Genomic DNA, 57,671 nt, shown 5'->3' on the forward strand with positions numbered 1-57,671 from the left:
TCTTGCATCAAGACGAAAAACCTCTTTCATTGTTTGTGGAGAACTCCAATGATACCTGATTTTTTCGTCTTGGTGTTTTTATTTTGGAATTTTATTGAAAGTGGCTAACTTGATTATAAAATTCGCCGGTTTATTACTTTAGTCAAATTTGTGAATAAAGTTGTTATAATTTATACGTTAAGGAAATTAACGGCGGGAAGGAATATATATTATGGTATCGAAGAAGAAATTTATGACTAGTGTTGCTACTTCATTAGCAATCGCTAGTATCGGTTTAACGACTGTTGGACAAGTGGCTCCAGCAATTGGACCGCACGTTCAGGTGGCTCAAGCTGCTACTTCAGCAATCAACAACTATATAACTAACAACAATATCAAACCAGTTTCAATTACTAACCAAGAAGGAACTTTCAACATTTGGCAAGGTTATGAAAATGGTGTCGGTAAGCCAGAAGGGGTCGTCATTCACGAAACAGCTACGCCAGGGGCCACAGCTCAAAATGAAGCAACTTACTTCAACCGTGAATGGTCAAACATGTACTCATACGTTCACGCTTTTGTTGACGCTAATGAAATTTTGAATATCAAGAACACTGACTATGCAGTTTGGGGTGCTGGTCCTACAGCCAATGCTAAATTTGTTCAAGTCGAATTGTGCGAAGTTTCAACAACTGACGCATTCGCTAGATCAGTTGCTAACCAAGCTTATTACACAGCTTCAAAATTAGTTCAATATAACTTGCCATTTACACCAGGTGTAACAGTTATGTCCCACAATGATGTCTCAAGAAAATGGGGCGAAACGACTCACACTGATCCCGTTGGCTACTTCGCTAAATGGGGTTACAGCATGGATCAATTCTATGACCTTGTAAGCAAGTATTATAACCAACTAAAGGGAACTACAAATAGTGGTAGTGAAAACAACAACAACACTGCTAACGAAGGCAGTTCAGATATTGCAAATACAAATGTTATCAAAGTAAGCAATTCTAAAGGTAGTTATGTTCCTTTAGTAGCTTTCCAAAATGATGGCAGCACAAAGAACATTACAAACCGTGCTTTAGCTAACAACTCACCTTGGTATACTGACCAATTCAAGGTTTCAAACGATGGCGTTACATACCGTCGTGTTGCTACTAACGAATGGGTCGATAACAACTACGTAGTTGGATAAATAATTTTTATAAAGTATTATTAAAGACTCGCTGAAAAGCGGGCCTTTTTTTGCTATCATTATTCAATAATAGGAAGGTTTTGAGTTGTATAATTGACGTTGAAAAGGGGCAATGTTAGCTGATATGGTAAAAAAATTCTATGTAATTTTAAGCATGTTATGTCTTTTCGCCGTGGTATTAGTTGGTTGCAAGCAAAAAGAAACTTCCAAAATCGTCAGTTCTAATAAAACCTGGTATTTATATCAGGATCAGGGTGAAAACGATACAGTTTCAATCAGTTCGTAAAAGATCAACGAGCCAAAGTTAAAGATATCACGACCATTGACGGCAAAGTGGGAATCAGCCGCTTCAATAGCCACTTTAACGACCCTAAATATGTTTTGAATCGCGACGGCAAGACTATCACCATTCAAACAGCTAAACAGGATTTAGTCCTGAAAATCATTAAGAAATACCATGAGAATGTTTATGGCAAACATATGAAGGGGTATTATGTTGAATTTGGCAACGACACATATAAATTTGCGTATCTGACTAAGCGAGATAAGAAGAGCAATCTCTCCAAGTCGCAAAAGAAGAAATCGCAGTCGATTGCTTATAGCCAAATGCCCGACCATATAATCGATACACAAAATTCAGCTAAGCCGATAACTGATGATTCATTGATTGGCAACTTTGATTTTTCAACGATTATTGATTATCGCAGGACTGATGGGAATTTAGCTATCAATCAAGATGGGACTTATCAGATGACCTTGACGCAACATTCAGCCCAAAAGCTGTCTGATAAAACTGATAGTAAGGTCGTCATGACTACCTTAGTTGAATCGGGCCAAGTTCAAAGTTTATACGGCAAGATGTATCTGACTCCGCAAAATCTCTTGACCATCGACTACTATTACCATGGGCAAAACCAAGACCGACTTTTGCCAAAGAGCGTCAACTTGAAGGTCAATTCTAAAGCGACTGGCAATCAAATCAGTCAAGCTAAATTAAGGATTGAAGAGGATTCTAACCAATTATATTTGTATTCGAGCGACTACACTGTTCGGGTTCAAGATGGGCAAAAGAATACTAAGGCTAACTTGTTGACCAAGTCTAATAATACGCAAACGGACTTAAAAGATGCGATTAAGCAGACGAAAGCTTATTATGATAGTTACAAGGGCAATCCGATATCTTCAAATGCTGATTTGATGCAATTAGTGGGGGCTATTTCAGATAATCATCATCAGAAGGTCGCAAATATTGGCGTCAATTTTGGGGAATTGTACGGGACCAATATTCAACCATCCGATTACCAAGGATTTAGCGTTAGTGGCAGTAAGCAGCCATTGATGCAATATCTCTTCTTAGTTTCTCCTTCGGCTTATTCGGAAAATGGCCCTACGGTTAAAACAACTAAAGGAAAATTTTTAATATACGGTTCACTAGACAATAAATTGTTCTTATTAAAGCAGCCGGATAAAGATTCGACAACTGTGACTTGGACACTGGTGAAAAACTTTTCACTGACGGTGCCTAAATTGAAATTCAGCTTGAATTAAGCTTTGGAGGGGAATATGAATTTTTTATTGATGATCGTAGTTACGGTAGTTGAAGCGATAATTATCTATAAAATCAGATTTGTATATAGTCGCAAACCGATTTTAGCAATCATTTTATCGAGTTCGACTATTTTTATCTTCTACTTCATGGCTAAAATGACAATCAATAAGTACGTTCGAGCTTATACGTTTGCTTTTGCGACGATTAACTTGATATTTTTGATTATCATGTTGGTTTATATGTGGCAGATGAATCGTGACTTTAAGAGGTTAAAAGCAGTTAAAGAAACTGACTTTTTATTAGTTTTAGGCAACCGCTGTTTAGGCAGAAGGATTCAGCCAATCTTGATGGGGAGGCTTGATAAAGCCATCGAACTCTATAGTGATTTCCAAAAAAAGCCCTTGATAATTGTCAGCGGCGGCAAGAGTTCGACTAGCGATTACACTGAAGCGCAATTGATGCAAGAGTATCTGATTGAAAATGGGATTCCTGAGGATAAAATTGTTTTGGAAGACCAATCTGTCAACACGATTCAAAATTTGGAATATTCTTCAATAAGAATTCGTCAAAATTTGTCAAAAGATACGCGACCAAGGGTTATTATAGTAACAAGCGATTATCATATTCCACGTACTAAATTGCATATCAAAAAACTTGGCATCAAGGTTCAATTTGCGGCCAAAAAAACAGTCAGCATGTTGAAGTGGCCTGCTATGTTTCGCGAGTTCACGGCAATTATTTGGTACAATCGCTACACTTTAGCGACGGTTTTTGGAATGGATATATTATTTTCGTTAAGTATGTGTATGTAAGGAGATTTTATGAGTTTGTATGATAGATTCGTCAACAACAAACGTCTAAGAAGATTCATCCTACTAGTTATCGTCATCGCTTTGTTTTATATCTTTAGAAGCATGATGAGCATGTTCTTATTGACGTTTACTTTTACCTTTTTATCAGTTCAGTTAGTGCGAGCTGTGCAAAAGAAGTTTCCCAAAATTAAGTCTGTTTGGGTGATAGCACCAGTTTATTTGATAATCATCGCCTTATTGGTCTTTGTGATTGCTAATTATGTGCCACAACTGATCAATCAAACAGCCAAGATGTTTAGCTCCTTGCAAAAGTTTTATGAGAGTAAGGAAGTTCGTTCCAATCCGTATTTTGATATCATTTATGATTATTTGCAACAGATCAATTTAGATAATCAAATCAAGGTTGCTATCACGCAAGTGGTTAACTACATTAGTAGCGTTGGTGCAATTGGTTTTAATATCGTTATCTCATTTCTATTGAGTTTCTTCTATACCAGTCAAATCGATCAGATGAATGCCTTTGGTCGTCAATTTTTAGACAGCAAGTACAGTTGGGTCTTTTCTGATTTGTATTATTGCGGCAAGAAGTTCGTTAATACTTTCGGAGTCGTTTTAGAAGCTCAACTGATGATTGCGGTCGTTAATACGGCTTTAACAACGATTACTTTAGTCTTTATGAAAATGCCAGGCGTGATTGCTTTAGCTGCCATGGTCTTCATTTTGTCTTTGATACCGGTAGCAGGGGTAATTATTTCGCTAGTTCCTTTGAGTTTTATCGCTTATTCAGTCGGTGGCATCCGTTATGTTATCTATATCGTCATCATGATTATTGTGATTCATTTGATTGAGACTTATTTCTTGAATCCACAATTCATGTCCAGCATGACGCATTTGCCAATCTTCTTTACCTTCGTTGTGTTGATTGTGTCAGAGGAACTCCTGGGTACTTGGGGTCTAGTTATTGGGATTCCTATCTTTGTTTTCTTCCTCGAAATTTTAGGCGTTCACTCAATTGGCAAGCCGAAAAAGCACAGATTAAAGTTAAAGAAAACGTTATAATTGAGTCTGAATACCTTTTGTCATATATAATGAAGTTAAATGCAGTCAACTGACGTAGATGGGAGATTAAAATATGTCATTTTTCGATAGAAAAAAGAAAGATAACGATGATAATTATTCTGATCTAAGCAATTCTTCATATCAAAATCCGCAACCGGTTCAAAATAATTTTGATCAAGCTCAAAATCAATATAACGATGCGTCTTCGGGGATGGGAACTCAATTTGCTCCTAATGATGACTTTAATAACGACGCTAATAATGATAATAACGACGGGTATTACTTTGGCCAAAATCAACCACAACAAACGCCAATGAATGAAAGCGGACAGTGGCAATACACTGAACAAGATTTGCAAAACGCTCTGGATCAAAGCGCCGATTTGAAATCACGCTTACGGAGCCAATTGTTAGCTGACCGCTCTTATTGCAACCACGTTTTGCGTAACGTAAGCAGCGACCAAGTTGATGAACGAAAGCAAGCAACAGACCGCATCAAAGAAGTCAACGCTTCTTTGAAAGATTGGTTTGGAACTGACGAAATGGCTAATGAGATTTATATGGATAACAGCCGCGTTTATTATATTTTCGCCGATGACCTGCCAAGTGAACCCGATCACGAAAAGAGCGCTATGTGGCAACAATTGAGCATGACTCTGGCTGAAAAAGGCTTAGTCGGTAACGCCATATCGGTCACTTATAACGACCAAATCGACCAAACTTGGATGGATTACCAAAATGCTGGTTTAGTTGATGGCAATGCCTTCTTGTTGAACATGTACAATGAATTGCAAGGACGTAACTTGAATACGCCTGTCACGCCAGCTGAAATACCTTTTGATGCTGATTATCGAGTTCAACATGTCAGCGATAAAGTAGATAAAATTTTAGATGCCAATGACAAATTAGTCATGGAAGTTTCGAGAAGCTCCAACCATCAATTGCAGATTATTCGTCACTATAAAGATACGAAATTATTGAGTCGCGATATTTTCGATTTCAATGGAGTTATTTCAGCAACTCAGTTTTATGACCATCGAAATGCCAATAAAGTGGTTCGAGAGAACTTCTATCGCCAAGATGGTACACTTGTCTTGATTAAGAGTTACACCTCTGACGAGCCTTATATTCAGCTCTTTAGCGAAGGCAATGTCTTGATGAGCACATTTGATAGCGATGAAGATTTAATCGTTTGGTGGTTAAAGAATCAAGCTCTCAAACAAGGCGATTCAACTGTCTTCGTTTCAATCAATTCTGAATACTACAAGAAATTGTTGAGTTTGCGCGACAGTGGCGTCGAAGTTATTCCAATCGTCATGAAACAAAGCGAAAATGCGCAAGAGGTTTCTGATTTGATTGAAGGCAAAGATAAAATCAGCGCAGTAATGGCAGGGTCTGACCAGGTCAATACTTATTTGAACAAGAATTCAAAAAATACGCTGGATATCACAACCTTAAAAGAAATGGATACACCAATTTATAAAGAATAATGATGGGAGTTTAGGATAAAATAGTTTAGCCTGAACTCTTTTTTTGATAAAAATGAAAAGTATTTTGATTTTCGGAGTTTTCCTGTAAATTAGGGTTTGCTCTCTTTTTTTTATTGACGATATCGTGTAAAATATACACTGTTAAAGAAATGAAAAGAGGATCATATAAATGGCAAAATTAGTTTTCATTCGTCACGGACAAAGTGAATGGAATTTATCAAACCAATTTACTGGTTGGGTTGATGTTGACCTTAGTGAAGAAGGTGTAAAGCAAGCTCAAAATGCTGGTAAACTTCTTAAAGAATCTGGCATCCAATTTGACCAAGCTTACACTTCAGTATTGACACGTGCTATCAAGACATTGCACTATGCTCTTGAAGGCTGTGACCAATTATGGATTCCTGAAATGAAGACATGGAGACTTAACGAACGTCACTATGGCGCACTTCAAGGTCTTAACAAAGCTGAAACAGCTGAAAAATACGGTGATGAACAAGTTCACATCTGGAGACGTTCATACGATACATTACCTCCACTATTGAAAGCTACTGATGAAGGTTCAGCAGCCAAGGATCGTCGTTACGCAAACCTTGACCCAAGAATCATTCCTGGTGGTGAAAACCTTAAAGTTACTTTGGAACGTGTAATTCCTTTCTGGGAAGATGAAATTGCTCCTAAGTTGCTTGATGGCAAGAACGTAATCATCGCTGCCCACGGTAACTCATTACGTGCTTTGACTAAGTACATCGAAAACATTTCAGATGACGATATCATGAATCTTGAAATGGCTACTGGTGAACCAGTTGTTTATGACATGGACGACAAGTTGAACGTTGTAAGCAAGAAGAAGCTTAACTAATTTTTGATTAGTTGATTTTAAAAATACGACTAGACACATTTTTGATGTGGATGGTCGTATTTTTTTTACGTAATTTTTTATGAAGTTAGATTAAATAAAAGTTTATTTAATTTGATAAATGTGCATTGATGTGTATAATCGAATTTGAAAAGAGAATAAGTTCATGCCGATGAAACCTAGGGAATTAATTAGAGTTTTAATGCAAAATGGATTTATAGAAAAATCGCAACGTGGTTCACATTTAAAAATGTATAATCCATTTACGAATGTTACTGTTCTAATTCCGATTCATGCTAGAGAAATGAAAAAGGGAACAGAAAATGCAATTTTAAAGCAAGCTGGTCTCAAATAATTGTCTAAGAGGTATATTATGAAAAATAATAAGAATACTTTAGTTTATCCGGTAATTTTACATCCAGAAGATTCAGGATATAGTGTTGAAATACCTGATATTGATCATGGTACTTGGACTCAAGGTGAAAATATGAAGGATGCTTTGATGATGGCTCAAGATGCTGTTGGTCTTATGTTAGAAGATGAGACTGATTATCCTAAAGCTACTCCTTTAGAAGATATCGTCATTAAAAAAGATGAAATTAAGACGATTGTTTATTTGAACTTGGAAGAATATCGACGTAACAATCCTAAAACAGTTCGTAAAAATGTTACGGTTCCTGAATATTTAGTAGTCTTGGGTAAAAAGAAAAATATTAACTTTTCAGCTGTTTTAACGGAGGCTTTAAAGAACAAATTAGATGAATAAATTCGACTTCACTTTTGGTAGTGAGGTCATTTTTTTGTATAATTATAGGAGTTTACAAAATTGAGGTGTAAGAATGTTACGAGCTTTAAAGAAGACAACTCGCTTTTTCGTCTATGAAGTTATTGTTTTAGGTGTCATTTATGATGCGATGATTGTTTTTCAAGTTATGACGAAAAATATTAGTGGAATGGCTGTCTTGATAGGATTATTGGCACTTTATTTAATTCAATTTTTCTATTTTTATCATCAAAAATAAATCATTTAATCAATTATTCTTGAAGTGTGATGGGGATTGAGCTTATTATTATAAGTATGATTTATTAATGAAAGGTAGTCTTGTATTTTATGAAAGGTAAACACAATATACTGACGTTGTTTGCCACTAGTTTTATGTCTTTCATGCAATTGCTTGATGCGAGTATCGTTAATGTGGCGATTCCCAGTTTGACCAAGGATTTACATGTTCCCATGAACCGTGCTGAATGGATCGTGTCAGTCTATCTAATCATGATTTGTATGTTGCTGCTCTTTTGGGGAAGAATGGCAGACCAGATTGGATACATCAAAATTTTTCAAACAGGAACAATTTTCTTTACTTTGGGTTCATTTATTTGTGCTTTGAGTCCATCGTTATATTTGCTGTTGTTTGGTCGTATCATTCAAGGTATTGGTGCCAGCATGAGTATGGCTACTAATATCGGTATCATCGCAATGATTTTTCCCATGAGTCAACGAGGACGAGCTTATGGAATCAACAGTATCATTGCTCAATTAGGAAATATTTCTGGACCTGGATTGGGGGGCTTGATTTTAGGAGTCTTGTCTTGGCACTGGATTTTTATTATTAATATTCCAATTGGAATTATTGTTTATATTTATGGACGTTTCATGTTTCCTAAGGATAAGAAACGGACTTTGGAAATTGCCTATGATTGGCCTGGCTTAGTAACTTATGCCATAGCGATTGCGACCTTCTTTGTCAGCATCTATATGGGACAAGATATTGGCTTCAGTAACCGCAACGTCATCGTTACATTTGTCGTCAGTCTGATTGTTTGGCTGGTGTTCTTCTACATTGAAGAACATACTGAGAGTCCGTTGATCAATTTGCATATCTTCAAAATTCCAAGATTGACCTTGAGCCTAGTCAGTGCTCTGTTAGTCTTTTCAATCGGATATTACGCCAACGTTATCATGCCGTTTTATCTAACTGATTTCAGGTCATTGAGTACGTCGTTTACTGGTCTAATTATGATGGCAATACCGTTTGCTAACGTGATAGCAGCACCAATTGCGGGATACTTCACTGATAAATATAACGCCGCTACGGTTTCAATCGTTAACTTGTTTGTCTATGCTGTGCCATTGATTTTCCTAGTTTGGTTCTCTGGACATGTCAGCTTAGTTATTTTCACTATTATGTTGTTGTTGCTGGGAATCGGTAATGGAGGATTCCAAAATAATCCAATGATTATGGGATATGCTCCACAAGAATACCAAGGAATTGCCGGCAGTTTGGCAGCCTTATTTAGAAATTTAGGAATGGGTATTGGGGTCAGTTTGGCCACAACTAGTTTGTACTATGGAATGAGTGTCCAATCACACCACCAAGTAAACTATTACCCTCAAAATCACCCAAGTTGGTTTTTAAGTGGTATGCACTTCGCTTACTTTACAGCACTGGTCTTGTTGATAGTTTCAGTGATTTTAGTTTATATGATTATTAGAATTAATCGAAAAGAAACACGACAAAAAGCTGAACAAAAACGTGCATAAATTGTTGTTAGTCATTTGTACACATGCTATACTTTAGTTGCAAAAAAATGAACATCATCAAAACACCAAAACCCGAAGCAAGTGGGCCTTGCTTCGGGTTTTATAGTGGGCTAGAATTGCCTTTTTATTTTATTTGCGGTGTCTGCGTCGTAGCCAATCTGCGAACCAAGCGGTTATCAAGCCGACCGCAAGTGAACAAAAAAACGAACTCATCTTAACACCCCCAATCAAAGAAATAAATTGGTAAGGCAACGTCAGGAGTATATCATTTTTTGCATGAATCAAGATATCAAAAATAAACGAAATATCCCCATAAATTAACTTAGATAACAGTTAATCTATAGGGATATTTTCTTACTCTTCAATTGCTGGTTCTAACTCAAATAATGAGGCAGTATTTTGAAAGATATGCTTGGCAGTATCAGATTTGTTCATTGTATAAAGATGAATTCCGGGAACGTCATTGGTGACTAGATCAACGATTTGGTCAACAGCATAGGCAATTCCAGCTTCTTTTAGCGAGACTGGTTTGTCTTGATACTTGTCGAGAATATCGGTGAACTTTTTGGGCAAATGAGCGGAACAATTTTTGATTACGTGTAAAGCTTGCTTTCGATTAACGATGGGCATGATACCGGCGAGGATAGGCACGTTGATATTAGCAATTTCACATTCTTCTTGGAACCGATAAAATTGCTCATTGTCATAAAACAATTGTGTGATTAGTTGGTTGCAGCCGGCGTCTACTTTGTCTTTCAAATGCTTGATATCGTCAACTCGATTTTTTGACTCAGGGTGAACTTCAGGATAGCAAGCTCCAGTGACAGTGAAATCAGGCTTTTTACTCTTGATGAATTTGGTCAAGTCACTGGCATATTTAAAGTCAGTTTCAGGACGAAAGCCATCGACGATATCGCCACGTAAGGCTAGAACTTGATGAATGTTCATCTTCTCGAGCCGATTTAAAATTGAACTGACATCTTCTTTAGTCACATAGGCAGCGGGCATGTGGACCATCGTGTGGCAGTGCAATTTATCTTTGACATATTTGGCGAGATCAATGGTCGTTTCTTCGTAATTTAACTTATGGTTGCTGGCGGTGACACTGATAAAACTGGGATTCAAACCTTTTAATTGATCCAAAGTATCAGTCAGATTTTCTACACCAACTTGTGAATTAGGTGGGAAAACTTCAAACGAAAGCGTTGGAGCATGATTATTTTCTACCATGAATCGACAACTCCTCTCGTACTTCTTGAGCGGCTGTAGTGAGATTCTCCAAACTGGCTCTAGTTTCTTTAATGCCACGAGTTTTGAGACCACAATCGGGATTAATCCAAACTTTTTGTTCGGGAACCTTTTCTAAAATTTTATGAATTGTGGTTTTGATTTCATCGACGGAAGGGATTCGTGGCGAGTGGATGTCGTAAACGCCGGGTCCAACTTGGAGTTTGAAGTGTTCTTTTTGCAAAGCATCGAGAATTTCCAAATTGGAACGGGAAGCCTCAAACGAAATCACGTCGGCGTCCATATTTTGAATTGCGGGAATAATATCGGTGAATTCGGAATAGCACATGTGGGTGTGAATTTGCGTCGTTGGTTTAACCTTGCTGTGAACAAGGCGAAAGGCAGGGATAGCCCAATCTAGATATTGTGAATACCAGTCAGTTTTGCGAAGTGGTAGTTTTTCACGTAACGCCGCTTCATCGATTTGGATAATTTTAATACCATTCTTTTCAAGATCGAGTACCTCATCTTGAATGGCAAGGGCAATCTGAATCGTGGATTCCTTCATGGAAATATCCTCACGTGGAAACGACCAGTTCAAAATCGTGACTGGACCTGTCAGCATACCCTTAACGATTTTTTCAGTTTGGCTTTGAGCATAAGTCGACCACTTAACAGTAATAGGGTGATTTCTCGCAACATCTCCCCAGATAATAGGAGGTTTAACGCCACGAGTCCCGTAAGATTGAACCCAGCCGTTCTTGCTGAAAAGATAACCATCGAGATTTTGTCCGAAATATTCGACCATGTCGTTGCGTTCAAATTCACCGTGAACCAGGACATCTAAGCCAATATCTTCTTGCCATTTCAACCATTCATCGATGTGATTGGCGATAAATGTATCATATTAAGTTTGAGAGATTTCATGGTGTCTAAATTGAGCTCGCGTCTTTTTGACTTCCTTAGTTTGAGGAAATGATCCAATCGTCGTAGTTGGTAAAAGTGGCAAATCGAATTCTTGTTTTTGAATAACAGCACGTTCTTCAAGGCTAGGGTGTCTGACAAATGAGTCAGCGGTCAACTTGTCGATTCGTTCATGAACAGCAGGATTAGCTTTAACTCGAGTTTTTTCAAAGAGTTGTTTGTTTTTAATTTCAGCTTCTTGACCATTGCCATTTAAAATAACTTCTAAGTCGTCGAGTTCAGTCAATTTTTCTTTAGCAAAAGCAAAGTGTTGCTTGATTTCTGGGGCAAAGTCTTCATTTTCAACTGAATAAGGGACGTGTAATAGGGAACATGAAGTTGAGATGACTAAATTTTTGACCGGTAGTCGTTTTAATAAGTCGGTCGTTTCTTCATAGTGATTGCGCCAAATATTTTTCCCATTAACGACGCCGGCGAAGAGAACTTTATCATCAGGAAAGCCTGATTCAACCAGTTCTTCAGTTTTACGCCCCTCGTGAAAGTCCAACCCGATTCCGTCAATTGGAAGGGTGGTCAAGTCAGAATAGACATCACGCACATCGCCAAAGTAAGTTTGAATCAAGACTTTTAAACCGGCTTTGTTGGTTAAGAGTTTTTGATAGATATTTTCGAAGAGCTCTTTATTGGCACCGGTTACATCTTTAACAAGCTCAGGTTCGTCAAGTTGAATCCAAGTAGCTCCTTTCTTAGATAGTTTTTCAAAGACTTCTTGATAAGCAGATACCAAATCATCAACGAAATCTTTTGGTTCTACGTCGTGAAATTCACTCAAAGAAAGCAAGGTAAAGGGTCCAATAATAACTGGACGAGTGTTAATGTCGTTGTCTTTAGCTTCTTGATATTCGTCAAAAATTTTAGTGTCGGTTAGTTTTATTTGGGTTTCTTTAGTAAATTGTGGAACTAAATAGTGGTAGTTGGTGTTGAACCATTTTTTCATGGGCAGGGCTTTAATGTCGCCTTCTTCTCCTTGATAGCCTCTTGCTAAGGCGAAGTATCGGTCGAGTGGTGACAGATTAATTTGCTTAACATTTTCGGGGATAATGTCGAAGAGGTAAGCTGCATCTAATGTCGTATCAAAAAAAGAAAAGTCGTTGCTAGGAATGCCATCGATACCAGCATCTTTAATCAATTGCCAGTGTTTTAAACGTAAATCTTTAGCAAAGTCTTTTAATTCTTTTTCAGTGATTTCGTCTCGCCAATATTTTTCAGTCTGATATTTAAGTTCACGATTTTCGCCGATTCTGGGAAAACCAATAATTGAAGTGGTCATATATAAGTCCCCTTTGTGGTAGTATTTGTAATTGTCTATAAATTACCATGATATTGAAATATTTAATAACTGATAATAACAGGGACATGTTATAGTTTTTAACTATAAGGGGTATAATTGAGAAAAATTTAGGGGATAAGGCTTATGCGAATTCAACAATTGCAGTATCTGGAAATGATTGTCAAAACGGGTTCTATCAACGAAGCAGCAAAACGACTTTACCTAACGCAACCAAGTTTATCGAACGCTATTAAAGAGTTAGAAAATGAAATGGGTATCAAAATCCTTATGCGAAGCAAACTTGGCGTGACACTAACCGATGAAGGACGTGAATTCATGATTTATTCGCGGCAGGTCCTTGATCAGGTGCAATTGTTAAAGGGGCGTTATGAAAAAAATACCGTGCAAAAGCAGGCTTTTTCAGTTTCGGCGCAGCATTATGCCTTCGTTGTGCATGCGTTTGTCGAGTTGATTAAGACGGTTCAGGCTGACGAGTATCAGTTCACTTTGCGAGAGACAGAAACGGAAAATATTTTGACTGATTTATCGAGTTTCAAGAGTGAAATTGGGATTTTGTATCTCAACACCTTCAATCGCCGGGTACTGGAAAAATTATTCAAGGAATACGACCTCGAATTTACTCCGTTGTTCAAGGCTTCACCACACGTTTTTGTGGGCAGGCAGAATCCTTTAACGAAGAAGTCTCGTGTCACGCTAGCTGATTTAGTGGATTATCCTTATTTATCATATGAACAAGGCGATAATCATTCGTTTTATTTTTCAGAAGAGATTTTGAGTACATTAGATAGAAAGAAAAATATCAAGGTCAGTGATCGAGCTACGATTTTTAATTTGATGGTAGGTCTGAATGGTTACACGATTAGTTCTGGTATCATCAGTAATAAATTAAATGATGATAAAATTGTCGCTATTCCTTTAGATGTCGATGATTCAATGACTTTAGGCTGGTTGAAGCACCGTCAACTGGAATTAAGCCCGATTGGAAAAGATTATTTGAAGATGTTAAAAGAACATATTCGAGGCTACGGATTCGATATTATTGGCGAGGATGTCTAGTAGACGATTATTATTTTTCCTAAATGCAAGCCGGGCGTGTACAATAGATAATGAGAGGGGGTAATACCATGGCAATGAAACCCCAAAAAATCGTAAAAATATTGAAGAAACATGGGTTTGTAGAAAAATCTCAAAATGGTTCGCATTTGAAAATGTATAACCCCGAAACTAATGTCACGTTACCAGTCCCAATTCATCACGATAAGGAACTGGAACATGGAAGTGAAAGTAAAATTTTGAGACAAGCCGGTATTCGTTAAAAAATAAATAAGGTTATATAATAAACAACTTCGTAATTGAAAACGGGTTGTTCATTATATAGCCTTATTTTGATTAATTCAAAATTTCATCTTATTCTAATAGTATGGTTAAGATAATAAAGAGAGAGAAAGGATTGATTTAAATGGCAACGATTTATGATTTTTCAGAGACAGAAATGAATGGCTTTCAAATTGACTTCAAAGATTATCAAGGCAAGGTTTTGGTAGTCGTAAATACTGCTAGTAAATGTGGATTAGCTCCACAATTGAAGGGTTTGGAAGAACTTTATCAAAAGTACCACGACCAAGGATTGGAAGTTCTCGGTTTACCATCCAATCAATTCCACCAAGAATTAGATAGCGATGAAGCAACTAGCGATTATTGTCAAATGCACTATGGAGTTACTTTTCCGATGACTAAAAAAATTGCCGTTAATGGTGAGGATGAAGATCCATTGTTTACTTATTTGAAGGATATCGGCGGTCATGGTCGTATCAAGTGGAATTTTACTAAATTCTTGATTGGTCGCGATGGTCAGTTGATTGAACGGTTTGCTCCGGTTACTAAGCCTGAAAAGATGGAGAAACAGATTGTTGAGGCTTTGGGGAAATAAATATAAATATATATGGATATTAAAAAAGTTCTGGCACATATTAAAAAATAAGTGTCAGAGCTTTTTTTATTGTGGATATTATCTCTTTTTGTGTTTCATCCGGTTGCGCTTCTCTGCAATATAGTGGAAACGAGTTACACAAGCCAGCTACTTCCGGTTAAGCCTATTTCCCAAACCGCTTGCAAAGTACGCAAGCAATTCGTGAAATTGTCTTAATCCTCGGTAGCTCCCGGGCTTGTTTCACTCTCTAGTTAAAACGAGTTACACAGGGGCAACTACCTGCACCTAAGGCTATTTCCCAAATCACTCGCAAGACCAGCGAGCAATTCGTGAAATTGTCTTAGGCTCCGGTAGCTGACCGCCCCTGTTTCACTCTCTTATATTTCACTCTCTTACATCGATGCAATACGCTCTAGTAGGTGATTCTCCTACTTCTAATCTTACTAATTCAGCGTTCAATTCTTCTAATGCTGGATTGAGTAGGTTGAATAGCCATACGGCTACGTTTTCTACTGCGGGATTGATGGTTTTGAAGTAGGGTAGTTCGTTGAGAAATTTTCCGGAGAAGGTGTCGAAGATGCTTTGTAGTTTGTTATCGATGTCGTTGAAAACTATCATGTGGTCGTTTTTGCTGTGGATTTCGCAAACAATTTCCCAGGTGTGATTATGTTGTTTGCCTTCTCCATTTTCCCATCTCATAGCGTGGCTGGCATTTACGTAATATTTTAATTTGTAGGTATGATATTGTTTGCTCATTGATTATTTCTCTTTTCTTTTATTACGTTTCAAGTCTTCTTTGACAACGTTGATGGTTCGATCAAATTCTACTTTGAAGGGTTCAGAATTCCATTCGGAAGTGGTGGTCATGCTGTTTAAGACGCCGACTAAACGAATCAAGGCACAGATGAAATTGTAGATTGGTAGCGTGATGGCGACCCACCATTGTTTGCGATAAAACTTTTTCTCCTTGGGAAATTCTTTTAATAACTCTAAAACGCAGAGATAATTGAGAAATTCGACCAAAATGTATAGCAAATAAATGATGAAATAAGACATTCCCATCATGATTGGTGAATAACGAAAGAAGAGAAGCACGATACTGGCGCATAGCCAAATCATCCGTGGAAATAGGAAGGTGTGATCGATTAAGAGCCGACGCACCATAAAGTTTTTAAAAAAGTTTTTTATACTCAAATCATTAGCATATTGATGAATGACTTCGACTTCGCCACGTTGCCAGCGTTGACGTTGGGTGTACAATTTTGAAAAATCCTTGATAGGCTCAATATAAAAAATGGCATTGGCACAAAGACCGACCTTGCGCTGCATCCGTTGCCGCAGTTGAAAAGTCATATCCGTGTCCTCGCCAATCGTGTCAATATCGTATAGGAAAGTATTCAAAACGGCTTCTTTGCGAAAGGCAGAAAATGCACCTGACATGGTGAAGAGGTGGTTATTATGCGATTCCATTGTGCGTCCTGACAAGAATGCTTGAGCATATTCGAAGTACTCGTTGTGTTGTAAAAATCCACCAAATTTTTTTAGCGAACGGCGTTGGGTCAAAATCGTTCCTGTTAATGCGGAAATGTCATAGTCATTTTCAAATCTTAATACCATGTTCATCAAAGCATGTTTTTCCAAAATGCCATCGCTATCGATATTGATGATATAAGTTCCGATTGCTCCATAAAGGGCTGCGTTTAAAGCCTCAGCTTTGCCTTTTTCAGTATGGATCAAACGAAGATTCATATCAGAAAAAACATTTTGCGCATGACCAAAGACTTGGAAACTATCATCGGTACTTTGATTGTCAGCTAAAATTACTTGAATCAGTTCAGTTGGATAAGTGGAATCGTGAATTGATTTGATGCAGGCAAAGAGGGTGTCTTCAGAATTATAAACGGGAATCAAGACTGAAATCATAGGCATTTTATCAGGCATAATCATTTTCTGGGGATGTTTGTTGTGAATCATAATTCTAATACTAGATATCATTGAAGGGATGATTTCAATGACGATGGGGATTAAGGCCCAGGTAATCCAAAAGCCCATTTTAAATAAGGTAAGATTTAACCAATAGCTCATGATTTCTCACCTCTCTTAAATTTATTTTGGATTCTTTTGACGCGTGATTGGAAAGCTGCATACAAACTCCGTGAAATTTGTGAATAGGTAAAGACGTTGTAGTAGAGCGCAATCACTAAGATGTAAAAGATTAGGCGTCCAATAATTGAGTGTGCCAAAAAGAAAGAATCGCCACCGAAGAAATGGACGATGGTAATAACGATTGCGAGTCTGATTACATTCGCTAAGTATATCCAGATGATTCCTAAAAAACCGAAAAAGGTTCTTTCGTGACGGTTAAAAATAGGATAGAAGATGGTCAAGCTGATAAAGGCCATTGTTTCAATGATTCCAGAACATTCATAATCAATAGTCATCGTTAGGGGATTGGTTGGATTATTGATACTGATCAATCCATAGTGATTCATCACGGTACTCATGTGCGTTAAATCGCCAAACCAACCGACGCCATTGATGACAGCATGAGTAAAAAACCAGACCCAATAGGGTGTACTGAAGCCAATTAAAATAAAAAAGAGTCCGGCCGTTCCCACAATAAAATAAAAAGCGGGAACGTGAGCTCTTTTTAAAACGGATAATAAATATAACCAGACAACTATTCCAACTAATAAGTATACGTTCGCAAGCTATCCTCTCTTCTTGAAGCCAAAGCCAGTTATTTTTAGAACACTAATAATAGCAATGGTAAAACCAACGCTGGCTAAAACGATTGGTCCCGTACTGCCACCAGATGCTTCTAGTGAACCAGTCCAAAGATTATTATTGGCTAATTTGATTGTTTGACCACTGGTATCTGAAACGCCTTTGAGTTTGTCTAGGGGAATAGAGGCTTCAAAAACATAGCCTGTTCCTTTGTAATCAGAGCCATCGCCATTTTTTTGGTTGATAGTTTGTCTTGAGACATAAGCGTTGTTATTTAAATTTACATTTAAGTCATCACTGGCTAAATATTCATCGAAACAGCTTTTTTTTGATTAAGATTTAAGGTAACAGTTTGATGATTATTAAAACTAATGTAAAATACTTTGTCACCGACTGTTAAGGTGTAGCCATCTGGTTGAAAATTAGTATAGCCACCGCTTAGTTTAGGATTCATCAAAACATATAAATAAATATTTTTGCCATCAGTTAAAAACGAAACGTATTTAATATTGTCGTCATCGCCTTTAATGGTCATGGCATGTTTAGTTTTATCTTTCCAGTCATCAAAATTGCCGTCAATCTTAATTCCTAAATCGCTTTTTTCATTGTTATCGACAGGCAATTGCGACGAATCAACGGTTGCAGCTTGAGTTATCGAACCTGTAAAAATTATTCCCAAAAAGAGGCAGATAATTGTACTTATAAAGACAAAGAAGCCTTTGAATTTCATTCTTATCCCCCCATATTTAAATAATTATATTCTCTATTCAAATTTAGTATATTACCTATTGGTTTAGAAAGTAAAGCTAATCTTTACTAGTCTTTGTCCAACTAAATAAATCGTGTAATTTTTGCTTTGTGGCATGAAAATTTAACGTTGCTAAAATGAGAAAAGCTGGCAAGAACTGAATCAAGTAGCGACTTCTGCCACCTTCAAAAATCAATAAGAAAATAAAGCCGCCGATAATAGTTAAGCGCATGATTTGCGTAATTTTACGAGTATCGTCCCAAGCAAAGAAAATTATTCCCAAGCAGATACACCAAAAAATCTGCGCAATGAAACGGAAATCGCCTAAATTAGTTCCGTATAAGTAGATGAAATTATCAATTACGCCGGCAACTCCATGCTGTTTAGGAATAGAGCTGCCATGGATAAAGTTTCCTTCTTTGATCCAAGCAAAAGTACCGTCAGCACTATTGTTGCCTTGTTTCTGCAATAAAAATTTTACATAACCAAAAGGTCCCATTTTTTTCAGACGCTTCTTGATTGAGTGAACGGAATAATCGATTCGGGCTTGTTTGCTGATGGTCGTCGCCATTTTGAAGGAATCTTTTTCGTTATAGCCGCCATCGCCCGACAATCCCATATTGATGAAGTGGACGATTGGTTTGGCGCGGAAAGTATTAACTCGGATATAAGTTTGTTTTTGAATGGACTGATTAAAAACGTGATATCCGCCATATGCACTGCCGGCCACCAAGATGACAAGAAGAAGCGTTGCCCACATTTTCCTAGTCGAGACGAGTAAACGAAGCAACTCAACAATCAAAATAGCAATCGCCGGAATTATGCCTGATGGTTTGACGAAATAAGCACAACTGATAGCGACGCCGAAAATTATTGCGACAGGTAGTTTATAAATAAAATTAACTTTAGTATAGGAAATAAAACAATAACATAATAAATATAAAGATACTAATGGTAAGACCCAGGTGTCGGTGTAGGGGACAAGAATCATAGGGAATAAAATGAGCCATAGAGCATGAAGATACATAGCGAGAGGCACTTTTGTTTTATCGATTAGACCGATGCTAAAAAGATTAAATATGGCAGAAAGATCAACTAAAATCAAAGTCAGATAATCAAAAAACAGCCAAGAGGTCATCTTAAATTGAGTTGCAAACCAGTGTTGAATCAAAAGCAAATTAACGTTGTTGGGATTGACGCTAAAATAACCAATTGTATTGATATTACGAGGATTTGTCAGTCCATAGTGAATAGCCCCAACGTCAAATCCGATGGCGGGATGCGTTAATTGAACAAAAATTATTTGAAGGACGATAACGATTAGCAAGAATATAGTAGCAGTGATTTTATTATTTTTTATAAAGATTTTATAAAAGAACTTATGTGCAGTTTTACTGACATATAGCAACAAAAAAATTGCTCCAGCCAGCAAAAGAAAGATTGTCGAAACTGCAGTAGTGCCAATTTTAGTTACTGCATTATCTCCCAAAATAAGATTGGGAGAGGTTAATGCAAAAAAAAATGTCAATGTAAATAAAATATAAAAAATTACTTTTAAGCTGTGATTACTAAAATTAAATAGTTTTTGTCGCATTCTTGCCCCTCATTACCCCATTTTTTCAAGCTTAACCTAAAATGGGCCATTGGTCTAGCTATTCTAAAACACAAATAGACAGAAAAAAATCGTTGGTTTCATTTATCGAAATCAACGATTTCTTATTAATATTATATATTTTTAGTTGCTGACTGAATCAGAAACGGTCCAAGTCAAGGTACCGGTGTATTTACCAGCATTGCTTGCTCCCAGTTGTTTCAAGAGCAATCCGGAGTTATTGGTCCAATCGTCAGCAATATCTTCAGTCGAGCTGGTTTCATGTGAAGTGGTGTCTTCATCAATCATGGTTGGAGTTGAACCAATAGCAGCGTAATTGGAATCGGCAGTCTTACGATAAACCAAGGCTAGATTGCTGTCTAAAGTTTTCCCATTTAAGTACAAGCCATTAGTTGATACGTTCAATTGCCAAGGTTCACGCAGACTGGTTACGCTGAGATCGAAGTCGCTGTTACGTTTTAGATACTCGGTGGTATCGCCTAAATTAATATCTTTGAAGTTTAAGTTCTTAGAAACGGTCATGCTCAAAGACTTATTCGGCTTAGTGTCAACGATATAGGTAACGGTATTTGAAACGAGTCCATTTGCTTGGTCGATAGCCTTGATCGTAACTGTCTGAGTTGAATTTTCAGTGAAGATATTCCAAAAATCGGTATCGTTATCGATTAAACTTTTTAGGTCGATAGATTGATTATAGTCATCATCCGTGGCGGTTGCGCCAGCAGTATAAGTTTTATCTCCAGCAGTGATTTGATAGATGATGTTAGTTCCTGTCGTGTCATCGCCAAAGCTGTGATTGTCGCTATAAGTTAAGTCTGTTACTAAATTTAATGCGGAATTATCAGCCTTATATAATAGGTTGAGATTGGAACTTCCGGTATTATCAAGTTTTAAACTATACTTTTTTGGTGCCATAATTGTAAAAGCAGGCGAGTTGGTTGTAGCAATGTTGTTGGAGCCAGTGAAGGTTGCAGGCTTGGTACCAACGTTAGTGTCAGAATTGACTTGATTAGCAGTGGCAGAAATCTTGATAGTTGCTGAAGTCCCAGTTGCACCAGAAGAGTTACCAATAGTTTTAGCTAAAGTGTGTTTCAAACTGCCATCAACTAATTCACTGGAGCTGATTGCTTCAGTCGTCTTGTTGGCATCGTTATAAGTAATGTAAGCAACGTTGCCATTAGCATCTGGTGTCACTGTGACATTATCGGGAATTTTAATTTGAGCGGCGATATCCTTCCAATTTTCGTTACCACGGATGTAATTTAAATCGTAATTTAAACTAAGTGAGTCACCACCAGCAACTTTTTTATCGGTTGAATCTGAAGTGATAGTTTTATTCAAAGTGTTGTCAGTGATTGAAGCATCAGCATCGCCGTAAAGCAATTCAGGAATGGAATCAAAGGCAACCAACTTCGTGGCAACGCTTGTGGAACTGCCATTAGCAGCAGTGAAACCCCAACGAACCTTGCCATCAGTCGTATTCAATTTAGTCGTATCGACATCGATTGTATCGTTGATCCGTTGGAAATTGGTGCTAGTAGTGTTGTTGTTATCAGAACCATCGGTACTTTTATCGTTATATGAATATTCAAGTTTAGCAGTGGTGCTGCCAGATTCAGCTGGAATCCATTTGATAGTGACGTGATGCCAATAAATTGGATTGCCACTAGAATCGGTATCATTGATCAAATAAGCTGCTGTTGGTTTGATGTGAACTAAGTCATAACCAGTGTCGAAAGGTACAAATTGGTTTTTCATGGTCGAGTTGGCTGTTAAATCAGCTGGTTGATAAGAATCAGCTAATCCAGGATAAGTTAAGGCGATGTGTCCGTAAGAACCACCGGCACCATAGCGAGCATCGCTTGGAAATCCGAGGTTAACTAGATTGGAAGTAGCGGTACCTAATTGAGTATCGTAACCGTTTAAAGAGTAATAAGTGTAGAGTGATGGGAATGACTTGCCATTATTATTGATAGGCTTATTGGATGTATCATAAAAATTATTTTTCTCAGTATCGAATTCCAAAGCGACACTATTTTGAACAGCGGTATTTTTAATGTAGCTTTGTTTAGCATTAGTTCCACTGACTAGAGTAACTTCGGAAGCGTCATAACCATAAACGCCTAAGCCTTCAAGACCAGCGCCCAAGGCTGCAACGCCGTTATCATCATTTTGCAAAACGAAGGCGATTCCTTCACTGTTGATATCAGACTCGCCATCGCCTGAACCAAAGTACATCCAAGCTGAGATAGTTTGTTCTTTGTTAATGTCAAAAGTTTTATCATTTGACCACATTGATCCATAAGTATTATTTGAGTTAGCTAGAGAAATGATATTGCCACTGTCAGAATTTGCCCCTGTATTATCGACGATTTGGGCAGAATTGGTGTCATAGATATCTTTTTTGTCGTAGACCTTAGGAGCAGAGTTAGAGAAATATTTATTAATACCTATCCCCTTAGGAGCGTCTTTTAAGACAGCCAAGTCAGTACTGTCGGTTAAATCGGCAGATGCAAGGTTGGTATTAAATGAAATAAATAAAAGTAACGAACTTATGATAAGCAAAAGACTGACAAGAATCTTTTTTCTCACAATTATTCCCCCAAATAAAAACAATCATCTTTATTATTTCATCTATTGTAGCACCATAAATGAAATAATATATTGTATAAAATGGCTTTAATAATACATTATTTTGCAATTTGTAACGTTTTGTTTAGGATTAAGGAAAAGATGATTTATTATTTGATAATCTTAGTATTCAATAAAATATTAAAACCAGCCAAAAAAACTTCAAAGTATTGTATGATGACTTTGAAGTAAAATGAAATTTAATTTTTGGAGGTAACAACGTGGAATTCACTAAGATTGATTTAGACACTTGGACTAGAACAGAAGTTTTTAACCACTTCATTGATCAAAAAACGACTTATAGTATGACGCACAATGTTCCAATTGATAGGGCTCTAAAATTCGTTAAAGAAAATCATTATAATTTCTATCCTCTATTTATTTTTTCAGTTTTAAAGGTTGTCAATTCAAATTATTTATATCGCATGGCTTTTAATGACCAAGGAGAATTGGGCTATTGGGATAGTTTGGTACCATTTTATTCAATCTTTGATAACAAGACGGAATTGTTCTCGAATATTGATACTGAAAACACCTATACCTTTGCTGAATTTCATCGTGATTATCTTGATGATATTAAGCAATATCAAGGCACAGGCAAACTATTCCCTAAACAGCCAGTTCCACAAAATGTCGTCAATATCTCGATGATGCCATGGGTCAACTATTCTAGTTTCAATTTGAATATTGGAAACAACGACAAGTATCTCTTGCCAATCGTGACAGCTGGTAAGTTTGAAAAAGATATCCATCAAAAAAGACAATTGCCGGTCACATTCCAGATTCATCATGCCGTTTGTGACGGTTATCAAACTGGACTATTCTTCAATCGTCTGGAAGAATTGTTGAGCCAGCCAGAAAAGCTTTAGACCATTTGTATGAATTTATAAAGAAGACTATAATTGAAAATACTGTTAGTATTTTCTGTAAGAATAAGGCAGTGCACAATGCGAGGCCTTATTTTTTATTGGTAAAAAGATTTTGTCATAGGAAGAAGCAAGGGGAATGAGCAGAAATAGGAAAATATTAGTTACTTTTGCGTTGGTTTTGTCGAATATGATGGCAGGACTTGACGCTACGATCATTAATACTGCATTACCAGCAATTATTAGTGATTTGCATGGTATTCAGTATATGGGTTGGATCGTTGCCATATTTTTATTGGGGATGGCCGTTTCAACACCGTTATGGAGTAAATTTGGTGAGAAAAAGGGTAATAAGACAGCCTATATCACCGCAACAGTCGTCTTTATGATTGGAGCTTTGTTTCAAGGATTAGCTCCTAATATTATCTGGTTTATCACCGCTAGAAGTGTCATGGGAATCGGTGCTGGTGGAATGAATACAATTCCATTCATCATCTATTCGCAGATTTTTAAAAATATCAAACGGCGGGCACAAGTTATTGGGCTTGCTTCAGCCGGATTTAGTGGAACATCCATTATTGGACCGCTGATTGGTGGTTGGATCGTTGATACATTCAGTTGGCACTGGGTCTTTTACATCAACTTGCCATTGGCCTTGTTGTCGATTCTGATTATTTCATTCTTCTTCAAAATTAAAGAAACACTCAACACGAGTAAAGTCGACTATCACGGTGCTATCTTGATGGTCCTAGGCTTATCTTCAATTTTAGTTGGTATCCAGTTGCTTGGAGTCGCCTCAATTTTCTTGACCTTATTGTTTATCGTTATTGGTGGCTTCTTGATTTTTTGGATGTCTCGTGTCGAGAAAAAAGTCGATGATCCCATCGTTCCTAATCGTCTCTTCAAAAATGAGAAATTGGTCGTTGACTTGATTTTATTCGCACTCTTATGGGGCTCTTTTGTCGCCTTTAATATTTATATTCCGATGTGGGCTCAAGGTATCATGGGCTTGAGTGCTTTAGTCGGAGGAATGACGCAGATTCCAGGAGCTATTTCTAACTTCATTGGTTCAGAAATGGAACCTTTGATTCAACGCAGAATGGGTCGTTATGAAATTATCGGTATTGGTGCGATTGCCTTTTTAATCTCTTTTGCAGGTTTATATATCGCCAAGCAAACAGCCAGTTACACATTCTTATTAGTGATGGGAGTGTTTGAAGGCTTCGGCGTCGGAATTTGTTTCAATGCTTTATTGCTTGCAGTCCAATTCGATGTCGATAGTCGGGATGTGCCAATTTCAACCTCATTTGCTTACTTGGTCAGAATTTTAAGTCAAACATTCATGTCTTCGATTTATGGAGTTATTTTGAATTTGGCTTTGATTCGTGGCGTTAAGGCAAGTAACGGTCACATAACGATGAGCATGATGAACAAACTCAGCAATGCTGCTGATGCTAAGTTTTTGCCTAAGGCTTATCTTCCTGAAATGAAGGATATTTTCTTCCAAGGGATTCACAATATTATGTTGATGGCTTTGTTGATGATTGCAGCGGTAATCGTCATTTTGATGTTCTTATTTAGAAGAGAGCATGCTAAGAATAAAGATAAGAGTAAAAGTGCAGTTCAAAAAGTGGCTTAAGAAATAAAAAGGACTACGAATTTTTTTATAAATTCGTAGTCCTTTTGTTTTAAAAGACAGTTTTAATTCCCATAATAACCAAAACTATCGCAATAAAATATTGAACTAAATAAGCGTATTTACTTTTCGATAGAAAATGTTGAACGACATAAGGTGCAATCAATGCTCCAATGGCAGCTCCGATAATTAAGGGGATTCCGGCTTGCCAATAAATACTGCCGGTCGTGAGATGTAAGGCTGAACCTAATACGCACATGCCAACTAGAACATAGGAAGAAGTAGCTGTGGCATTGAAAGTATCTAATCCTAAAATTAACAAGCCAGCTAGAACAGGTCCACCACCGCTGAGTCCAGCGACACCAACCATTAGTCCACTGATAAAGCCATAAACGGCCGCCGCAAATTTACCATGTTGTTTCTTTTTCTTAGTTTTCTTAAATTGTTGAACAAATATTCTGATTCCTAAATATACTAGAATAATTGCAATTAACCATTTGTATAATTGTTCAGGAATATACGGTGCTATGATGGAACCAATGATAACAGCTGGCAACGAAGCAAGTAACATCTGATTTCCCAAACGAAAATTGACTCGACCTTGTTTGATATAGGCTATTACTCCAATGATTAAAGGTGGGACAGCTGTAACGACTGAAGTTGCAGCAGCTGTAGCTGGAGCAAGATTAAAGGAAGACGAGAGGATTCCTAAGTAAAAAGCCGCACCGCCGCCACCTAGAGCGATAACGATCGTTCCAATCAAGATTCCAGCGATAATAAGAAAAATTGTAGTCATCTAAAGAACTCCTTTAACTGGATTCTGAAATTGATTTAGGTTATAGTGCAGTTACATGATGTAATTACACATTACACTTTGTAATTGTAGAACAAATGTCATAAATTTCAAGTGGGAGGTTTTGTTTTGACGACAAGAATTTTATCAAAAGAGAAAATAGTTCTCGCAGCAGTCGACTTGATCAATCATCAAGAAAATCTGACCTTTACACGCTTAAGTCGCATTCTAGGAACACGCTCACAAGCACTTTATAACTATTTTCCAGACGTGATGGCTATTAGAATTGGCGTAGCTATTCATTTTTATAATGATTTGTATCAAAGATTACAAGCAGATTTGTTAGGATTGTCTGGTAAAGAGGCTATCAAAGCCTTCAATAAAATATTTGTTCAGTATTCCTTATCCCATTATCCAGTGGCGCAACAAGTCATTGCAATTCCCGCTGGCAAACTTCACAATGATGATTTAGATGCTGCTATTTTAAAAATACGTAACATTGGGTTGAAATTATTGAAGCCGTTAGTACCTGATAAGAAATCACGCTTGGTAATTTCGCGAATGTTGCGTAATTTGATTATTGGCGAGATTGTTCATATTGGCAACGGTCGGTTTGATAATAAGACCATTTCAGCGGCTGATAGTTTTGATCAGATGTTAAATATTGCTTTATCAACGATTTAATTCAATGAAAAAAGATTCAATCAACGTAAAAATTGATTGAATCTTTTTTATTTGTTATAGATTTTTTTCAAGCCATTCAAGTCAGCTTGAGATAATTTAGAAACGCCTTGATCAACTGGATACATCACAGAATTAGTATAAGAACTGTGCGCCAGTCCTAAGGCATGGCCCAATTCATGAACCGCAACGGAATCTTTAACTGACATAGTTGGATAGGTCATATTCAATCCAGCTTGAGCAGTATTGATTGCGTAATTGTTCAGTTGCAACGCAGAAGGGCCACCATTTCCTAATTCGATGTTACTAGACATGATGTTAGCGATTTTTTTGTGATAGATGAAAAAAGTTATACTGTTTTGATTCGATTGACCTTGACCAGGAATCAATTTCACCAGTCCGGTAGCGTTATAAGTGTTGACCGCATCTAAAAATACCTGGCGAGCATTTTCTGGTACATTGTCTTTAAAGTGATAATAGTAAGTTCTGGAAGTAGTCATCCCCTGTAAAGGCGATTCAATCGGTGTGGTTGCTTTGCCGACCTGACTTTCAGTAGTAGTTTTAGTAGTAGTTCCACTGAGCTTTTGTTCAAGATTGACTTTAGTTAAATAAAGATATGGTTTAAGTTTTTTAGTAGTCTGCGCGACTTGTTTTTCAAGTTTAGGGACTATCTGAGGATTTGTCTCAACGACCACAAAAACAGCGGCCAAAAGGATTAACCAAGTAATCCAAGAATTCTTTTTCATTAAATACTCCCTTAAATTATGTTCTTTGTCTTAGTAATGATAGTTTTTTAAGTTACGCTTGTCCACTTAAAAAAATTATAGGTACAGAAAGGTAAATCAGAAGGTATTAAAATGATAACTTTTTTCGATTTAAAAAAATAGTCAATTTGAAATTTATTTTAAAATGTTATTTATCATTTAATAAAGCAAAATAAAATTACAAATTATTGTCCATTAAAAAAGGACAAAAGCAAGATAATGTCGTTATTTTTTAAATTTATTGGAATAATAAGCCCTTGTCTGTGGGCTTCATGAGATGTTCCTCAGACTATAAAATAAGTTCGAATAAATATTGACTCCATACGTGTTTAAACATATGATATAAGCGTAATCAAAAAAAGACAAATCTATTAAAAAAGGGAATGACTGCTATGAACAATCAAACATTGCTTTCATTAGTTGCACCCGCTGACGGTAAGTTGCTGACGCTGTCAAAAGTGCAAGATCCTGTCTTCTCACAAGGGTTGATGGGAGAAGGGTTCTCAATTGAACCTAGTTCTGGAAATATTGTTTCACCCGCAGACGGAGTAATCACACTCGTTTCAGAAACCAAACACGCTTTTGGTTTGAAGACGAGCAGTGGTGCAGAAATCCTCGTCCATTTAGGAATCGATACCGTGGATTTGAAAGGAGAGCCTTTTGAAGTCTCAATCAAAGAAGGCGACCAAGTAAAAGCTGGCGATTCAGTTGTTAAGATGAACTTGCAAATGATTAAAGATGCCGGTAAGCAAACAACTATTATTTTAGCGATTACTAATAGTAAGGATATTTTAGAGGAATTGATGACAACTGGCTTTGATAAAGATGTTAAAGCTGGTTCAACAGTTGCTGTTGCATCATTGAAATCAGTTCAAAAGAAAGTCGTTAAAAAGACTGGCGGCAAGTACGATGAATTGGCTGCTAATATAGTCGAAAATGTTGGTGGCGTAGAGAATATCAAGAGTTTGATTCACTGTATAACGCGATTGCGTTTTTATCTAAAAGATGATTCTAAAGCAAACGATGAATCAATTGAAAATCTTGATGGCGTTATTACGGTTGCTAAAGCTGGCGGTCAATATCAAGTTGTTATTGGTCAAGCTGTAACTGATGTCTATGACGCCGTTATTGCCCAAATTGGAACACAGTTTACTGATGATTCTGCAACAGCAGAGGCGGTTGCGGAAACGACTGACAAAGCTGATAAGGTCCATGACTTTTGGCCAAATGTTAAACGTGGTGCCAGCAACTTCATTGGTGTTTTGACCGCTTCTATGATTCCTATCATCGGAATCTTGGCTGGTTCTGGTATTTTAAAGGGTATTTTAGCGGCCTTGACTGGTTTTAAAGTGCTCTCAACAACTAGTGGAACTTATATCCTCTTAAACGCAATCGGGGATGCAACATTTTACTTCTTGCCAATTATTTTAGGATTTACTGCTGCTAAGAAGTTAGGTTCGGATCCAATCGTTTTAGCAATTGTTGGTGGAATTTTAATTTATCCACAAATCGTCACCTTAGCTGGCAAAGCTAGCACAGCCTCAACCAGTTTCTTAGGCATACCCACAACTTTAGTTGCGTACACTTCATCTGTCTTTCCGATAATCGTTGCAGCTTGGTTAGGAAAATACGTCGAGCAGTTCTTGAAAAAAGTAATTCCTACCTATATTAGAAGCGTCTTCGTTCCAATTCTTGAAGCTTTGATTTTAAGTTTAGTTATTATTATTGGTGTTGGCCCAATCATTACTGTTTTGAGCAAGGGATTGTCAAATGGTCTTGTTTCAATTTACAATTTCAGTCCAACGCTTTGTGGATTCGTTATCGGTGGTATTTATCAGACGATGGTTATCTTCGGTTTGCACTGGGGACTTATTCCTATCGTTATTAACGACATTGCCACGAACGGACACAGTTATATCAATTCAATTCTTTCCATAACGATGGTCGCTCAAGGTGGCGCTGTTTTAGCAGTCTTCTTGAAAACTAAGAATAAACATCTCAAAGAAATGTCTCTAGCAGCAGCCGTTTCAGCCTTTTGTGGCGTTACAGAACCAGCGTTATATGGTGTCAATTTGAAGTATAAGAGAATTTTTATTGTTGCAAGTATTGCCAGTGCTATCGGTGGTGCTTTGACAGGCTTCTTAAGAGTTGACAATTATGCTTTATCCGGTGCTTTGATAGGTTTCCCAGCCTTTATTACACCAGGAGTCGGAATTGGTAGCAACTTCTATGGCTATCTGATTTCGCACTACGGAACCTTAGTAATTTCCGTTGTCCTAGTTTATTTATTTGGATTTACTGATAAAATGTTGGTAAAGAAAGGCGATCCAATGAATCTAAATAATGTGAAATTAGCATAACAACAAAGGAGATATGAAGATATGAAAGCAGAAGAAAATAATCTCACTATCTCTAATCATGATTTTAAAGTAAAAAGTTACTGGCTTGACCAAGTTGCCGATTTTGGTCAACCAGTCGATTATCCGATAGTCGTCATTTGCCCTGGAGGTGGATTTACCTTCCATTCGCAAAGAGAAGAAGAACCCGTGGCTTTGCGTTTCAATTCATTTGGGATGCACGCGGTGGTCTTAGAATATAAATTAATTGATAAAGAGCCGGTTTATCCTCTGGCCTTGCAAGAATTGGGCAAAGTTATCGACTGGATCAATCAGCAACCCGCATCACGCCATATTGATAAGCAAAGGATTATTTTAGCTGGATTTTCAGCTGGCGGTCATATAGTCGCAGCCTATAATGGGATTGCGACTGATGAAAAATTACGTAAGAAATATCATTTGGATCAGTTCAGCGGTCAACATGCTGCAGCAATCCTGGGATATCCAGTAATCGATATGACAGTGAAGGGCAGTTTCCCTAGTGATGATAAAGTTCGTGAAGAAATCACTCCCGATAAGGCTTTGTGGAAAACTCAAGATTTATTGAACAAGAATTCTAAACCAGTCTTTGTTTGGCAAACGAGAACTGATGAACTGGTCAATGTCATTAATTCATTGATGTATGTTGAAAAGATGAATCAACTAGATTTGCCGGTTGAATATCATTTATTTGGTTCAGGCATCCACGGTTTAGTTTTTGGAACTTATGTGACTAAAAAGCCAGGTAAGGATAAATATCTCAATGCTTGGACTGCAAAATGGATCGAGTTAGCTCTAAATTGGCTTGAAATGATGAAATTAATAGGATAGTTAAACTTTAACTAATGTTTTCTGAAGATTCTCAACAAATTTATAATAATTTGTTGAGGGTCTTTTTTTTGCGTTCTGAAAGGGTTTGGAAAAACGATTTTAAAATTGAAAACGTTTACTTTCTCAGACGCCTTGTTATATTATTTTGCATTGTTATACTAAAGTGGTTTTAAGACAAAGGAAGGTGAGTATTTATCGTTTCTTGAATGAAGTAATATTTCGGCTATCTGCGAGGATAGCGTAGCAATGAATTCAAATTGGAATCAACGCGAAGGGAAATATTACTCATGAAATCTAAAAAGTTTTTAGGATCCATATATTTAATTATTGCTTCAGTAATTTGGGGAGCAATGTTCGTCGTCGTAAAAGTCATTGTCGACGAAGTTCGTCCAATCCAACTAGTTTGGTTAGAATACTTAATCTCACTAGTATTTTTGATTGGATATTCTGCACTAAAGAGAGAAAAATGGCATATCAATTGGCGTGATCTGAGATTGATTTTTTGGATTGGACTAATTGGTAACACGATTTCTCTTGTTGCCCAAGAAGCAGGTACTGGTCTAGCAAATGCTCAGACTGCTTCAGTTATCACATCAACTATCCCAGCCTTTATGATTATTTTTGGCTGGTTGATCTTAAAAGAATCGCTTGATAAGGTCAAAGTATTTTCAGTTATCATGGCCATGTTAGGTGTCGTTTTGATCGTAGGATTAAAGATGTCTGGTAGTAATGTCGTTATGGGAATTCTCCTATTGCTGCTTACTTCAGTGACTTGGGCTTTAATGTCAGTTCTTATTAAAAAAGTAAGGACGTACAGTTCTTTACAAATTACTATTATGTCAACTATAGTAGCTGTAGTCTGCTTGACGCCATTTATTTTGAGTGACATGAAGTCACTTATAAGCATCAATTTCTTGGATCCGAAAGTCTTCTTGAGTTTACTTTACGTCGGTGCAGTTTCAACATCTGTCGCTTATGTAATGTGGAATAAAGGACTTAAAGTTATCAGTGCTAGTTCATCCGGTCTATTTTATTTGATTCAACCAATCGTTGGCTCATTTTTAGGCTGGTTAATGTTAGGAGAACAAATCTCATTCGGCTTTTTGATTGGTTCAATCATGATTTTAGCCAGTGTTTGGGTCTCAGTTAAGTTCGACGGTTCTTCACCAGAAGAAGCTCGACTTGCTAGTGCTGGCAACAACATTTAAATTATGCAAATTATCGAACGAATCCTTTGTGGATTCGTTTTTTTTGTTCCATAAATAGACGTTATTTCACTCATATGTTTAAAATGTATAAAAATTTCTATTGAAAAAACGTGTCATGTTTATAAAAGATGCTATAATCTAGCCTTAACAGGTTTCCTCAAGAATTGAGAATGTTCCGATTGTCTGTGATTGTGGATGGTCCCGCTGTGAAGTTTATGAGAAATCCAGTGAAAAAAGGAATAGTACGATGAATACAAATAAATTAATTGGTTCAATATTGTTGAGCGTTGCCGCCTGCATCTGGGGTGGAACCTTTGTGGCTGTGAAAGTTATCGTTGGTGAAATTCATCCAATTCAATTGGTCTGGTTACGGTATTTTGTGGCCATTATTTTCTTGATAGCTTTCTCGTTAATTAGAAGAGAACATTGGCACGTTAAAGTTAAAGACCTAAAGTGGTTTGCTTTAATTGGTCTAACTGGTTATGCCGTATCGCTGGTCGCTCAAGAAACTGGAACGTGGTTTTCCAGTGCCCAAACGGGAGCGGTCGTAACCTCTGCAACACCAACATTTATGGCAATATTTGCTTGGTGGATTCTCAAAGAAAAATTAAATCATATGAAAATAATTTCCGTCATCATGGCGACTTTAGGCGTCTTGATGATTGTCGGTATTCACTTGACTGGTAAACATATTTTAACTGGCGTGGTTTTATGGATTGTCGCAGCATTGACCTGGTCTTTGATGTCAGTTTTGATTCAAAAAGTTTCTGATTACAGCGCCTTACAAATTACGATTATTTCTACTATCATCGCCATGCTTTTTTTGACGCCGTTTGTTTTAAGAGACGCTTCAGCATTAGAAAGCGTGAACTTCTTCAGTCCCAAAGTTATTATATGTTTATTTTACGTTGGAGCTTTGTCGACCGCTGCAGCTTTTGTGATGTGGAATAAAGGTTTGACGATGGTAAATCCAAGTGTTTCAGGACTGTTCTACCTCTTGCAGCCAATCGTTGGTACTTTGTTAGGTTGGTTACTTTTAGGAGAAGACATCTCATGGGGCTTTGTGGCCGGATCAATTATGATACTAGCAAGTGTCTGGGTATCGATTAAATTCGCATAGAAAAGCAAAATAGGTGGTTTCAAGGAAAATATTTCTTGAAATCACCTATTTTTATTGATTAATTATTCTGATTTGTGGATGTCTCCTAAGATGTCATGTCCAGAGAAATCAAAATCCATATAAGGTTTATTTTTAGTTGGTAAATGTTGTTCCAAAGTATCGAACTGTTGCAATTCTACGTCACCGGTCGCGCTCTTAAATGACAGTAGATGACCACCAAAATCACGTTGATCTGATAAGAAATGATGGTGGAAGCCACCGACTGCAGCACCGTCAAAAATTTCGGGTGAGTAATAGCTCAACAAAGTACCCGTGATATCTTTTTGTTCAAAAATGCTTTGACTTGCGGCAGTTTTGGCCAAGGTATCATATGGCTTGGATGACCTTTTAACAGCTCTAGTTTGCGCGTAGGAAAATTCGCCGTGCAGTTTAATTGAGAAGAAGGTATTGGCGCTAGTTAGTGACAAAATTTTCTTCTCTAAATCGGCTTGTTCGATGTTTTCCACAGAGGTTAGTTTGTGGTAATCAGCCCAATGAATATTGGCAAAGGGAAGCGTGAAATTATCGTCGACCAGATTGACTTGGCCACGATGATCGACTTGGTAAGGCTTGCCATCTAAGATAACCAATTCGCCATCTAAGCCTTCGCCAGTACCGATTCCGGTATCGCCATGAGTCAATAATTCTTTCATAGTGATAGTTCCATCGAGGAGTCCTGGGACTAATAAAGCAAGAGTTCCGTGTTGATAGAGGATATTCGTATTTGACATAAATAAACTTCTTTCTAGTTAGATTAAGGGGTTATTTTAATTTAGAACATCGTCGACAAGTTTGGAAGCTAATTTGATGTTGTCTGAATAGTCGACAGGAATGTGAAGAACTACTGGTCCTTTTGTAGCAAAGGCTTTAGCAAGCATTGGTTCCAAGTCTTCAGTTCTTTCAACGCGCATGCCTGTGGCACCGAAACTTTCAGCATATTTGACGAAATCGACATTTCCAAGTTGAACGCCAGCATCATGGCCATATTTAGCAATCTCTTGGAAGCGAACCATATCGTAGTAGCCATCGTCCCAAATCAATTGCACGATATTTAAATGCAATCTGACAGCTGTTTCAAGTTCTTGACCAGAGAAGAGGAATCCTCCATCGCCAGCTACAGAAACGATTGGTTGTTCAGGGCGCTCAAGTGCTGCAGCAATAGCCCAAGGTAAAGCTACACCAAGTGTTTGCATACCATTACTGAAGAGTAGGTGTCTTGGTTTGTAGCTTCTGAAGTGACGAGCCATCCAAATGTACAAACTACCAACGTCAACAGTTACCGTAGTATCGTCGTTGACTTGATTTTGAAGAGCATGAATGATTGCTAGTGGGTGAATTCCGTTTTTATCGGAGTGATTTTCAGGGATGGCGTCTTTTTTAGTGAATTTTTCCTGTTGCTGTGCTAAATGTTGGTGCATCTCTTGACTCAAGTCGATATCTTTTGGCAATTGCTCGCTGATTTCATCAAGAGTTTTGGCAATATCAGCTTGAACAATCAAGTCTGGTTGATAATCACTGGTGATTTCTGGTGCGATACTATCGAGACTAATGATTTCACCAGTCCGGCCAACGTTCCAATTACGGGCCTCATATTCAATTGGATCATAGCCGACTGCGATGATTAAGTCGCTTTCTTTGAGAATCGTATCGCCGATTTGATTTCTAAATAGTCCCACACGGCCGTAATAGTTCTTTTCAAGGTCACGAGAGATAACACCAGCTCCTTGGAAAGTCTCAACAACGGGGATTGAGAATTTATGGAGAAATTTGTGTATCTTGTGGGTTACTTCATTGGTAGATGAACGCATTCCAGCTAAAATTACGGGAAGTTTAGCTTTTTTAATCTTCTCAATTATTTGGTTGACCGTGTCTTGGTCAGCTCCACCTAATTCTACGGGTGAAAGACTCTTAATAGTAGGACGTGTGACTTCATCATTTAGGACATCTTGTGGAATTGAGATGAATGCTGCACCTGCTTTAGCAGCAGAAGCTGTTTGGTAAGCGTTTGCAAAGGACTCCGACAAATTATTAGCGTCCTGTACTTCCACGCTATCCTTAGTTGCAGCTGATAATAGTTCTTTACTTGAGATACTTTGGTGGGTTAATCTAGCAATATCATTTCGTGGAACTTGACCACCGATAGCAACAACGGGATCTCCTTCAGCGGTTGCAGTAATTAGACCAGTAGCTAAGTTGGAAACACCAGGACCTGAAGTAGTAGCGACTACTCCTGGTTTACCAGTTAAACGTCCAATTCCTGCTGCTATAAAGGAAGCGTTTTGTTCGTGACGAGTGATGATTAATTTGGGTGCTTTAGGATTATCATTGTGTTCTAGGGATTCGAAGAGCTGATCTATTTTAGCTCCAGGAAGTCCAAAAACGTATTTGACTCCTTGATTGATCATAGTTTGAATCAATTCTTGAGCACCATTGACTTGTTTTGCCATTATTTCTAACCTCTTTTTTTATTTAATTTTGTTCTATAATTAATTATAGGTAAAAAAGTAAATCATTCGTGTTGATTTGTCAACACAAAACTTTTCATTGGAGTGTAAATGAATGAAAAATATCGGTTATTTAGCACAAGATATCTCTATCCTACATAGACAATATTACAAGGATACGCGGTCCCAATTCAATCAAATTAACTTAAATCCGACTGCAGCTTGTATTTTATTGTCAGTTGGCGATTACGAAAACATCAGCCAAAATAAAGTTGCTCGACTATTGGTTATCGATAAGGGATTGGCAACTAGAGAAATTAATAAAATGGTCAAATTGGACTATTTGATTAAGAAAAATGGGGCTGGCAAAACTAAGGTTTTGACTTTGACTGACGAAGGTAAAAAAATCGTTGATACAGTTCAAAAAATTCGTAGTCAATGGTGGGAAGACCGTTTTGCTAAATCCGGAATCACACCAGATAGTCCACTAGTTTCTTCTATTGAGGCTGTTGTTTCAACTATTGTAAACCCTGAAGCTGAATAAGGGTAACCTGTAACGTTATATATAACGAAAAAAGCGTTTGACAACGCATGATTTCATCATGTGTCCTCAAACGCTTTTTTGCATTTCACTGACTTTTTCAATTCGAATCATTTTCGTAATATTCTTAGGAAAGATTTGTTTCAAATTATTCCGTAAATTCAAGACCACCATTGAGTGATCATAATTATTAATATTTAAAATTTTAATATCATCAGATAATTTAATATCTATATTATTCAAAATTTTAAATAAGTAATTATCTTCGGTGAAGTTGATAATTTGGAAAGTTTCGTTAGAAATGTTTTGATTTGCAAGCAAAGAATACTTCGAAAATTCTTGAATTGAGCAGTTGATAGGAATCGTATTCCCGTGTGGGCAAGCTTCAGGGTAGTCTAAATAGATGTTTAAGCGGTCAATCAAAAGTGAATCAGGATGATCAGACAGCTTAGTAGCTTTTTCGTAAATCTCGCTCAATGGAATATCCAGTTTTTCATAGAGCCATGTTTCAATCAGACGATGTTGCTGAATCAAAGGAATCACAGCATTTAAGCCCTTTTTAGTTAATTTAGTACCATAGTACTTTGTGTATTTAACTAAGCCTAATTTTGATAAATGTTGTGTTCGATCTGAGATTGAGGCTTTACTAACATCAGCCTTCACCGCTAGATCAATATTGCTGACATTTTGGAAACTGCCACCTAGTTCAAAAATAAGTCTTAAAAAATTCAGGTCATTCATAATTTTCACCACTTTTTGTTATTTAAGGCGTGTTTCTTCTATATAAGCCTTATTTGGAATGTCCCTTGAAAATCCGGTCATCAGCTAGCAGTAGATTGGTAAAAATCCTTGAATACATACCAATCAACATTTCCGATGTAACCCAACTATCGCTGAGATAATTTTGATTATTGACTTCGTTTATTTTTTCTTCTGGTGTCGTGTTCTTCATAAAGTTTCCCCCCATAAGTTATGAATAAAATCTTTTATTAGTAATTCCTAATAAAGATATAGAAGAATATTAAAATAATACGGATTGTCCATAATTAAATAAATATTCTTTATTAATAGACAATAAACCCCGTCGCTAACGTTTTTAATATATCATATTTATTTTGAATAAAATAGTTAAGAAGGGGGTAAACTTTTTTAAATATACCTCATAATATGGTCTTGAAACGCAGTGTAATAGGCAAGTAACCGTTTTCTAATTTTTTGATAAATATTCCTAAAATGTATTTTTTTATTAGGTGACCTTAAAAAATAGTTTACATCCTATTAAGTTGGGGTAGAATGGTTTTTGGAAAGACGAGCAAAGATAAATCTTGTCTTGAGAAAATATATTGGAGGACAGACCAATGTCGAAGCAAAATAACACATTTGAACGTGTGTTAGTCGGTGTTGATGATTCGCCTGATGCACAATTAGCATTTAGATATGCTATGCACCGTTGTATCAAAGATGGATCAACATTAATCATCACTTCCATTTTGGAAAGTGGCGAGATGAATGTATATCAAGCATTGACTAAAGATTACGTCCATTTTGAACGCGATGAACTTGAAGAACATATGAAAGAATATCGTCAGATTGCATTAGATGCCGGAGTTAAAAAGGTCGAACTTATCGTGGCCGAAGGGGATCCCGGTGAAACAATCGTTAAAGACGTTATTCCATCTGCTGAAGCAGATCTTTTGGTTATTGGCTCATTATCGAAAAAAGGTATCAAGAAGTATTTTGGTTCACAAGCAGCATATATGGCGAAATACTCACCTATTTCAATAATGATTATTCGCTAAAAGATATTTTAATAAAGTTAAGGGGAAAGATTAATCATGACTGATGATAATTCAATGACAAAAAAGCATAAATTAATCCACTACGCCAACGGCCCTTCGTTGGAAGAAATTAACGGTACCGTTGATGTACCAAAGAACAAAGGTTTCTTTAAGACCTTATTCGCATATTCAGGACCAGGGGCTTTAGTTGCCGTTGGTTACATGGATCCAGGTAATTGGTCAACATCTATTACAGGTGGTCAAAATTTCCAATACCTATTAATGTCAGTTATTCTTATGTCTAGTTTAATTGCCATGTTACTGCAATATATGGCTGCTAAACTAGGCATCGTGAGTAAGATGGACTTGGCACAAGCCATTCGTGCCAGAACAAGTAAGTCACTAGGTATCGTATTATGGATCCTAACCGAGTTAGCTATCATGGCGACAGATATTGCCGAAGTTATCGGTGCTGCTATCGCTTTGTACTTACTTTTCCATATTCCATTAGTAATTGCCGTATTCATCACTGTTGGTGATGTTCTAGTATTGCTATTATTAACAAAGATTGGTTTCAGAAAAATCGAAGCTATCGTTGTATGTTTAATTCTTGTTATTTTATTTGTTTTCGTATATCAAGTTGCTCTATCAAATCCTAACTGGGGTTCAATATTTGGTGGATTAGTACCAACAGGTAAGACATTCTCAACAAGCCCATCAATCGGTGGTCAAACACCATTGACAGGTGCTCTAGGTATCATTGGTGCTACTGTTATGCCTCACAACTTGTACCTTCACTCAGCTATTTCACAAACAAGAAAAGTTGATCACACTGATGAAGATTCAGTTGCACAAAACGTTCGTTTCTCAGCATGGGATTCAAACATCCAATTGACAGCTGCATTCTTCGTTAATGCTTTGCTATTGATCATGGGTGTTGCCGTATTTAAGAGTGGTGCCGTTAAAGATCCATCATTCTTTGGTTTGTTTGAAGCTCTATCAGATACATCTACATTAAGTAATGGTATTTTAATCAGTGTTGCTAAGTCAGGTATCCTTTCAACATTGTTCGCCGTTGCCTTGTTGGCATCAGGTCAAAACTCAACAATCACTGGTACCTTAACTGGTCAAGTTATCATGGAAGGTTTCGTTCACATGAAGATGCCTATATGGTTACGTCGTTTAGTAACACGTTTAATCTCAGTTATCCCAGTTCTTATCTGTGTTATGATGACAAGCGGTAAGAGCGCAATCTCTGAGCACGAAGCCTTGAATACCTTGATGAATAACTCACAAGTCTTCTTAGCCTTCGCCTTACCATTCTCAATGTTGCCATTGTTAATGATGACAAACAGTAAGACAGAAATGGGTAACAGATTTAAGAACTCAATGTGGTTACAAGTTCTAGGTTGGTTCTCAGTTGTTGCCTTAACATTCTTGAACCTATACGGACTACCAGGTCAAATTGAAGCCTTCTATGGCGACAATCCAGCTAAATCACAATTAGCTACAGCTGACATGATTTCATACGTATTGATTGCAGCCGTACTAGCATTGTTAATCTGGACCGTTGTAGATCTTTATAAAGGTAATGAAAGATTGAAGAAACAATTATCAGCAGAAGGCGCAACAGATGCTGTTGACGCTATTGCTAAGAATGAAAGTACTAGATAGTAAGAGCTGTGAAAAAACATGGTCAGCTACCGAGTACTAACACAAAAAGCGCAAACTCACGAATGTGAGCTTGCGCTTTTTAGGTTAGACGGAAGTAGCTATGTTTTTTCACGCGATACTGAAGCCGCAAGTTTGAGGATAAAAATAGGAAGAACAATTCTAGACGATAAAACAATTTTCCACAATAACGAATGTGAGCTTGGGATTTTTTGGGTTAGACGGAAGTAGTTATGTTTTTCCACAATAAAGGATATGATTCTGCATTCTTCCCATATGTTATGCAATATTTCATTACTATAGGAAGAAAAACAAATAAACTGATAAAATCACTAACTAAACCCAATCAAAAAATCTTCACATTTTGGTACCAATTAATTCGTATTTTAACAACGATAAATTCATAATCATCCGTTATTATTTAAGCATAGTCAAATAACAAAGCAACAAACAAACAGATTTGACTATTACAAAATACTATTAAAATGAATAAAAATTATATCCCCCTCCCAAAAATATAAAACGAAAGAAGAAAACAATATGAGAAATATTAATAAAACAGGAGCTTGCAAATATGCAAGCTCCTTTCTTTTGTCCTAAATCAAAACACCGTTACAATGATCGATTTCATGCTGAATTATTTGAGCAATGAAATCAGTGAATTCTTGGGTATGTTCCTTAAAATTTGTATCTAAATATTCCACTGTAACGCTTTTATAACGGCTGGTTTTTCTTTGACCATCTAAAGAAAGGCAGCCTTCAACAGCTTGATATTCATTCTTTCGATTAATAATAGTGGGATTTATCATCGGAACAGTCATCATTCCCATTGAAAAAGCAATGATTCGTTTGTTGACGCCAATCATATTGGCAGCCATGCCGACGCAATTTTCATGATGATATTTCAAAGTGTCTTGTAAATCAGTTACAACGTTTAAATCGTCTTTAGTGGCGAGACTTGATTTTTGAGCTAAAAAAGTAGTATCGCGATTGATTGATCTAATCATAGTGGACTCCTGTGTCATTAATTAATTACCATTAGTATAATGGAACTAGTAAAAGTTTAACAAGCGGGGGTAGAAAATGAATTTATTGTTTGCGATTGACGATAACGTGGTGACACAGTTAATGACGACCTTGTATTCAATTAAGCAAAATTCATCAGCCAAAAATTATTCAATCTATGTGATTCAAGATAGGAAATTACGCGAGTCGAAGAAGCTGCAGGATTTTTGCCAGAAATTAGGGATGCATTATCATCCAGTTATGGTACAAAAATCTGATTTTGATAGTGCACCGACGACGGACCGTTATCCAAAGACAATTTATTATCGTTTATTAGCCCATAAGTATTTGCCTAAAAATATTAAACGAATTTTATATTTAGATGTCGATATCTTGATCATCAATGATTTGAAGCCTCTTTATCAAATTGATTTAAAGGATTATTGGTACGCGGCTGCTAGTCACAACTCACTTGATGTCACAGATGATTTAAATAAATTAAGGTTAGGTAATTATGAAACTGAAAGTTATTACAATTCCGGCGTTCTGTTGATGGATTTAGATTCAATTAGGGAAAATGTTAAAGCTAGTGACATTTTTGCTTATATCAAAAAGAAGGGGAAAACTTTAGTGTTGCCTGATCAAGATGTGTTAAATGGATTGTATGGCCAGCATATTATGAAAGTTCCAGACGAATTGTATAACTATGACGCTCGGATGAACCCTTTGTATTTTGCAAAAAGCAATGGCGACTGGGATATTGATTGGGTGATTGATCACACGGTAGTCTTACATTTTTGTGGTCGCGATAAACCTTGGCTGCCTGATTATAAGGAACGTTTCTCAGGATTGTATAAGCACTATGCGCATAAAACTAAGCAAATACTATAATGGAGCATCTACTTTTTAGTAGATGTTTTTTTATTGTCAAAATTAATCTCTTGACTAAGTGTCGTTAACGACATATACTATTGTTTGTCGATAACGACATAATGATTTTTACAAGGAGCTATTAATTTATGACTAAAACATTTAAAACTTTAGACGATTTCTTAGGAACACACTTTATTTATACATACGACAATGGTTGGGAATATGAATGGTACGCTAAAAATGACCACACAGTTGACTACCGAATTCACGGTGGCATGGTTGGTGGCCGTTGGGTAACTGATCAAGAAGCTCACATTGTTATGCTGACAGAAGGCATCTACAAGATTTCATGGACAGAACCTACTGGTACAGATGTTGCTTTAGACTTCATGCCTAACGAAAAGAAACTTCACGGAACAATCTTTTTCCCTAAGTGGGTTGAAGAACATCCAGAAATCACTGTTACTTACCAAAATGAACACATCGATTTAATGGAAGAATCTCGTGAAAAATACTAAACATATCCTAAGTTGGTGGTTCCAGAATTTGCTAACATCACATACATGGGTGATGCTGGTCAAGATAACGAAGATGTTATCAGCGAAGCACCTTACAAGGAAATGCCTGACGACATTAGAAATGGCAAGTACTTTGACGAAAACTATCACCGTATCAATAAATAGCATGATAGAATGGTATACGAAGAATCGTATATCATTTTTTTTGGAGATAAAAATGCCTAAGAAACGTATTTTACCCTATGTCTTACTAGGATTGATCAATAATAAAGGAAAACTCTCCGGCTACCAAATCAGTCAGGAGTTTAAAAATGAGGTCGGTGAATTCTGGCATGCTTCACACAGCCAAATTTATCCAGAATTAGCACGGATGAAAGATGATGGTTGGGTGAAGGATGAAGATGATGGTAAGTCAACCTACTATTTAATTACTGATAATGGACAACAAGTGTTACGTAGTTGGTTGGAAGAACCATTAAGCAAAACTGGAGAATTGTTCTCGTTAAAACTTTATTTTATTAAGGATAAGTCGGATTCACTATTAAAATCCTTAATTAGACAAGAATTAGAAATAAAACTAGATAAATTAACCCATTTAAAAAAACGGCTCAAAACGGTTTTCTTTAGCGACAAGCAAATTGAACAAAACTATGGCCATTATTTGATTTTAACGCGAGCAATTGAAAGAGAAACAAATCACGTTAAATGGTTACGTACCAACATCTAAGGAGCGTACTGAATAAGTAGGCTCCTTTTTTTATTGACAGATAAGAACATATGTTCGTATAATGGAGATGCATACAAAAAGGAGGTATAAAACGATGGATTACAGTAAAGAACCACATGGAGTTTTCTTCTTAATTGATAATAAGTCGTTTTATGCCAGCGTTGAGGCAACGTTAAGGGGCTTGAATCCGTTAAAAGAACTGCTGGTAGTAATGAGTGAAGCTGAGAATACTAATGGTGGCTTGATTTTAGCAACTTCGCCGATGGCTAAAAAAATCTTTCATCTTAAGGCAAATGTTTCTAGACAGCGCGACTTGCCAGAGGATCCAAGATTGATTGTTGTCCCACCGCGAATGAATCTCTACATCAAACGAAACTTGCAGATTAATAGTATTTTTCGTGAATTTGCCGCTGAAAGGGATGTTTGGCCGTATTCAATCGATGAATCAATTCTTGATATGACGCATTCTTGGAGATTATTTGGCAATTCTCCTAGAGAAGTTGCCCGAGTGATTCAAAAAACTATCAGAAAGCGTCTGGGATTGTATACGACCGTTGGAATTGGTGACAATCCTGTGCAAGCTAAGATTGCGTTAGATATTTATGCTAAGCATGATCCACAACTAATGGGTGAGATTCATTACGAAACAGTCCCTGAAAAAATTTGGTCGATTTCAAATATGACTGATGTCTGGAGTATTGCCAAACGAACAGAAAAAAGATTGAATCGTTTGGGGATTCACAGCATGTATGAGTTAGCTCATAGCAATCCTTTCTATTTGAAAGAAGAATTAGGGTTGATTGGCGAACAAATTTTTGCGATTGCTTGGGGAATCGACCGTACAAAGATTTCTGATAATATTGCACCTAAAAGTCACAGTATTGGCAATTCTCAAGTTTTGCCAAGAGATTATTTCAATAAGTATGAGATTGAAACAGTTATTAAAGAAATGGGTCAACAAGTTGCTTCAAGATTACGTCATCATCATAAACAAGCAGGTTGCTTTTTCTTAGGTGTCGGTTATTCCTATGCTTCTAGTGAAGAAGGCGAGCGAGGCGGTTTCAATATTAGTGGCAAGATAAACCATACTGATAATGATCAAGAAATAGCTGATTTATTAGTTTATTTATTTGAAAGTCAGTGGCAGGGACAGCCAGTACGCAATCTATCGGTTTATTCTTCTAAATTGATTGATAAAACTAGCCAGCAATTGAATATATTCTTGCCGGTTCAACAACAATGTAAGGATGAAGATAAGTTAAAGGTCGTAGACGAAATCCGTAGTAAATATGGCTTTCAAGCGCTCGTCTATGCTAATAGTTTACAAAAGGGCGGAACCGCGATTACCCGCAGTACTTTAGTGGGTGGTCACAATGGCGGCAATGCTTATGAATAAAGATTTTCAAATTATTATGGAACGGATTAAAGCAAATTTTACTAGAAAAAGAGATACAAGATATTGGTTGCAAATCGTCAATGACCCGTTTGATCGGACTTTTAATTTTTTTATTAATACGCAATATCGTAAAAAAAGGATGCATTCGGTTCCATTACACACGATAAATGTGTATAATTTGTCATATTTAGAGAAAATAGTTGTTCAAATAACCAAAAAAATCCATCTAACTATAGTTTATGATGGATTTATGGGTTTGAAATGGCCCGAGCAACAGGAATTAATTCAAAGAAGGCGACACAGAGATGAATAGTAAGTACGAAGCGGATCCAGATATGGTGCAAGCGTTCTTTGATAATTATTATCATGATCGTGGAAAAATGAAGTGGCAAGGATTTTACTTGTCTGATCATACGGCAGCGTTGAACCGTCAAAAAAAGCAACAACAACATCGAAATGAACTGCGCCCGCAACAAAAAGATGAACAAATAACCAAGCTTTTAATGCAATCTTTTACGTATAATCAAATTGTAAAAGTTCAGTTAAATATTGTAGATTCTAATAATGAAGTGGCAGACGACTTAACTGGAGAGGTTTCCGGTTATGACAATGATGTCTATCACTTAGATAATAAAAAATCCTTTCACCTCGGGGATGTTAGAAATGTTGAAATAGTAATCTAAAACGAAAAAACTACCAACCTATTAAATAAATAATAGATTAGTAGTTTTTTTTGGTTATCAGGATTTATTTAGTCATACAAAAAGGCCAGATGACCACATCTGACCTCCTGCTGATACGAAGTAAGTCGAGAAACTTACTCGCTAAAAACGTATCTTCATGATTATAACAAACATTTTATAAAAATACTAGTAGTCATTTTCATCTTCTATAATATGCTCTTTAGTTTGGTTAAAAATCGTGATGATATGTTGATCACTTAAGCGATAGTGAATGTTGCGACCACGTCTAGCATTGGAAACCAAATTTAATTGTTTAAGAATACTCAATTGATGAGAAATTGATGACTGACTCATATCCAAAGTATCAGCAATTTCTCCAACACTAAGTGGAGTCTCAGCTAGAGCTAAGATGATCTTGACCCGAGTCATATCCCCGAAAGCCTTGAAAATATTGACCATGGCATCCAAGTCATTGTCGCTAGGGAGATTCTGTTTTAAAGTGTGTAAAGCTTGTTGATGCTCGAGTTCAAAATTTTGTTCTGGCATAGCTTATCCTCTTGTTGAAATAGGTTGAAATTCATTAAGACTTATTATATTATAATCAATATATGAATGAATGCTCATATATTCAAATGAACATATAATCATTTCAAGGAGGATGTTCTCGATGAAGTCATACGATGTCCAAACTGATTATAAAATTAAAAATAAACCTAAACGAGTAAAAAATGAGTTAAGTCGTGAGACAAAAATAACGATCACACGACTCTTAACCTCTTTTATTCTACTACTTCTTGGTTCAAGTTCTTTAGTATCTGGGCCAGTCGACGTAATCTTTTTCGTTGTCGCCTATTTAGTGATTGGGGCCAGAATCGTTTATAAAGCCATTCGAAATATTTTTCAAGGTGATATCTTTGATGAGAATTTCTTGATGAGTATTGCGACGATTGGAGCAATCATTTTAGGAGAGTATCCTGAAGCAATTGCTGTGATGCTGTTTTACGAATTGGGAAACGTCTTTGAAGATGTTGCGGTTAATAAATCAAAGAAGTCGATTTCAGCTTTACTAGAAGTAAAACCAAATTTTGCGACTTTAAAAATCGGTCAGGAAACTAAAATCGTTGACCCCAGTGAAGTTTTGATTGGACAAATCATTTTAGTGAAGCCTGGAGAGAAGATTCCTTTAGATGGAACAGTTGTCTTAGGACAATCATCAGTCGATACTTCAGCTTTAACAGGTGAGTCGATGCCACAAAATTTAAAAGTTGGCGACAAAGCCTTAAGTGGTTCGATCAACCAAAATGGCACATTGCAAATTAAAGTCAGCAAAGTCTACAACGATTCGACCGTTGCTAAGATTTTAGACTTAGTTGAAAATGCCAGCAATAAAAAAGCTGACACGGAAAAATTCATTACTAAATTTGCCAAAATTTATACGCCAATCGTTGTCTTTTTAGCGCTTGCTTTAGCTGTCGTTCCACCATTAGCTTTTGCAGGAGCTTGGAGCACTTGGATTTATCGAGCTTTGATTTTTCTAGTGATTTCATGTCCTTGTGCCTTAGTGATTTCCGTTCCCTTGAGTTTTTTCGGTGGCATTGGAGCCGCTTCTCGTCAAGGAATTTTGATCAAGGGCAGCAATTATTTGGAAGCCTTGAATTCAGTCGATACTGTCGCCTTTGACAAGACTGGAACGTTAACTAAAGGCCAGTTCTCAGTTACTAGCGTGACACCAGTTAACGATGTTTCACCAGAACAGCTTTTACAAATAGCTGCTAGTGTTGAGAAGAATTCGACGCATCCGATTGCCGTCTCAATTTTGAAGGCTTATTCAGGAAAACTCTTGAGCGTTGAGAATTCTCATGAACAAGCAGGACACGGCTTAGTTGCTACGATTGCTGGAGAAAAGGTAATCGTGGGAAATGACAAGGCCATGCAACAAGCTGGCATAGATTATGTAAAAAATACTGCTTTAGGAACTATCATCTATGTAGCTAAATCACAGCGTTTTTTAGGTAGCATCGTGATTTCAGATGAACCGAAGCGCGATGCTCGAAAAGCTATCCAATTATTGAACAATCGCGGGATTTCGCAAACGGTCATGCTGACAGGCGATAATCAAAAAATCGGTTCAGCGATTGCTAAGAAATTAAAGACGAGCGACGTTTATACGGACTTGTTGCCTGAAAATAAAGTCCAAATCATCAAAAACCTCTTGCAAAAATCGCATCAAGCTAATAAAAAAGTAGCCTTTGTCGGCGATGGCATCAACGATACTCCAGTTTTAGCTAATTCAGATATTGGCTTTGCAATGGGTGGTTTAGGATCCGATGCCGCTGTTGAAGCAAGCGATATCGTCATTATGGGCGATGAACCTTCTAAAGTTTCTAAGACAATGAAGATTGCCAAGAAAACTCGTCGGGTCGTGCTTGAAAATATCAGCTTTGCTTTAATTGTTAAAGTTTTGTTCTTATTAATGGGAGCTTTAGGATTAGTCGATATGTGGCAAGCAGTTTTTGCCGATGTGGGCGTGACGATTATTGCGGTTTTAAATGCGATTAGATTACAATTTATTAATTTTGATAATTGAACAAAAAGAAGCAACTTCTCAAGTTATCTTGAAAGGTTGCTTCTTTTGCTATGTTATTAAAATGAACGATTATTTCAGGATACTCGCAAGGGTATTTTGAAAAGGGTAATTACATTTTCGGGAATATAATTTTATTGTTCTCACCAATTCGTCAGGCTGATTATTCCAATAATCATAAACAAAATCTGGAGACTTAAGATTATTCATATTTTTGTAATGACTTTTACACCAATTGTGAGCTGATAATTTTTTGCCACTTTTATCTGCCTTTCGATTTTTAAAAGCATCAAAGTCGCCGTTGCTAACGATAAATAACATTTCAATTTCAGGTGAGGTATATAAATTCGTAATTGAAGAAATTAATCTTTGATAGGCTTTGGGTATTTTGAATTTTTCGTTATGTGAATCTAAAATTCTCAAAATTGATATTTGATTATTTTGGAAACCAAATGTGAGATGTTCTCTGGCAAAGGTTCTACCATTTCTTTCTCTAATGACATCTTCCTCTAGCATTTCATTTCTATCAAATTTTAGTAGGTGATGGTCTAAAAGAACATTGATGATTGACTTTTCAGCACCGCCTTCAATAATTACAGCAATGTAGTTATTATTCATTATTTTTGTTCCTCACGCTGTTGGTTAAATTCTTTGATACTCTTAATAGTAGTTTTCTTTAAAGCTATGTAAGCACTGTATTCTGGTGCGGTACCTTGAATGCTATTAGACATGAATACTTCAGATCTCAAGAGATCATTTCTGATTTTAGTATTTGAGTATCTAGTCAATGATATGTTTTTCAATCTTCTAGCAATAAATATTTGGTCATTTCTATCAATATCATCTAAGAATTCAGAATAGTGAGTTGTGAATACTAATTTAGCATTGTTAATGTTTATTGCTGGATCTTTAAAGTAATTAATAAATGTTCTGGCAATAGCGTGGTTAAAGTGGTTTTCGATTTCGTCTACAAAAATAATTCCGCCATTTTTTAAAGTACTGAGAATTTGTGTGTAAAGTGAAATTCCTTTGGCAGTTCCAGATGACAAATAATATTCAATAGTTGCAAAATTTCTGTCTGTGATTTCTTGATTGCTATTTTTGAATTTCAATCTGTAAAATATTTGTTGATTAGTATTATTATTATTTGCACTTTCAATTTTCAGATATTCAATACTTGAATCTAAATATTGTAAGACTTCACTTGGTACACTTCCAAAATTAGAAATGAAGAAATTAGTATTAGTAAAAATCGTATTGTCAGCAACTTTCAAAGTTTCATAATTATTACTTCTCATGACAGTTCTAAACATAGAATCATCTGATGCCAAAACAGCTGCAACGTCAGTATTTAAGTTGTTGCGATCCATTATTAAGTCATTTTTGGAGAATTTTAATAAATTTTTCTTAGCTTCGCTGATTCTAGCTTTTTTCCGATAAATTTTTTCAGATTTAACTTCATATTCATTTAGGTCGGAATCTACTTCATCGCTGCTTTTTCCTATAACGATAGTGTCTTGGTAAAGAAAATTATTGCTACCATAAAAATAGACGTCAAAAGTTACTGTAGAATCATCAAAAAGTGCTTCTTTTAATTTGGTTTCCTTGATAGATCTACCGATTGATAATAGAGATAAAATTCCCATTGTAAGTTTCATGATTGTAGTTTTACCAGTAGCGTTTTTACCTACGATTGTCGTTACATTATTTGTATAATTGGCGCCAAATAAGTGCATGAGTGACTCTGTATGATTTTTTGAGACTCGACTATTTGTTAATAAAGAGAAATGAAGATTATCTTCAAATAGAGGGTATCCTTTAATATTGATTGCTAAAAATCGTAATTTATTTGTCATTGTTTCACCTCATTTGATACAGAAATTATCAACTTTCTATGTAATATCTTAACAAAAAATACACGTTATAACCAAATTTTTCGTTTATAACATCGAAAAAAATCTTCTGTGGATAGTAAAATATCATTCTATAATCGTTTTGAACGTAAAAAGAACTCTCTTACAAGCGTGACGCCTGTAAGAGAGTTCTTTTCATTATCAATTTATTATGAAGGTAAAACATTAATCGTATAGAGCAAGAGAATAAAGACGAAGAACAGGATGTACATAATTGGTGTAACTTCCTTTCTTCTGCCGGCAGCCCACATTGTGAGAGGGTAGAAGAGGATTCCAAAGGCGAATCCGTAAGAAATGTTATAAGTCAATGGCATACCTACGATAGTTAAGAAAGCAGGCATGGCAATTTCAAATTTGTTCCAGTTGATTTGTTTCATTGACTGAGCCATCAAGATTCCGACAATAATCAAAACTGGTGCGGTAACGTTTGATGTAACGACGGTTAATAATGGCGAGAAGAACATGGCAACTGCAAACAAGACACTGACGACTAGTGAAGTCAAACCCGTTCTACCACCAACTGCTATTCCGGCTGAGGATTCGACGTAAGCAGCTGTTGGAGTGGTACCCATAACTGCACCACCAAGCATCGAAATTGAGTCAGCCATCAAAGCACGGCCAATTCTAGGCATTTTGTTATCTTTCATGAACCCAGCTTGTTCAGACAAGCCAATCAAAGTACCAGCAGTATCGAAGAACGCTACTAATAAGAAGACTAAGACGACAGCCCAGAGTTTTGGATCAGCTAAATCAGGCAAGTGAGCGATTCCGACACCAAAGGTTGGTTTCATGCTGGGAATTGTCGAAATGATTTGGTGTGGCAATGGAATTAACTTCGTTACTAAACCAACGATGGTCGTCATGACCATACCAATGAAGATGGAACCAGGGACTTTTTTAGCCATTAACAGACCAGTTGCCACGAGGCCAAAGATTGTTAGCCAAGTAGTTGGAACAGTCAATGACCCCATCTCAACTAGTGTTGACTTGCTTCCAGTTACGAGGCCGCCCCCTTGCAGTCCAACAAAAGCGATGAATAATCCGATACCTGAGGCCATCGCGAGTTTTAAGTCATGGGGAATCGAATCGATGACTAATTCACGTAATTTTAAAACCGAGATAAGCAAGAACAAGATGCTGGACATAAATACTCCAGCCATTGCTGTTTGCCAAGGGATGCCCATGGCTAGAACAACTGAATAAGTGAAGAAAGCATTGTCCCCAAGTCCTGGAGCAATGGCGATTGGGTAATTGGCAAGTAATGCCATCAAGATAGAACCTAAAATTGCAGAAAGAGCAGTGGCTGTGAAGACAGCACCTTTGTTCATACCAGCAGTTCCCAAAACCTGTGGATTGACGAAGAGAATATAAGCCATTGAAACAAAAGTTGTTAAACCAGCTAATATTTCGCGTCTAACGGTAGTTTGGGCTTCTTTAATATGAAAGAGCTTTTCGATGAAACTGAGATTGTCTACACCGGATTCCATGATATTAACCCCCTAAGGTTTATTAATTTACTCTGTAAGTATTACAGAACTTGTAAAATAATACAACTAAAAGACGATTAAATATGACGAATATGTATATATTGTTCGGATAATCTGTTTTCAAAAAGCTGGTTATGGTGATTATCGTTATATAAATTGTGTGAATACCGAATAAATTATAAAATCCCAGCCAGTTTCACAAGAATTGGTTGGGATTTTATTTAATTTATTGAAAATTTAGTTGAAGAAATCTTCTTCAGGTTGGTCGCCACTAGCAAAGGTGTATTCTTTTCCAATTGTATTAGGATTTTGAATAATCAAGGCGAGGGCTTTGGCAACGTCGACACGAGGTATCATGCCTTGTTCGTTTGGACCGAGCAACTTAACTTTGCCTGTGCCGTCTTCATCGCTCAAGCCGCCAGGATGGATGATAGTGTAATCAAGACCGCTTCCGCGCAAATGGTCGTCAGCGTAATGCTTAGCAATCATATAAGGTCTAATGCCACTTGCTTCCCACTTGCTGCGATTGTCGCTAAAGAGTGAACTAACCATGATATAACGTTTGATGCCAATAGTCTCAGCGACCATCATAGTTTTAATTGCTCCATCAAGATCAATTTCAATCGTCTTGTCATAACCGGCACCACCAGCACCAGCGGAAAAGACGATAACGTCAGCTCCAGAAGCTTCAATTGAATCCTTAATATCATCAAGTGAAGCTGTTAAATCGATGAATTGAGTTTCAATATTGTTTTCATTGTAGGCTTTGATCTGTTCTTGACTGCGCAATCCAGCAACAAAATCGATGTTTCTTGATTGTAACTCTCCAATCAGTAGGTGACCCACTTTTCCGTGAGCACCAATAATAAGAACTTTCATATTACAAAACCTCCTTAGTTAAACATACTGTATCAATATTTTTTTAATAATGCTAGTTTAATCCACTAACGGTACTCAAAATAGACATATAATAATGAAGAAAAGTAATTTTTTAGTAGTAATTGAACCTAATTCATTAGTATATTAAACTTAGCACGACAGGGGGAGAAGATAGTATGAAGATATTAGGAATATTAGCTTCGCACCAAGAACATGGTCTAAATGCCAAGTTGTTGGACGAAGTTTTGCAAAATGTAAAGCCTGGTGTGGAAACTGAGACAGTCTATTTAGAAAATTACGATATCACGCCTCATAAATACCATGAGAAAAATGCTGTCTTGGATGAATTGTCGAAGAAGTTGATGGAGTCTGATGTTTGGGTCTTCGCTGCACCAACTTATTGGCGCGAACTTTCCGGAGTTTTAAAGAACTTCTTCGATTGTATGCGTCCCAAATTCGTTTATTTCAAAGAAAATGGCGATACGATTCCCGGACAATTCAAGAACAAGCATTACTTGAGTATCAGTTCATGTTATGTTTCAACTTTGGAGAACTTCATTACTGGTGTGACTGATGAGAGTTTTAAGACAATCGATCGAGTCATGACAGCAGCAGGCGTTATCAAAGTCGGGGAAATCGTTTTGCCAGGTACTTTTGGGATGAAAGAGATACCAGAAAGCAAAAAAGAACTTTGTCACAAATACGCTAAGAAGATTTCAGTTAGAAAGAGAAAGGATGATTCAACTTTGAAAAGATATATACAGCTATTCTGCATGATTGCCGTGATGGCATTAATAACAATGGGTATTCAAATTCCAATGAAATCCTTTATTGGCGGTAGTTTTTGGTTGAATTATGTTAGTTTCACTGTGATTTTCTTCGTGTTGCTGGCATGTATTTTGCATTTTGTTACATTTGTAAAACATCGTCGGAGATGATTTGATGATTTTGGAGATTAGTTCGAACAAATTTGGGTAGATAAAAAGGCAGTCAGATTGGTGATTGCCTTTTAGTGTTTTTAGAATTGGTATTGGTGGCTTTTGGGATTTAGGAAAGGGTCCAAACCTTAAGTTCACGAGCTTTAAAACCACGCTTCTCTTGGTTTTCCTGCTAAACTAAAACGAGTTCCGGAGGCCAGACTTCTGTGCTTTGCCTGACTTCCCAAACTGCCTGCTTCGCAGTCAATTCGTGAAGTCGTGCAAATGCTCGAAGTCTAGGCGGGCCTCCTGCACTCTCTGGATTGAAACGAGTTCCACAGGGGCAACCCATTCCGGTTAAGCCTATTTCACGAATCACTCGCAAAGTACGCGAGCAATTTGTGGAATTGTCTTAATCCTCGTGGGCTGACCGCCCCTGTTGCACTCTCTAGTTTTCGTTCAACTGTCCCAATACTCTATCATAACTAGGTTCATCTGTTTGTACTGGCATGATTTCTGAATAGCTGATTTCATCATTCTTATCAACCACCCAAACTGAACGGGCTAGGATGTTTAGGTCTTTTATCCAAAGGTTTGATTTCTTACCGAAGTCGTGGTCGACGTCTGATAGCATTCTCATGTTCTTAACGTTTTCAGCGGCGCACCAGTTGCTTTGTTCTTCTACTGTATTAGTAGAGATGGTTACGAAGTTGATGCTTGAGTGGGCGTCTACTTCTTCGTTAAAGTGCTTTGTTTGAATGCTGCATACGCTTGTGTTGATGTTTGGCACAACACTGATTAAGAGTGTCTTGTCTAGCAAGTCGCTTAATTTGACTTCGTTGTTGTCTTTGTCTAAAACAGTGAAGTCAGGGAATTTTTCACCTACTGACAATGGTTTTCCAATTGTTGAAACTGTATTTCCTTTAAACTCGAGATCCATAAAGAATCACACCTTTCTTTTTGACATAGATATATTATAAGTTAGTTCAAAATGAAAGCCTAGAAATAAGATTACAAATTAAAGACGTACGAGGTCACGAAATGTTACTAATAGGAAGAAAAATAAAAATACGTAATTTTGAAAAGACTGATTTGAAGCCTTTTCTTGAATTGGTCAAAGACAAGAATAACCACGATTCCTCAGGCCTGGAGTACACCACCGACGAAAAATTTGGTGCGGATATTTTCGACCTCTATTTGCGTCGAGAAGATGTTTATGCGATTGCTTTAAAGGATAATGACTTGATGATCGGGCTGATTGAGCTAAATAAACGGGGCGTGACACAAACTCTGCTTGCTACCAGAGAAATCGGTTTCGTGATTGATAAAAAATTTCGACACAAGGGTTATGCCAAAGAAGCGGTGCAGTTGTTGATTGACTACGGTTTCAATGAGCTTAAGTTAACGGAAATTTGGGCTGGCAGTCGAGAAGACAATCCTATCTCCCAGAAACTCTTAGAAAAATTAAAGTTCGAATACATCTATAAAGTAAATCAAGCGGTTCCATACGTATCACAGGTTAATATCGTTAAGTATTATCTTTTAAAAAAATAATTCATTTCTTGTAAGAATTTCTTAATTATTTCGGACTATTCATGGCGTAGACAGATGGTATTATACAAAGCGTAAGGAGAAAACAAACAAGACTTTTGATGAGAGGTTTTTTATATGAAGAAGAAAATGAGATCTAGAAAAAGTCTCACAGTCAAAAAGCGAATGTTCGGTTTCTTCGCAATTGCCGTTATATTGTTGGGTGTGATTGGTGGATTTGGTTTTACACAAGTAATTGCCGAATCCAACAGTACGACAGGAGGTGGCGCTGACAGATCGGCACCAGTTGCAGTTGTCGCCAGCAAGTCAGACGCTGCTGATACTGACTTAGGTGGCGGTAATGCTTCAAATGCTAATGTAGTGTTGAATTCCGATAATACTGGAACTAGTACAGGCGATAGCAATAAAGCTTCGATGAAGAATACTGGTACGACCGATACTACTCCGTCAGTGAATGTCAACAACATGTCATCATATCCACAAACGGGAGATGCACATGATACCGGATTGATCATAACAGGATTTTCAATCTTAATTGGTCTATTCGCTTTTTATGGTTATAAGCTCCGTAAAAGCTTAAGAATTTCGTGAGTTTCTAAGGTTTCAAGTGATTCAATTATGATAAATAACTTTTACGAATAATGAGATGTACGAGTTGTAAAATTTGTTATTATCTAATTGTAATCAAGTAAGACAAAAAACAAAAAAATAATTTTCTATATCAGGGAGGATATATCATGAAATTATCAAGAAACGTCTTAGTAGGATCACTAGCAACAGCAGGAATGGTTTTAGGAGCACTTGCACCAGCACTTACAGCACAAGCTGCAACAACATCAGGAACAGTTGATCCATCAACTGGTAAAGTTTCAGGAACAGTTGATTCAGAAACTGGTAAATATAAAACATCGGCAACAGATTCACTACCAGATGGTGGATTAGCAATTGCTTATGATGATGGTACAACTGATACAATTGGTGAAGCATCCGCACAATCAAATGCTAACGTTAAAGTTGTTGACGGACTATTAGTACTTGACCAAGTTCCTGACTTTGGATTTGGTACAGCTGCAATGGGTTCAACAGTTGATTTGAACAATAACAAATATAACGATCAAGCAACAGATTCAGAAAATGCATCAGCTGTTAAAGTTATTGAATCACGTTCTGGCCAACCTGGTTTCACTTTAAATGCAAGTATGTCACTATTTACAGATGGATCTACTGCTGCAGGTAAGGCATTTACAATGACATTAAACCCAGTTGGATTGACAAATGATGAAGGTGCTAATGTAGCAAACGAAGGTGCATCGTTAAAGACTGAAGAAGCTCCTATTACAGCAAGTGCAACCGCAGCACCTCAAACAGTTATAGATTTAGCTTCAGGTACATATAAAGCAGGTAGTATCAATGCCACATATAGTACTCCTGATTCAGCTTCATTGAAGCTAGTGGATGGAACTAATGGTTCAACAAGTTCTGATGCAAAAGATGCAGCTGTGAAGTCATATAATTCAACAATCACATGGACATTAGCTGCAAAACCAACAAAAACAGGAACAACAACAGCACCAGATGCTGGATAGTTTGAAATTATAAGAGTAATAAATTTATTATAAATAAAGAAACCACTACTACATTAGTAGTGGTTTTTATTTTATAATGTAATCGGTTGTAATTAATTTTATATCTGGGGAGGTATAGGATGAATAAAAGAAAATTAAGAATCTTTTCGATATTATTGTTTTTTATAACAATTTTTGCAATAGGTTCTAATAATACAAATGTCAAGGCTGCAGGTTCTTCTGGAGATTATTCTCTTAAGGTTGGTGGTTCAAATACTGATAATTTGAATATTGATGGTGGCAATTATTATATTACTGGTAATCCTGGCCAATCTGTTGATTTGAAATTAATGGTTATCAATAGCGCTAATAGAACTAGACAATTCAAATTTAATGTAACAACGGCTTATACGACAGATAGTGGAGCAATTGGCTATAATAAATTAAAAGTTACTGACCCATCTTTGAAAATTCAGACACGCAGTTTAGCAACTCCTAAGAAAGCGGTTTTTTCCGTTCCTGGAAATAAGACAGCAACGTTGACTTTTAAGATGAAAGTTCCTGAAAAGAAATTCAATGGTACTTTGATGGGTGGTGTTTCAGTAGCCCCTTATAAAGAAAAAGCTAAAGGAACTGTTTCTAAGAATGGTACGTTGATTAAAAATAGATTTAGCTATTCTATTCCTATTCAAATTCGTCAAAGTGGTAATAAATCTGTTGAGCCTAAATACTCCATCAGATCTGTTAAGCCAGCATTAACAAATACATCCAATGGTAAAAATCAAGGTGTTAAGGCTAATATTCATAATTCTACTAATTCTTATGCTGGTACTTTGAAAGCACACGCGGTCATTACTAAAAAGGGTGATAAAGATTTCAAGATAACTGAGGATTCTCAAGCGGATATTGTACCAACGACAAACTTCAATATGGGAATCTCATGGGGTAAAAAGTCATTGCAATCTGGTGATTATCACTTGAAGTTAACTTACAAGACTGAAGGTGGCATCAAGAGCTGGGTTCTCAACAAGGACTTCACTATTACTAATAACGATGCTGCTAAATACAACAAGCTAGCAGGTATCAAGCCAAACTATCTCTGGTTATACATTCTTCTAGCAATTCTTGCATTAGCAATTATCCTCGGCTTAGGTATTTACTTAGGTAAGAGAAATAATAACAAGAATAATAATGGCAATAATAATTCTGGTAATAATACGAGAAGACGTCGTCGTTAATAAAAAATAAATTAAGCTGTTCCAACACTTGGAGCAGCTTTTTTAGTATCATGTATTACATAAGGTCTCTGATTAGAGGATTATTATGAATAAAAAAATTATCTATTTTATATCAATTATTTTCTTTGCATTAGTTACTTTTATTATCAAGCCGCAAGCTGTAAAAGCTGACTTAAACGGCATAACCGTTACGCCTTTGATTGAGAACGATTCAGATGTTACTGATCGTTTTCAAATCGTGGGGAAGTCTAAGGGCGTGCGGACATTAAAAATATCAATTTCTAATTTTGGGGTTAGAAAAGCTAACTTACGAGTTGTACCAACGAATGCCACGACATCGATGGATGGCAAAATCGTCTATACGCAAAATGTTAAAGCAGGACAGTATGGCTTGAAGTATGCTTTTTCTGATATGACTAAACCGCAAACTGTCTTAGTACGTCCTAATAAAACTAAGGATTTAACTTTTAAAGTCAAATTGCCTAGTGGAAATATTAAAGGGTTGTTATTAGGTGGTTTCAATATTTATGATACTGGCAATCAAGTTCCTGGTAATGCGGATGTTCCAGTTTGGATTACCGATGATAATAAACCAGTCGGCGGAATATTGAGTTTGCACAATTTGGGATTAGATGTCATCAGAAAAAAGCCACATATAATTATCAATCTCCAAAATAAAGAACCGGGAATCATGAAAAATGTCATCGTTCATATGACAGTTAAGCGCAAGAGTTGGCTTGATCGATTCAATCTCGGTCCTAAAAAGATGCAAGTTGATACGACTTATCCAAAGGTTGCACCTAACTCTCGTATTCCAGTTGACTTTGACCAAAATACTACGCCGATTCAAGCAGGCAAGTATGTCGTCAAAGGGGCCGCTCGTAGTGGCAAAGCAACTTGGACGTTCCATAAAACTTACACAATTACTCAAGAACAAGCCAATGATATTAATAA

At 36.8% G+C, this 57,671-nt stretch carries 56 protein-coding genes and 3 pseudogenes (1 of these 59 running past the window's edge); 37 read left to right on the forward strand and 22 right to left on the reverse strand.

Annotated elements, in window-relative coordinates; genetic code table 11:
- Window positions 1–211 precede the first annotated feature (211 nt).
- From FHL06_RS07700 to FHL06_RS07750, 11 genes are all read left to right on the forward strand, one after another.
- Window positions 212–1,177 (forward strand): peptidoglycan recognition protein family protein, encoded by a 966-nt coding sequence (locus tag FHL06_RS07700; RefSeq protein WP_153385651.1) that lies wholly within the window; start codon window positions 212–214, stop codon window positions 1,175–1,177.
- 124 nt (window positions 1,178–1,301) lie between these two features.
- A complete protein-coding gene (locus tag FHL06_RS07705) occupies window positions 1,302–1,463 on the forward strand; it encodes a hypothetical protein (protein WP_153385652.1) in 162 nt (53 codons plus the stop codon).
- Window positions 1,464–1,510: 47 nt separating this feature from the next.
- Entirely contained in the window at window positions 1,511–2,725 is a 1,215-nt protein-coding gene (locus FHL06_RS07710) for a hypothetical protein (RefSeq protein WP_153385653.1), read from the forward strand.
- A gap of 15 nt (window positions 2,726–2,740) precedes the next feature.
- Complete coding sequence (locus FHL06_RS07715) at window positions 2,741–3,538, forward strand: YdcF family protein (protein WP_153385654.1); 798 nt, start codon at window positions 2,741–2,743, stop codon at window positions 3,536–3,538.
- 9 nt (window positions 3,539–3,547) lie between these two features.
- Window positions 3,548–4,597 (forward strand): AI-2E family transporter, encoded by a 1,050-nt coding sequence (locus tag FHL06_RS07720; protein ID WP_153385655.1) that lies wholly within the window; start codon window positions 3,548–3,550, stop codon window positions 4,595–4,597.
- Window positions 4,598–4,670: 73 nt separating this feature from the next.
- Window positions 4,671–6,086 carry a hypothetical protein gene (locus FHL06_RS07725; protein ID WP_153385656.1) on the forward strand — a complete coding sequence of 472 codons (1,416 nt, stop codon included), beginning with the start codon at window positions 4,671–4,673 and terminating at the stop codon, window positions 6,084–6,086.
- Between the two features lie 169 nt (window positions 6,087–6,255).
- The gene (locus tag FHL06_RS07730) at window positions 6,256–6,945 is read left to right on the forward strand and encodes a 2,3-diphosphoglycerate-dependent phosphoglycerate mutase (RefSeq protein ID WP_153385657.1); all 690 of its coding nucleotides are present in this window, start codon (window positions 6,256–6,258) and stop codon (window positions 6,943–6,945) included.
- A gap of 163 nt (window positions 6,946–7,108) precedes the next feature.
- A complete protein-coding gene (locus FHL06_RS07735) occupies window positions 7,109–7,297 on the forward strand; it encodes a type II toxin-antitoxin system HicA family toxin (protein ID WP_153385658.1) in 189 nt (62 codons plus the stop codon).
- 18 nt (window positions 7,298–7,315) lie between these two features.
- Window positions 7,316–7,708 (forward strand): type II toxin-antitoxin system HicB family antitoxin, encoded by a 393-nt coding sequence (locus FHL06_RS07740; protein WP_153385659.1) that lies wholly within the window; start codon window positions 7,316–7,318, stop codon window positions 7,706–7,708.
- A gap of 73 nt (window positions 7,709–7,781) precedes the next feature.
- Window positions 7,782–7,964 carry a hypothetical protein gene (locus FHL06_RS07745; protein WP_153385660.1) on the forward strand — a complete coding sequence of 61 codons (183 nt, stop codon included), beginning with the start codon at window positions 7,782–7,784 and terminating at the stop codon, window positions 7,962–7,964.
- Between the two features lie 89 nt (window positions 7,965–8,053).
- Complete coding sequence (locus FHL06_RS07750; protein WP_153385661.1) at window positions 8,054–9,484, forward strand: MFS transporter; 1,431 nt, start codon at window positions 8,054–8,056, stop codon at window positions 9,482–9,484.
- Between the two features lie 354 nt (window positions 9,485–9,838).
- Here FHL06_RS07750 and metF read toward each other — a convergent pair whose 3' ends face one another.
- Both metF and metE read right to left on the reverse strand, forming a co-directional pair.
- Complete coding sequence (metF, locus tag FHL06_RS07755) at window positions 9,839–10,714, reverse strand: methylenetetrahydrofolate reductase [NAD(P)H] (protein ID WP_153385662.1); 876 nt, start codon at window positions 10,712–10,714, stop codon at window positions 9,839–9,841.
- Window positions 10,701–12,965 (reverse strand): annotated as a pseudogene (gene metE / locus FHL06_RS07760) (5-methyltetrahydropteroyltriglutamate--homocysteine S-methyltransferase). The gene metF and the pseudogene metE overlap by 14 nt, the downstream one beginning before the upstream one ends.
- A gap of 144 nt (window positions 12,966–13,109) precedes the next feature.
- Between metE and FHL06_RS07765 the strand changes: the two are divergent.
- The 3 genes from FHL06_RS07765 to FHL06_RS07775 all read left to right on the forward strand — a co-directional run bounded on the left by FHL06_RS07765 (window position 13,110) and on the right by FHL06_RS07775 (window position 14,916).
- Entirely contained in the window at window positions 13,110–14,042 is a 933-nt protein-coding gene (locus tag FHL06_RS07765) for a LysR family transcriptional regulator (protein WP_153385663.1), read from the forward strand.
- A 68-nt stretch (window positions 14,043–14,110) separates the two neighbouring features.
- Window positions 14,111–14,302 carry a type II toxin-antitoxin system HicA family toxin gene (locus FHL06_RS07770; RefSeq protein WP_153385664.1) on the forward strand — a complete coding sequence of 64 codons (192 nt, stop codon included), beginning with the start codon at window positions 14,111–14,113 and terminating at the stop codon, window positions 14,300–14,302.
- A 143-nt stretch (window positions 14,303–14,445) separates the two neighbouring features.
- Entirely contained in the window at window positions 14,446–14,916 is a 471-nt protein-coding gene (locus FHL06_RS07775) for a glutathione peroxidase (RefSeq protein ID WP_153385665.1), read from the forward strand.
- Window positions 14,917–15,300: 384 nt separating this feature from the next.
- Here FHL06_RS07775 and FHL06_RS07780 read toward each other — a convergent pair whose 3' ends face one another.
- From FHL06_RS07780 to FHL06_RS07805, 7 genes and pseudogenes are all read right to left on the reverse strand, one after another.
- A complete protein-coding gene (locus FHL06_RS07780) occupies window positions 15,301–15,672 on the reverse strand; it encodes a 6-carboxytetrahydropterin synthase (RefSeq protein ID WP_153385666.1) in 372 nt (123 codons plus the stop codon).
- A gap of 3 nt (window positions 15,673–15,675) precedes the next feature.
- A complete protein-coding gene (locus tag FHL06_RS07785; protein WP_153385667.1) occupies window positions 15,676–17,001 on the reverse strand; it encodes a TIGR03111 family XrtG-associated glycosyltransferase in 1,326 nt (441 codons plus the stop codon).
- Window positions 16,998–17,621 (reverse strand): annotated as a pseudogene (xrtG, locus tag FHL06_RS07790) (exosortase family protein XrtG); the annotation flags it as partial. The pseudogene xrtG and the gene FHL06_RS07785, both read right to left, overlap by 4 nt.
- Window positions 17,622–17,627: 6 nt before the next feature.
- The gene (locus FHL06_RS15010) at window positions 17,628–17,888 is read right to left on the reverse strand and encodes a Firmicu-CTERM sorting domain-containing protein (RefSeq protein ID WP_337692541.1); all 261 of its coding nucleotides are present in this window, start codon (window positions 17,886–17,888) and stop codon (window positions 17,628–17,630) included.
- A gap of 56 nt (window positions 17,889–17,944) precedes the next feature.
- Window positions 17,945–18,373: a Firmicu-CTERM sorting domain-containing protein gene (locus FHL06_RS14685; RefSeq protein ID WP_238333981.1), complete on the reverse strand. Its 429-nt coding sequence runs from the start codon at window positions 18,371–18,373 to the stop codon at window positions 17,945–17,947.
- Window positions 18,374–18,449: 76 nt separating this feature from the next.
- Window positions 18,450–19,985 (reverse strand): TIGR03766 family XrtG-associated glycosyltransferase, encoded by a 1,536-nt coding sequence (locus FHL06_RS07800; RefSeq protein ID WP_153385668.1) that lies wholly within the window; start codon window positions 19,983–19,985, stop codon window positions 18,450–18,452.
- Window positions 19,986–20,126: 141 nt separating this feature from the next.
- Complete coding sequence (locus FHL06_RS07805) at window positions 20,127–22,595, reverse strand: autotransporter outer membrane beta-barrel domain-containing protein (RefSeq protein WP_153385669.1); 2,469 nt, start codon at window positions 22,593–22,595, stop codon at window positions 20,127–20,129.
- 260 nt (window positions 22,596–22,855) lie between these two features.
- Between FHL06_RS07805 and FHL06_RS07810 the strand changes: the two genes are divergently transcribed.
- Together FHL06_RS07810 and FHL06_RS07815 are read left to right on the forward strand one after the other, a co-directional pair.
- Window positions 22,856–23,503 (forward strand): CatA-like O-acetyltransferase, encoded by a 648-nt coding sequence (locus tag FHL06_RS07810; protein WP_162000158.1) that lies wholly within the window; start codon window positions 22,856–22,858, stop codon window positions 23,501–23,503.
- A 136-nt stretch (window positions 23,504–23,639) separates the two neighbouring features.
- The gene (locus tag FHL06_RS07815) at window positions 23,640–25,139 is read left to right on the forward strand and encodes an MFS transporter (RefSeq protein ID WP_153385670.1); all 1,500 of its coding nucleotides are present in this window, start codon (window positions 23,640–23,642) and stop codon (window positions 25,137–25,139) included.
- 49 nt (window positions 25,140–25,188) lie between these two features.
- Here FHL06_RS07815 and FHL06_RS07820 read toward each other — a convergent pair whose 3' ends face one another.
- Complete coding sequence (locus tag FHL06_RS07820) at window positions 25,189–25,932, reverse strand: sulfite exporter TauE/SafE family protein (RefSeq protein ID WP_153385671.1); 744 nt, start codon at window positions 25,930–25,932, stop codon at window positions 25,189–25,191.
- 126 nt (window positions 25,933–26,058) lie between these two features.
- On the opposite strand from FHL06_RS07820, the gene FHL06_RS07825 reads away from it, so the two are divergent.
- Window positions 26,059–26,613 carry a TetR/AcrR family transcriptional regulator gene (locus FHL06_RS07825; RefSeq protein WP_153385672.1) on the forward strand — a complete coding sequence of 185 codons (555 nt, stop codon included), beginning with the start codon at window positions 26,059–26,061 and terminating at the stop codon, window positions 26,611–26,613.
- 47 nt (window positions 26,614–26,660) lie between these two features.
- Here FHL06_RS07825 and FHL06_RS07830 read toward each other — a convergent pair whose 3' ends face one another.
- Entirely contained in the window at window positions 26,661–27,356 is a 696-nt protein-coding gene (locus FHL06_RS07830; protein WP_153385673.1) for a M57 family metalloprotease, read from the reverse strand.
- 401 nt (window positions 27,357–27,757) lie between these two features.
- Between FHL06_RS07830 and FHL06_RS07835 the strand changes: the two genes are divergently transcribed.
- The 4 genes from FHL06_RS07835 (at window position 27,758) to FHL06_RS07850 (ending at window position 32,908) form a co-directional block, all read left to right on the forward strand.
- Window positions 27,758–29,734, forward strand: a complete 1,977-nt coding sequence (locus tag FHL06_RS07835; protein WP_420360961.1) for a PTS sugar transporter subunit IIABC — start codon at window positions 27,758–27,760, stop codon at window positions 29,732–29,734.
- Between the two features lie 21 nt (window positions 29,735–29,755).
- Entirely contained in the window at window positions 29,756–30,580 is an 825-nt protein-coding gene (locus FHL06_RS07840; protein ID WP_153385675.1) for an alpha/beta hydrolase, read from the forward strand.
- Between the two features lie 287 nt (window positions 30,581–30,867).
- A complete protein-coding gene (locus FHL06_RS07845) occupies window positions 30,868–31,788 on the forward strand; it encodes a DMT family transporter (protein WP_153385676.1) in 921 nt (306 codons plus the stop codon).
- A 247-nt stretch (window positions 31,789–32,035) separates the two neighbouring features.
- Window positions 32,036–32,908 (forward strand): DMT family transporter, encoded by an 873-nt coding sequence (locus FHL06_RS07850; RefSeq protein ID WP_153385677.1) that lies wholly within the window; start codon window positions 32,036–32,038, stop codon window positions 32,906–32,908.
- Window positions 32,909–32,970: 62 nt separating this feature from the next.
- Here the strand turns inward: FHL06_RS07850 and budA are convergent, their stop codons facing one another.
- Both budA and alsS read right to left on the reverse strand, forming a co-directional pair.
- On the reverse strand, window positions 32,971–33,678 hold the full coding sequence (gene budA, locus FHL06_RS07855; protein WP_153385678.1) for an acetolactate decarboxylase: 708 nt from the start codon (window positions 33,676–33,678) through the stop codon (window positions 32,971–32,973).
- A gap of 36 nt (window positions 33,679–33,714) precedes the next feature.
- The gene (gene alsS / locus FHL06_RS07860) at window positions 33,715–35,394 is read right to left on the reverse strand and encodes an acetolactate synthase AlsS (RefSeq protein WP_153385679.1); all 1,680 of its coding nucleotides are present in this window, start codon (window positions 35,392–35,394) and stop codon (window positions 33,715–33,717) included.
- A 112-nt stretch (window positions 35,395–35,506) separates the two neighbouring features.
- Between alsS and FHL06_RS07865 the strand changes: the two genes are divergently transcribed.
- Complete coding sequence (locus FHL06_RS07865; RefSeq protein WP_153385680.1) at window positions 35,507–35,935, forward strand: MarR family winged helix-turn-helix transcriptional regulator; 429 nt, start codon at window positions 35,507–35,509, stop codon at window positions 35,933–35,935.
- A gap of 66 nt (window positions 35,936–36,001) precedes the next feature.
- Here FHL06_RS07865 and FHL06_RS07870 read toward each other — a convergent pair whose 3' ends face one another.
- Both FHL06_RS07870 and FHL06_RS07875 read right to left on the reverse strand, forming a co-directional pair.
- On the reverse strand, window positions 36,002–36,673 hold the full coding sequence (locus tag FHL06_RS07870) for a metal-dependent transcriptional regulator (protein WP_153385681.1): 672 nt from the start codon (window positions 36,671–36,673) through the stop codon (window positions 36,002–36,004).
- Window positions 36,674–36,722: 49 nt separating this feature from the next.
- Entirely contained in the window at window positions 36,723–36,884 is a 162-nt protein-coding gene (locus tag FHL06_RS07875; protein ID WP_153385682.1) for a hypothetical protein, read from the reverse strand.
- Window positions 36,885–37,290: 406 nt separating this feature from the next.
- Between FHL06_RS07875 and FHL06_RS07880 the strand changes: the two genes are divergently transcribed.
- Both FHL06_RS07880 and FHL06_RS07885 read left to right on the forward strand, forming a co-directional pair.
- Entirely contained in the window at window positions 37,291–37,731 is a 441-nt protein-coding gene (locus FHL06_RS07880; protein ID WP_238333982.1) for a universal stress protein, read from the forward strand.
- Window positions 37,732–37,767: 36 nt separating this feature from the next.
- The gene (locus tag FHL06_RS07885) at window positions 37,768–39,384 is read left to right on the forward strand and encodes an Nramp family divalent metal transporter (RefSeq protein ID WP_153385684.1); all 1,617 of its coding nucleotides are present in this window, start codon (window positions 37,768–37,770) and stop codon (window positions 39,382–39,384) included.
- Window positions 39,385–39,977: 593 nt separating this feature from the next.
- On the opposite strand, the gene FHL06_RS07890 is transcribed toward FHL06_RS07885, so the two are convergent.
- Window positions 39,978–40,388 (reverse strand): peptide deformylase, encoded by a 411-nt coding sequence (locus FHL06_RS07890; protein WP_153385685.1) that lies wholly within the window; start codon window positions 40,386–40,388, stop codon window positions 39,978–39,980.
- Between the two features lie 76 nt (window positions 40,389–40,464).
- Between FHL06_RS07890 and FHL06_RS07895 the strand changes: the two genes are divergently transcribed.
- From FHL06_RS07895 to FHL06_RS07920, 6 genes and pseudogenes are all read left to right on the forward strand, one after another.
- Complete coding sequence (locus tag FHL06_RS07895; protein WP_153385686.1) at window positions 40,465–41,277, forward strand: glycosyltransferase family 8 protein; 813 nt, start codon at window positions 40,465–40,467, stop codon at window positions 41,275–41,277.
- A gap of 128 nt (window positions 41,278–41,405) precedes the next feature.
- Window positions 41,406–41,942, forward strand: a pseudogene (locus FHL06_RS07900) (phenolic acid decarboxylase).
- Between the two features lie 52 nt (window positions 41,943–41,994).
- Window positions 41,995–42,504 carry a PadR family transcriptional regulator gene (locus FHL06_RS07905; protein ID WP_153385687.1) on the forward strand — a complete coding sequence of 170 codons (510 nt, stop codon included), beginning with the start codon at window positions 41,995–41,997 and terminating at the stop codon, window positions 42,502–42,504.
- A 94-nt stretch (window positions 42,505–42,598) separates the two neighbouring features.
- Window positions 42,599–43,900: a Y-family DNA polymerase gene (locus tag FHL06_RS07910; protein ID WP_153385688.1), complete on the forward strand. Its 1,302-nt coding sequence runs from the start codon at window positions 42,599–42,601 to the stop codon at window positions 43,898–43,900.
- Entirely contained in the window at window positions 43,878–44,213 is a 336-nt protein-coding gene (locus tag FHL06_RS07915) for an acetyl-CoA carboxylase (RefSeq protein ID WP_238333983.1), read from the forward strand. Before FHL06_RS07910 ends, FHL06_RS07915 begins: the two co-directional genes overlap by 23 nt.
- A complete protein-coding gene (locus tag FHL06_RS07920; RefSeq protein WP_153385689.1) occupies window positions 44,206–44,583 on the forward strand; it encodes a YolD-like family protein in 378 nt (125 codons plus the stop codon). Before FHL06_RS07915 ends, FHL06_RS07920 begins: the two co-directional genes overlap by 8 nt.
- 186 nt (window positions 44,584–44,769) lie before the next feature.
- Here FHL06_RS07920 and FHL06_RS07925 read toward each other — a convergent pair whose 3' ends face one another.
- Window positions 44,770–45,129 carry an ArsR/SmtB family transcription factor gene (locus FHL06_RS07925; RefSeq protein WP_153385690.1) on the reverse strand — a complete coding sequence of 120 codons (360 nt, stop codon included), beginning with the start codon at window positions 45,127–45,129 and terminating at the stop codon, window positions 44,770–44,772.
- 121 nt (window positions 45,130–45,250) lie between these two features.
- Between FHL06_RS07925 and FHL06_RS07930 the strand changes: the two genes are divergently transcribed.
- Complete coding sequence (locus FHL06_RS07930) at window positions 45,251–47,170, forward strand: heavy metal translocating P-type ATPase (protein WP_153385691.1); 1,920 nt, start codon at window positions 45,251–45,253, stop codon at window positions 47,168–47,170.
- Between the two features lie 69 nt (window positions 47,171–47,239).
- On the opposite strand, the gene FHL06_RS07935 is transcribed toward FHL06_RS07930, so the two are convergent.
- The 4 genes from FHL06_RS07935 to FHL06_RS07950 all read right to left on the reverse strand — a co-directional run bounded on the left by FHL06_RS07935 (window position 47,240) and on the right by FHL06_RS07950 (window position 51,446).
- Window positions 47,240–47,785, reverse strand: coding sequence for an N-6 DNA methylase (locus FHL06_RS07935; protein ID WP_153385692.1), 546 nt, complete (start codon window positions 47,783–47,785; stop codon window positions 47,240–47,242).
- Window positions 47,785–49,023 (reverse strand): AAA family ATPase, encoded by a 1,239-nt coding sequence (locus FHL06_RS07940; RefSeq protein WP_153385693.1) that lies wholly within the window; start codon window positions 49,021–49,023, stop codon window positions 47,785–47,787. Before FHL06_RS07940 ends, FHL06_RS07935 begins: the two co-directional genes overlap by 1 nt.
- 206 nt (window positions 49,024–49,229) lie before the next feature.
- Complete coding sequence (locus FHL06_RS07945; RefSeq protein ID WP_153385694.1) at window positions 49,230–50,567, reverse strand: NCS2 family permease; 1,338 nt, start codon at window positions 50,565–50,567, stop codon at window positions 49,230–49,232.
- Window positions 50,568–50,804: 237 nt separating this feature from the next.
- On the reverse strand, window positions 50,805–51,446 hold the full coding sequence (locus tag FHL06_RS07950; protein ID WP_153385695.1) for an SDR family oxidoreductase: 642 nt from the start codon (window positions 51,444–51,446) through the stop codon (window positions 50,805–50,807).
- A 176-nt stretch (window positions 51,447–51,622) separates the two neighbouring features.
- On the opposite strand from FHL06_RS07950, the gene FHL06_RS07955 reads away from it, so the two are divergent.
- Entirely contained in the window at window positions 51,623–52,384 is a 762-nt protein-coding gene (locus FHL06_RS07955) for a flavodoxin family protein (RefSeq protein WP_153385696.1), read from the forward strand.
- 427 nt (window positions 52,385–52,811) lie between these two features.
- On the opposite strand, the gene tpx is transcribed toward FHL06_RS07955, so the two are convergent.
- A complete protein-coding gene (gene tpx / locus FHL06_RS07960; protein WP_153385697.1) occupies window positions 52,812–53,303 on the reverse strand; it encodes a thiol peroxidase in 492 nt (163 codons plus the stop codon).
- Window positions 53,304–53,404: 101 nt separating this feature from the next.
- Here tpx and FHL06_RS07965 point away from each other — a divergent pair, with 101 nt between their 5' ends.
- The 5 genes from FHL06_RS07965 to FHL06_RS07985 all read left to right on the forward strand — a co-directional run.
- Window positions 53,405–53,917 (forward strand): GNAT family N-acetyltransferase, encoded by a 513-nt coding sequence (locus FHL06_RS07965; protein ID WP_153385698.1) that lies wholly within the window; start codon window positions 53,405–53,407, stop codon window positions 53,915–53,917.
- Between the two features lie 114 nt (window positions 53,918–54,031).
- Window positions 54,032–54,505 carry an LPXTG cell wall anchor domain-containing protein gene (locus FHL06_RS07970; RefSeq protein WP_153385699.1) on the forward strand — a complete coding sequence of 158 codons (474 nt, stop codon included), beginning with the start codon at window positions 54,032–54,034 and terminating at the stop codon, window positions 54,503–54,505.
- A gap of 146 nt (window positions 54,506–54,651) precedes the next feature.
- On the forward strand, window positions 54,652–55,500 hold the full coding sequence (locus tag FHL06_RS07975; RefSeq protein ID WP_153385700.1) for a WxL domain-containing protein: 849 nt from the start codon (window positions 54,652–54,654) through the stop codon (window positions 55,498–55,500).
- 119 nt (window positions 55,501–55,619) lie between these two features.
- Complete coding sequence (locus tag FHL06_RS07980; RefSeq protein ID WP_153385701.1) at window positions 55,620–56,717, forward strand: DUF3324 domain-containing protein; 1,098 nt, start codon at window positions 55,620–55,622, stop codon at window positions 56,715–56,717.
- Between the two features lie 85 nt (window positions 56,718–56,802).
- Window positions 56,803–57,671, forward strand: partial view of a WxL protein host-binding domain-containing protein gene (locus FHL06_RS07985; protein WP_153385702.1) — the 5' portion only. Its footprint extends 115 nt past the window's final position; 869 of the gene's 984 nt are visible here — the first part of the coding sequence; the start codon lies at window positions 56,803–56,805; its stop codon lies off the right edge, out of view.

This window comes from Companilactobacillus halodurans (genome assembly GCF_009600985.1).
Lineage (GTDB): Bacteria > Bacillota > Bacilli > Lactobacillales > Lactobacillaceae > Companilactobacillus > Companilactobacillus halodurans.

Bases quoted from the DNA above. Each gene is read 5' to 3' on its own strand.
- FHL06_RS07700 (WP_153385651.1), top strand. From the start codon at position 212: ATGGTATCGAAGAAGAAATTTATGACTAGTGTTGCTACTTCATTAGCA.
- FHL06_RS07705 (WP_153385652.1), top strand. From the start codon at position 1,302: ATGGTAAAAAAATTCTATGTAATTTTAAGCATGTTATGTCTTTTCGCC.
- FHL06_RS07715 (WP_153385654.1), top strand. From the start codon at position 2,741: ATGAATTTTTTATTGATGATCGTAGTTACGGTAGTTGAAGCGATAATT.
- FHL06_RS07720 (WP_153385655.1), top strand. From the start codon at position 3,548: ATGAGTTTGTATGATAGATTCGTCAACAACAAACGTCTAAGAAGATTC.
- FHL06_RS07725 (WP_153385656.1), top strand. From the start codon at position 4,671: ATGTCATTTTTCGATAGAAAAAAGAAAGATAACGATGATAATTATTCT.
- FHL06_RS07730 (WP_153385657.1), top strand. From the start codon at position 6,256: ATGGCAAAATTAGTTTTCATTCGTCACGGACAAAGTGAATGGAATTTA.
- FHL06_RS07735 (WP_153385658.1), top strand. From the start codon at position 7,109: ATGCCGATGAAACCTAGGGAATTAATTAGAGTTTTAATGCAAAATGGA.
- FHL06_RS07740 (WP_153385659.1), top strand. From the start codon at position 7,316: ATGAAAAATAATAAGAATACTTTAGTTTATCCGGTAATTTTACATCCA.
- FHL06_RS07745 (WP_153385660.1), top strand. From the start codon at position 7,782: ATGTTACGAGCTTTAAAGAAGACAACTCGCTTTTTCGTCTATGAAGTT.
- FHL06_RS07750 (WP_153385661.1), top strand. From the start codon at position 8,054: ATGAAAGGTAAACACAATATACTGACGTTGTTTGCCACTAGTTTTATG.
- metF (WP_153385662.1), bottom strand. From the start codon at position 10,714: ATGGTAGAAAATAATCATGCTCCAACGCTTTCGTTTGAAGTTTTCCCA.
- FHL06_RS07765 (WP_153385663.1), top strand. From the start codon at position 13,110: ATGCGAATTCAACAATTGCAGTATCTGGAAATGATTGTCAAAACGGGT.
- FHL06_RS07770 (WP_153385664.1), top strand. From the start codon at position 14,111: ATGGCAATGAAACCCCAAAAAATCGTAAAAATATTGAAGAAACATGGG.
- FHL06_RS07775 (WP_153385665.1), top strand. From the start codon at position 14,446: ATGGCAACGATTTATGATTTTTCAGAGACAGAAATGAATGGCTTTCAA.
- FHL06_RS07780 (WP_153385666.1), bottom strand. From the start codon at position 15,672: ATGAGCAAACAATATCATACCTACAAATTAAAATATTACGTAAATGCC.
- FHL06_RS07785 (WP_153385667.1), bottom strand. From the start codon at position 17,001: ATGAGCTATTGGTTAAATCTTACCTTATTTAAAATGGGCTTTTGGATT.
- FHL06_RS14685 (WP_238333981.1), bottom strand. From the start codon at position 18,373: ATGAAATTCAAAGGCTTCTTTGTCTTTATAAGTACAATTATCTGCCTC.
- FHL06_RS07800 (WP_153385668.1), bottom strand. From the start codon at position 19,985: ATGCGACAAAAACTATTTAATTTTAGTAATCACAGCTTAAAAGTAATT.
- FHL06_RS07815 (WP_153385670.1), top strand. From the start codon at position 23,640: ATGAGCAGAAATAGGAAAATATTAGTTACTTTTGCGTTGGTTTTGTCG.
- FHL06_RS07820 (WP_153385671.1), bottom strand. From the start codon at position 25,932: ATGACTACAATTTTTCTTATTATCGCTGGAATCTTGATTGGAACGATC.
- FHL06_RS07830 (WP_153385673.1), bottom strand. From the start codon at position 27,356: ATGAAAAAGAATTCTTGGATTACTTGGTTAATCCTTTTGGCCGCTGTT.
- FHL06_RS07835 (WP_420360961.1), top strand. From the start codon at position 27,758: ATGACTGCTATGAACAATCAAACATTGCTTTCATTAGTTGCACCCGCT.
- FHL06_RS07840 (WP_153385675.1), top strand. From the start codon at position 29,756: ATGAAAGCAGAAGAAAATAATCTCACTATCTCTAATCATGATTTTAAA.
- FHL06_RS07845 (WP_153385676.1), top strand. From the start codon at position 30,868: ATGAAATCTAAAAAGTTTTTAGGATCCATATATTTAATTATTGCTTCA.
- FHL06_RS07850 (WP_153385677.1), top strand. From the start codon at position 32,036: ATGAATACAAATAAATTAATTGGTTCAATATTGTTGAGCGTTGCCGCC.
- budA (WP_153385678.1), bottom strand. From the start codon at position 33,678: ATGTCAAATACGAATATCCTCTATCAACACGGAACTCTTGCTTTATTA.
- alsS (WP_153385679.1), bottom strand. From the start codon at position 35,394: ATGGCAAAACAAGTCAATGGTGCTCAAGAATTGATTCAAACTATGATC.
- FHL06_RS07865 (WP_153385680.1), top strand. From the start codon at position 35,507: ATGAAAAATATCGGTTATTTAGCACAAGATATCTCTATCCTACATAGA.
- FHL06_RS07870 (WP_153385681.1), bottom strand. From the start codon at position 36,673: ATGAATGACCTGAATTTTTTAAGACTTATTTTTGAACTAGGTGGCAGT.
- FHL06_RS07875 (WP_153385682.1), bottom strand. From the start codon at position 36,884: ATGAAGAACACGACACCAGAAGAAAAAATAAACGAAGTCAATAATCAA.
- FHL06_RS07880 (WP_238333982.1), top strand. From the start codon at position 37,291: ATGTCGAAGCAAAATAACACATTTGAACGTGTGTTAGTCGGTGTTGAT.
- FHL06_RS07885 (WP_153385684.1), top strand. From the start codon at position 37,768: ATGACTGATGATAATTCAATGACAAAAAAGCATAAATTAATCCACTAC.
- FHL06_RS07890 (WP_153385685.1), bottom strand. From the start codon at position 40,388: ATGATTAGATCAATCAATCGCGATACTACTTTTTTAGCTCAAAAATCA.
- FHL06_RS07895 (WP_153385686.1), top strand. From the start codon at position 40,465: ATGAATTTATTGTTTGCGATTGACGATAACGTGGTGACACAGTTAATG.
- FHL06_RS07905 (WP_153385687.1), top strand. From the start codon at position 41,995: ATGCCTAAGAAACGTATTTTACCCTATGTCTTACTAGGATTGATCAAT.
- FHL06_RS07910 (WP_153385688.1), top strand. From the start codon at position 42,599: ATGGATTACAGTAAAGAACCACATGGAGTTTTCTTCTTAATTGATAAT.
- FHL06_RS07915 (WP_238333983.1), top strand. From the start codon at position 43,878: ATGGCGGCAATGCTTATGAATAAAGATTTTCAAATTATTATGGAACGG.
- FHL06_RS07920 (WP_153385689.1), top strand. From the start codon at position 44,206: ATGAATAGTAAGTACGAAGCGGATCCAGATATGGTGCAAGCGTTCTTT.
- FHL06_RS07925 (WP_153385690.1), bottom strand. From the start codon at position 45,129: ATGCCAGAACAAAATTTTGAACTCGAGCATCAACAAGCTTTACACACT.
- FHL06_RS07930 (WP_153385691.1), top strand. From the start codon at position 45,251: ATGAAGTCATACGATGTCCAAACTGATTATAAAATTAAAAATAAACCT.
- FHL06_RS07935 (WP_153385692.1), bottom strand. From the start codon at position 47,785: ATGAATAATAACTACATTGCTGTAATTATTGAAGGCGGTGCTGAAAAG.
- FHL06_RS07940 (WP_153385693.1), bottom strand. From the start codon at position 49,023: ATGACAAATAAATTACGATTTTTAGCAATCAATATTAAAGGATACCCT.
- FHL06_RS07945 (WP_153385694.1), bottom strand. From the start codon at position 50,567: ATGGAATCCGGTGTAGACAATCTCAGTTTCATCGAAAAGCTCTTTCAT.
- FHL06_RS07950 (WP_153385695.1), bottom strand. From the start codon at position 51,446: ATGAAAGTTCTTATTATTGGTGCTCACGGAAAAGTGGGTCACCTACTG.
- FHL06_RS07955 (WP_153385696.1), top strand. From the start codon at position 51,623: ATGAAGATATTAGGAATATTAGCTTCGCACCAAGAACATGGTCTAAAT.
- tpx (WP_153385697.1), bottom strand. From the start codon at position 53,303: ATGGATCTCGAGTTTAAAGGAAATACAGTTTCAACAATTGGAAAACCA.
- FHL06_RS07965 (WP_153385698.1), top strand. From the start codon at position 53,405: ATGTTACTAATAGGAAGAAAAATAAAAATACGTAATTTTGAAAAGACT.
- FHL06_RS07970 (WP_153385699.1), top strand. From the start codon at position 54,032: ATGAAGAAGAAAATGAGATCTAGAAAAAGTCTCACAGTCAAAAAGCGA.
- FHL06_RS07975 (WP_153385700.1), top strand. From the start codon at position 54,652: ATGAAATTATCAAGAAACGTCTTAGTAGGATCACTAGCAACAGCAGGA.
- FHL06_RS07980 (WP_153385701.1), top strand. From the start codon at position 55,620: ATGAATAAAAGAAAATTAAGAATCTTTTCGATATTATTGTTTTTTATA.